43 protein-coding genes and 1 tRNA gene (2 of these 44 only partly in view) are annotated in these 57,671 nt (G+C 44.0%); 31 read left to right on the top strand and 13 right to left on the bottom strand.

Annotated features, from left to right (window positions below; genetic code table 11):
- The 5 genes from ACFQ3S_RS17445 to ACFQ3S_RS17425 all read left to right on the top strand — a co-directional run.
- Positions 1–371 carry the 3' end of a rhamnogalacturonan acetylesterase gene (locus ACFQ3S_RS17445; protein WP_377166836.1) on the top strand. It extends 394 nt beyond the left edge of the window, so the window shows 371 of its 765 coding nt (coding positions 395–765); the start codon falls outside the window, past its left edge; it ends in the stop codon at positions 369–371.
- Positions 372–378: 7 nt separating this feature from the next.
- Positions 379–1,176, top strand: a complete 798-nt coding sequence (locus ACFQ3S_RS17440; RefSeq protein ID WP_377166834.1) for a rhamnogalacturonan acetylesterase — start codon at positions 379–381, stop codon at positions 1,174–1,176.
- Between the two features lie 175 nt (positions 1,177–1,351).
- The gene (locus tag ACFQ3S_RS17435) at positions 1,352–4,330 is read left to right on the top strand and encodes a glycoside hydrolase family 2 protein (protein ID WP_377166832.1); all 2,979 of its coding nucleotides are present in this window, start codon (positions 1,352–1,354) and stop codon (positions 4,328–4,330) included.
- 9 nt (positions 4,331–4,339) lie between these two features.
- Complete coding sequence (locus ACFQ3S_RS17430; RefSeq protein WP_377166830.1) at positions 4,340–5,479, top strand: glycoside hydrolase family 88/105 protein; 1,140 nt, start codon at positions 4,340–4,342, stop codon at positions 5,477–5,479.
- Positions 5,479–7,917: a glycoside hydrolase family 31 protein gene (locus ACFQ3S_RS17425; RefSeq protein ID WP_377166828.1), complete on the top strand. Its 2,439-nt coding sequence runs from the start codon at positions 5,479–5,481 to the stop codon at positions 7,915–7,917. The genes ACFQ3S_RS17430 and ACFQ3S_RS17425 overlap by 1 nt, the downstream gene beginning before the upstream one ends.
- A gap of 413 nt (positions 7,918–8,330) precedes the next feature.
- Here the strand turns inward: ACFQ3S_RS17425 and ACFQ3S_RS17420 are convergent, their stop codons facing one another.
- Both ACFQ3S_RS17420 and ACFQ3S_RS17415 read right to left on the bottom strand, forming a co-directional pair.
- A complete protein-coding gene (locus ACFQ3S_RS17420; RefSeq protein ID WP_377166826.1) occupies positions 8,331–9,857 on the bottom strand; it encodes a rhamnogalacturonidase in 1,527 nt (508 codons plus the stop codon).
- 368 nt (positions 9,858–10,225) lie between these two features.
- On the bottom strand, positions 10,226–11,224 hold the full coding sequence (locus tag ACFQ3S_RS17415; protein WP_377166824.1) for a glycoside hydrolase family 43 protein: 999 nt from the start codon (positions 11,222–11,224) through the stop codon (positions 10,226–10,228).
- 457 nt (positions 11,225–11,681) lie between these two features.
- Here ACFQ3S_RS17415 and ACFQ3S_RS17410 point away from each other — a divergent pair, with 457 nt between their 5' ends.
- The 7 genes from ACFQ3S_RS17410 (at position 11,682) to ACFQ3S_RS17380 (ending at position 26,864) form a co-directional block, all read left to right on the top strand.
- Positions 11,682–14,582: a glycoside hydrolase family 2 protein gene (locus ACFQ3S_RS17410; RefSeq protein WP_377166822.1), complete on the top strand. Its 2,901-nt coding sequence runs from the start codon at positions 11,682–11,684 to the stop codon at positions 14,580–14,582.
- Positions 14,583–14,933: 351 nt separating this feature from the next.
- Positions 14,934–15,245 carry an L-rhamnose mutarotase gene (gene rhaM, locus ACFQ3S_RS17405; protein ID WP_377166820.1) on the top strand — a complete coding sequence of 104 codons (312 nt, stop codon included), beginning with the start codon at positions 14,934–14,936 and terminating at the stop codon, positions 15,243–15,245.
- Between the two features lie 17 nt (positions 15,246–15,262).
- Entirely contained in the window at positions 15,263–18,046 is a 2,784-nt protein-coding gene (locus ACFQ3S_RS17400) for a glycosyl hydrolase (protein WP_377166818.1), read from the top strand.
- An 86-nt stretch (positions 18,047–18,132) separates the two neighbouring features.
- Entirely contained in the window at positions 18,133–19,161 is a 1,029-nt protein-coding gene (locus tag ACFQ3S_RS17395) for a GntR family transcriptional regulator (protein WP_377166816.1), read from the top strand.
- Between the two features lie 48 nt (positions 19,162–19,209).
- Positions 19,210–21,630 (top strand): glycoside hydrolase family 95 protein, encoded by a 2,421-nt coding sequence (locus tag ACFQ3S_RS17390; RefSeq protein ID WP_377166814.1) that lies wholly within the window; start codon positions 19,210–19,212, stop codon positions 21,628–21,630.
- 259 nt (positions 21,631–21,889) lie between these two features.
- A complete protein-coding gene (locus ACFQ3S_RS17385) occupies positions 21,890–24,838 on the top strand; it encodes a glycosyl hydrolase 115 family protein (RefSeq protein ID WP_377166812.1) in 2,949 nt (982 codons plus the stop codon).
- A gap of 43 nt (positions 24,839–24,881) precedes the next feature.
- A complete protein-coding gene (locus ACFQ3S_RS17380) occupies positions 24,882–26,864 on the top strand; it encodes an alpha-L-arabinofuranosidase C-terminal domain-containing protein (RefSeq protein ID WP_377166810.1) in 1,983 nt (660 codons plus the stop codon).
- A 219-nt stretch (positions 26,865–27,083) separates the two neighbouring features.
- Here the strand turns inward: ACFQ3S_RS17380 and ACFQ3S_RS17375 are convergent.
- Positions 27,084–27,157: transfer RNA gene (locus tag ACFQ3S_RS17375), tRNA-Met, on the bottom strand.
- Positions 27,158–27,397: 240 nt separating this feature from the next.
- Between ACFQ3S_RS17375 and ACFQ3S_RS17370 the strand changes: the two genes are divergently transcribed.
- Both ACFQ3S_RS17370 and ACFQ3S_RS17365 read left to right on the top strand, forming a co-directional pair.
- A complete protein-coding gene (locus ACFQ3S_RS17370; RefSeq protein ID WP_377166808.1) occupies positions 27,398–27,685 on the top strand; it encodes a DNA-binding protein in 288 nt (95 codons plus the stop codon).
- Positions 27,670–27,939: a hypothetical protein gene (locus ACFQ3S_RS17365; protein ID WP_377166806.1), complete on the top strand. Its 270-nt coding sequence runs from the start codon at positions 27,670–27,672 to the stop codon at positions 27,937–27,939. Before ACFQ3S_RS17370 ends, ACFQ3S_RS17365 begins: the two co-directional genes overlap by 16 nt.
- Before the next feature lie 8 nt (positions 27,940–27,947).
- On the opposite strand, the gene ACFQ3S_RS17360 is transcribed toward ACFQ3S_RS17365, so the two are convergent.
- Complete coding sequence (locus ACFQ3S_RS17360; RefSeq protein WP_377166804.1) at positions 27,948–28,517, bottom strand: hypothetical protein; 570 nt, start codon at positions 28,515–28,517, stop codon at positions 27,948–27,950.
- Between the two features lie 68 nt (positions 28,518–28,585).
- Between ACFQ3S_RS17360 and ACFQ3S_RS17355 the strand changes: the two genes are divergently transcribed.
- From ACFQ3S_RS17355 to ACFQ3S_RS17325, 7 genes are all read left to right on the top strand, one after another.
- On the top strand, positions 28,586–28,969 hold the full coding sequence (locus ACFQ3S_RS17355; RefSeq protein WP_377166802.1) for a hypothetical protein: 384 nt from the start codon (positions 28,586–28,588) through the stop codon (positions 28,967–28,969).
- A complete protein-coding gene (locus ACFQ3S_RS17350) occupies positions 28,938–29,216 on the top strand; it encodes a hypothetical protein (RefSeq protein ID WP_377166800.1) in 279 nt (92 codons plus the stop codon). The genes ACFQ3S_RS17355 and ACFQ3S_RS17350 overlap by 32 nt, the downstream gene beginning before the upstream one ends.
- A gap of 117 nt (positions 29,217–29,333) precedes the next feature.
- Positions 29,334–30,866, top strand: a complete 1,533-nt coding sequence (locus tag ACFQ3S_RS17345) for a type IV secretory system conjugative DNA transfer family protein (protein WP_377166798.1) — start codon at positions 29,334–29,336, stop codon at positions 30,864–30,866.
- A 22-nt stretch (positions 30,867–30,888) separates the two neighbouring features.
- Positions 30,889–31,674 carry a hypothetical protein gene (locus ACFQ3S_RS17340; RefSeq protein ID WP_377166796.1) on the top strand — a complete coding sequence of 262 codons (786 nt, stop codon included), beginning with the start codon at positions 30,889–30,891 and terminating at the stop codon, positions 31,672–31,674.
- 159 nt (positions 31,675–31,833) lie between these two features.
- A complete protein-coding gene (mobF, locus tag ACFQ3S_RS17335) occupies positions 31,834–34,566 on the top strand; it encodes a MobF family relaxase (protein ID WP_377166794.1) in 2,733 nt (910 codons plus the stop codon).
- Positions 34,550–34,918 carry a hypothetical protein gene (locus tag ACFQ3S_RS17330; RefSeq protein WP_377166792.1) on the top strand — a complete coding sequence of 123 codons (369 nt, stop codon included), beginning with the start codon at positions 34,550–34,552 and terminating at the stop codon, positions 34,916–34,918. Before mobF ends, ACFQ3S_RS17330 begins: the two co-directional genes overlap by 17 nt.
- A gap of 290 nt (positions 34,919–35,208) precedes the next feature.
- Positions 35,209–36,117, top strand: coding sequence for a hypothetical protein (locus ACFQ3S_RS17325; protein ID WP_377166790.1), 909 nt, complete (start codon positions 35,209–35,211; stop codon positions 36,115–36,117).
- Between the two features lie 373 nt (positions 36,118–36,490).
- On the opposite strand, the gene ACFQ3S_RS17320 is transcribed toward ACFQ3S_RS17325, so the two are convergent.
- From ACFQ3S_RS17320 to ACFQ3S_RS17305, 4 genes are all read right to left on the bottom strand, one after another.
- Entirely contained in the window at positions 36,491–37,411 is a 921-nt protein-coding gene (locus ACFQ3S_RS17320) for an ArdC family protein (protein ID WP_377166788.1), read from the bottom strand.
- Between the two features lie 27 nt (positions 37,412–37,438).
- Positions 37,439–37,831 (bottom strand): DUF2958 domain-containing protein, encoded by a 393-nt coding sequence (locus tag ACFQ3S_RS17315; RefSeq protein WP_377166786.1) that lies wholly within the window; start codon positions 37,829–37,831, stop codon positions 37,439–37,441.
- A 248-nt stretch (positions 37,832–38,079) separates the two neighbouring features.
- Positions 38,080–38,991: a toprim domain-containing protein gene (locus tag ACFQ3S_RS17310; protein WP_377166784.1), complete on the bottom strand. Its 912-nt coding sequence runs from the start codon at positions 38,989–38,991 to the stop codon at positions 38,080–38,082.
- Positions 38,992–39,384: 393 nt separating this feature from the next.
- On the bottom strand, positions 39,385–39,906 hold the full coding sequence (locus ACFQ3S_RS17305; RefSeq protein WP_377166782.1) for a hypothetical protein: 522 nt from the start codon (positions 39,904–39,906) through the stop codon (positions 39,385–39,387).
- Positions 39,907–40,354: 448 nt separating this feature from the next.
- Here ACFQ3S_RS17305 and ACFQ3S_RS17300 point away from each other — a divergent pair, with 448 nt between their 5' ends.
- A complete protein-coding gene (locus ACFQ3S_RS17300; RefSeq protein WP_377166780.1) occupies positions 40,355–40,552 on the top strand; it encodes a hypothetical protein in 198 nt (65 codons plus the stop codon).
- A gap of 464 nt (positions 40,553–41,016) precedes the next feature.
- On the opposite strand, the gene ACFQ3S_RS17295 is transcribed toward ACFQ3S_RS17300, so the two are convergent.
- The 3 genes from ACFQ3S_RS17295 to ACFQ3S_RS17285 all read right to left on the bottom strand — a co-directional run bounded on the left by ACFQ3S_RS17295 (position 41,017) and on the right by ACFQ3S_RS17285 (position 45,362).
- Positions 41,017–41,706 (bottom strand): JAB domain-containing protein, encoded by a 690-nt coding sequence (locus ACFQ3S_RS17295; RefSeq protein WP_377166778.1) that lies wholly within the window; start codon positions 41,704–41,706, stop codon positions 41,017–41,019.
- A 10-nt stretch (positions 41,707–41,716) separates the two neighbouring features.
- On the bottom strand, positions 41,717–43,843 hold the full coding sequence (locus ACFQ3S_RS17290) for a hypothetical protein (protein WP_377166776.1): 2,127 nt from the start codon (positions 43,841–43,843) through the stop codon (positions 41,717–41,719).
- Between the two features lie 223 nt (positions 43,844–44,066).
- Positions 44,067–45,362 (bottom strand): tyrosine-type recombinase/integrase, encoded by a 1,296-nt coding sequence (locus tag ACFQ3S_RS17285; RefSeq protein ID WP_377166774.1) that lies wholly within the window; start codon positions 45,360–45,362, stop codon positions 44,067–44,069.
- An 849-nt stretch (positions 45,363–46,211) separates the two neighbouring features.
- Here ACFQ3S_RS17285 and ACFQ3S_RS17280 point away from each other — a divergent pair.
- The 3 genes from ACFQ3S_RS17280 to ACFQ3S_RS17270 are packed head-to-tail and all read left to right on the top strand — an operon-like array spanning position 46,212 to position 51,662.
- Positions 46,212–46,946, top strand: coding sequence for an ImuA family protein (locus ACFQ3S_RS17280; protein WP_377166772.1), 735 nt, complete (start codon positions 46,212–46,214; stop codon positions 46,944–46,946).
- 4 nt (positions 46,947–46,950) lie between these two features.
- Positions 46,951–48,450, top strand: coding sequence for a Y-family DNA polymerase (locus ACFQ3S_RS17275; protein WP_377166770.1), 1,500 nt, complete (start codon positions 46,951–46,953; stop codon positions 48,448–48,450).
- Between the two features lie 2 nt (positions 48,451–48,452).
- Positions 48,453–51,662, top strand: a complete 3,210-nt coding sequence (locus ACFQ3S_RS17270; protein WP_377166768.1) for an error-prone DNA polymerase — start codon at positions 48,453–48,455, stop codon at positions 51,660–51,662.
- A 2-nt stretch (positions 51,663–51,664) separates the two neighbouring features.
- Here the strand turns inward: ACFQ3S_RS17270 and ACFQ3S_RS17265 are convergent, their stop codons facing one another.
- Positions 51,665–52,303: an SOS response-associated peptidase gene (locus ACFQ3S_RS17265; protein WP_377166766.1), complete on the bottom strand. Its 639-nt coding sequence runs from the start codon at positions 52,301–52,303 to the stop codon at positions 51,665–51,667.
- Between the two features lie 204 nt (positions 52,304–52,507).
- On the opposite strand from ACFQ3S_RS17265, the gene ACFQ3S_RS17260 reads away from it, so the two are divergent.
- Positions 52,508–52,648, top strand: coding sequence for a hypothetical protein (locus ACFQ3S_RS17260; RefSeq protein ID WP_377166764.1), 141 nt, complete (start codon positions 52,508–52,510; stop codon positions 52,646–52,648).
- Between the two features lie 11 nt (positions 52,649–52,659).
- On the top strand, positions 52,660–52,983 hold the full coding sequence (locus ACFQ3S_RS17255) for a S1/P1 nuclease (RefSeq protein ID WP_377166762.1): 324 nt from the start codon (positions 52,660–52,662) through the stop codon (positions 52,981–52,983).
- A gap of 220 nt (positions 52,984–53,203) precedes the next feature.
- Here ACFQ3S_RS17255 and ACFQ3S_RS17250 read toward each other — a convergent pair whose 3' ends face one another.
- Positions 53,204–53,671, bottom strand: coding sequence for a hypothetical protein (locus tag ACFQ3S_RS17250; RefSeq protein ID WP_377166760.1), 468 nt, complete (start codon positions 53,669–53,671; stop codon positions 53,204–53,206).
- Between the two features lie 181 nt (positions 53,672–53,852).
- Between ACFQ3S_RS17250 and ACFQ3S_RS17245 the strand changes: the two genes are divergently transcribed.
- The 4 genes from ACFQ3S_RS17245 to ACFQ3S_RS17230 all read left to right on the top strand — a co-directional run.
- A complete protein-coding gene (locus ACFQ3S_RS17245) occupies positions 53,853–54,551 on the top strand; it encodes a recombinase family protein (RefSeq protein WP_377166758.1) in 699 nt (232 codons plus the stop codon).
- 23 nt (positions 54,552–54,574) lie between these two features.
- The gene (locus tag ACFQ3S_RS17240; protein WP_377166756.1) at positions 54,575–54,829 is read left to right on the top strand and encodes a hypothetical protein; all 255 of its coding nucleotides are present in this window, start codon (positions 54,575–54,577) and stop codon (positions 54,827–54,829) included.
- A gap of 28 nt (positions 54,830–54,857) precedes the next feature.
- A complete protein-coding gene (locus ACFQ3S_RS17235; protein WP_377166754.1) occupies positions 54,858–56,177 on the top strand; it encodes a radical SAM protein in 1,320 nt (439 codons plus the stop codon).
- A gap of 392 nt (positions 56,178–56,569) precedes the next feature.
- A protein-coding gene (locus ACFQ3S_RS17230) for an O-antigen ligase family protein (protein ID WP_377166752.1) crosses the window boundary here: on the top strand, positions 56,570–57,671 show its 5' portion. 815 nt of this gene lie beyond the right edge of the window; the window shows 1,102 of its 1,917 coding nt (coding positions 1–1,102); the start codon lies at positions 56,570–56,572; its stop codon lies beyond the right edge, outside the window.

Here is a 57,671-nt window from a genome sequence, read left to right as displayed (position 1 = left end):
CTAAAGAAACCGTTCATACCTACGGCTTTTACCTGCGTAAATTCATCCGTGAAGCCAAAGCTAAAGGTGCTACGCCAATTGTGCTGTCGATGATACCGCGTAACCAGTTCAAAGATGGTAAAGTACTCCGTGCCGATAAAGATTATGGCAAATGGGCTAGAGAAATTGCCGAGCAGGAAAAAGTGGCGTTCATAAACCTCAATGGCATTACGGCCGATAAATATGATGTTTGGGGAGCCGATTCGGTAAAGAAATTTTTCCCTTCCGATCATACCCATCCCAACAAAATGGGTGCTACCGTAAACGCGCAATCGGTGGTAGAAGGCATAAGGGCTAATAAATCTATCCAGTTGAATAAATACCTAAAATAATAAGCAAATGTTGAGTAATAAAGTAAAAACCGGTTTAGCCGGCATAGCGCTGGCGGTAATCACCAGTGTACTGTTTTCCTTCATCCAAAAACCTAAACCTACGCTGTACCTCGTGGGTGATTCTACCGTGAAGAACGGCAAAGGCAAAGGCGATGGCGGCTTATGGGGATGGGGCAATTATATTGGAAGCTATTTCGATACTACAAAAATTAATGTGGAAAACAATGCCTTAGGCGGAACCAGCAGCCGTACCTTTCAAACCCAGGGCTGGTGGGATAAGGTACTGGTGAAAATTAAACCGGGAGACTATGTAATGATGCAGTTTGGTCATAACGATTCGAGCCCGCTGGTTGACAGTTCACGCGCCCGCGGCACCATTAAAAACAATAGCGATGAGTCACAGGAGCTTTATAATCCACTAACTAAAAAAACCGAAGTTATCCATAGTTATGGCTGGTACCTGCGTAAAATGATTGGGGAAGCTAAAGCAAAAGGCGCAACGGTAGTGGTATGTTCCCTTATTCCGCGCGATAGCTGGAAAAACGGTAAGGTTAACCGCAGTACCGATAGTTACGGTTTGTGGGCTTCGCAAGCTGCCAAACAAGCCGATGCAACGTTCATAGATTTGAATACGCTGGTAGCCGATGTGTATGACCAGGAAGGGCAAGACAAGGTAGGCACCGTATATTTTACCAGTAAAGACCATACCCACACCATTGAGGAAGGTGCTAAACTAAACGCAAAACTGGTTGCCGGGGGTATTAAATCGGCTTCTAAACTGTCGTTAAGCAAGTATTTGAAATAATACAGACGACTATATCTTAATTAAAATGTTAGTATGAGCTTGTGGAAGACTTAACAAATTGTATAAGAATTCCACAAGCTCATACTAACAACTATTTTATTACGGGGTTCAAATAAATTTCAGGCCCAGGCAAGGGTAAAACCTTGTATGGGTATCATTATCATAACCAACCTTTATGCAGAAGAGACATTTACTTATTACCCTATTGGTCATGATGGGCATGGCAGGCGTAAAGCAGGTAACTGCACAAGAATTGCCAACGGCAAGGGCTAAGTACAACTTTAATATTGGTTGGAAACTGTTAAGCGGCGATACCACAGGCGCCGAAAAGCCGGAATTTAACGACGCCGCCTGGAAAAGTGTAACTCTGCCGCACGCCTTTAATGAGGATGATGCGTTTAGTAAAGACATTCATGATTTGGGCGTGGGTATTAGCTGGTATCGCAAAAAGTTCCGTGTACCTGCGGGCAGTGCTGGTAAAAAGCTGTTTTTAGAGTTTGAAGGTATCCGTCAGGGAGGCGAGTTTTACCTCAATGGCAAATCTATTGGCCTGAGCGAAAATGGGATTATGGCCTTTGGTTTTGATATTACCGATAAGGTGAACCTCGATGGTGATAACGAAATTGCAGCCCGTATAGATAACCGCTGGGACTACCGCGAAAAGGCCACCAACAGCCAGTTTCAATGGAATAACGCTAACTTTTATGCCAATTACGGAGGTATCAACAAAAACGTAAATTTATACGTAACCGATAAACTGTACCAAACATTTCCCTTATATTCTTCCTTTAAAACTACCGGAACTTACATTTATCCGCATGATTTTGATGTAAAAGCGCGCAAAGCCACCATTACGGTAGAAGCGGAGGTAAAAAATGATAACACTTCGCCTCAAACAGTTCAACTGGAAGTTTCGGTTGCCGACAGGGATGGTAAAATTATCAAAACAGTAACAGCTGGTAAGGCTACCATAGCTGCCGGGCAAATGCAGGTTTTAAAAGCCGACCTGCCGCTAACCAACCTCAACTTTTGGAGCTGGGGCTACGGCTATTTATATGATGTGTACACCACCCTTAAAGTAAACGGTAAGGCCGTTGATGTGGTAAAAACCCGTACAGGTTTCCGCAAAACCGAATTTGCTAATGGCATGGTTACTTTGAACGACCGCGTGCTGCAAATGCACGGTTATGCGCAGCGCAGTACCAACGAGTGGCCGGCTTTAGGCAGCGATGTGCCGGCCTGGATCAGCGATTACAGTAACGGATTAATGGTAGAAAGCAATGGCAACCTGGTACGCTGGATGCATGTAACCCCTTCTAAACAGGATGTAGAATCGTGCGATAGGGTAGGACTCATTCAGGCTATGCCTGCGGGGGATGCCGAGGGCGACCCTAAAGACCGCCGCTGGCAGCAACGTTTGGAGGTAATGCGCGACGCCATCGTTTATAACCGAAATAACCCGAGCATCCTGTTTTATGAGTCTGGTAATAAGGGCGTTATCGAAGAGCACATGAAAGACATGAAGGCTATCCGCGATGAGTTTGACCCGCATGGTGGCCGAGCTTCGGGCTCGCGCGAAATGCTGGATAATAAAACCAACGCCGAATACGGAGGTGAAATGCTGTATATTAACAAAAGCGCCCGCATCCCTTTTTGGGCTATGGAGTACTCACGCGATGAAGCCTTGCGCAAATACTGGGACGAATTTAGTCCTCCGTACCACAAAAATGGCGACGGCCCCAAATACAAACAGGAAAGCGGCTTTAATTACAACCGTAACCAGGATTCGCACGCGGTAGAAAATGCCGTTCGCTGGTACGATTACTGGCGCGAGCGTCCGGGTACGGGCAAAAGGGTAAGTTCGGGCGGAGTAAATATTGTGTTCTCCGATTCTAATACTCATTTCCGTGGTACCGAAAACTATCGCCGCAGTGGCGAGGTTGATGCCCTGCGTATTCCTAAAGATGGTTATTATACGCACAAGGTAATTTGGGATGGCTGGGTTGATCCTAATAAAAAGGGCATTCATTTAGTAGGCCACTGGAATTATAAGGCAGGAACCCAAAAAGATGTGTATGTGATTTCAACCGGCGATAGAGTTCAATTACAGCTTAACGGTAAATCATTAGGCTACGGTGAGCAAAGCAACCAGTTCGTGTTCACCTTTAAAAATGTGAGTTACCAGCCAGGCGAGTTAAAAGCCATCAGTTTTGATAAAGCCGGTGTGAAATTAAACGAAGAAACTTTAAGAACAGCCGGCGAGCCTGCTGCTTTAAAACTGACCCCGCATGTTGGCCCTACTGGCTTAATGGCCGATGGCAGTGATATTGCCCTGGTAGATGTTGAAGTGGTGGATGCCAAAGGCCAGCGATGCCCAACGGCATTAAATATGGTCAACTTTACCGTAAGTGGTCCTGCCGAATGGCGCGGCGGTTTAGCTCAGGGACCGGGCAACTATATCCTGGATAAAAGTTTGCCGGTGGAGTGCGGTGTGAACAGGGTGATCATACGCTCGCTTCCTCAAGCCGGTACCATTAAAATAGAAGCTAATGCCAATGGTTTAAAAGGAACGGCTCTTACGCTTACCTCAAAACCGGTGCAGGTAAACAACGGCATCACCAGTTACTTCAGTTCGGCAGCATTAAAAGGAAGTCTGCAACGCGGACCAACGCCTGCTGGCCCATCATATACGGTAAGTCGTGAAGCTATCGGTATTGCAAGTGTAACCGCAGGTTCGCATTTGGATAGTGCCAAAGCCAGCTTTGATGATAACGAACTAAGCAACTGGAAAAGCGATGGCAAGGTAGAGAACGGCTGGATCAAATATACTTTTGCCAAACCCGAACTCATTAACGAGGTAACTATGAAGCTGGAAAACTGGCGCAACCGTAAATACCCCATCCGCATAAAAGTGGATAACCAGGTGGTATTTACCGGCGAAACTACGCAAAGTTTAGGTTATGTAACTTTACCACTAAAACCTGTTACTGGTAAAACATTAACGGTAGAACTGATAGGCGCCAATACCGATAAAGACGGCTTTGGCTTGGTTGAGGTTACCGGTAAAAAAGATGCCGGTGGTATGGCTATCCCTGCAAAAAAGAGCACAGCTATTTTAGCTATAAACGAAATTGAGATCTATCATAAATTATAATACGTATTGATGAGTAAATTAACACTTCCGGTATTGGTGGCAGGTTTGCTGCTGGTTGCCCCCTTTAAAGGTTTACAGGCGCAAAAACTTCCTTCTAAAGCTAAAATTGTAAGCGATATGGCACTGGCCAATAATTATTTCGTAAAGAAATGGCCCGATCCGGGTACGCCAACCAATGTAAATAAAGTGCGTACCAGCAACCTGTGGACCCGTGCCGTGTACTACGAAGGATTAATGGCCCTGCACAAGATAGATCCTAAAAGGGAATACTATAAATATGCATTTGATTGGGGAATGTTTCATAAATGGGAACCACGCGATGGCCTGAAAACCCGTAATGCCGATAATCAATGCTGCGCTCAAACTTACATTGAGCTTTACGAGATCGACAAAAAGCCCGAATACATTGAGCCCATCAAAAAGAATATTGATATGATGCTGGCCGGCGAAAAAATTGACGACTGGAACTGGATAGACGCGCTGCAAATGGCTATGCCGGTGTTTGCCAAATTGGGTGCTATTTATAAAGATGACCGGTACTATGAAAAAATGTACGAGATTTATAAATACTCCAAAGATGTGCATGGTGGTAAAGGTTTGTACAATGCGCAGGAGCGTTTATGGTGGAGGGATAAAGATTTTGTTCCGCCGTATAAAGAGCCAAATGGCGCTAATTGCTACTGGTCTCGTGGCAATGGCTGGGTGATAGCCGCAATGGTACGCGTGTTAGAAGTGATGCCTAAAAACGCCCCTCACCGCGCCGAGTACCTGAAGATGTATAAGGATATGATAACAGCCCTGGTGCCCCTGCAACGTACCGATGGTTACTGGAACGTGAGTTTAATGGACCCTACCAATTACGGCGGTAAAGAACTGACAGGTACCGCTTTATTTGCTTACGGCATGGCCTGGGGTATTAACAACGGCGTGTTAAAAAAGAAAACTTATCAGCCCATTATAACCAAAGCATGGAACGCTATGATTAAAGATTGCCTGCACCCCGATGGTATGCTGGGCTTTGTACAAGGCACAGGTAAAGAACCCAAAGATGGTCAGCCGGTAACGTACGATCATATTCCCGATTTTGAAGATTACGGTTTAGGTTGCTTTTTACTGGCCGGTAGCGAGGTTTACAGATTAAGCAAGTAATGAAGAGATTTTATAGGTTACTGGTTTTAAGCATAGCTGCACTTTCGGGCGCACACGCACAAACCGTTAAAGGTTTAGTGAAGGATGGTAGCAACTATGTATTTAAAGTTAAAGGCGAAAGTGTAAAGCTGCAGTTTTGCTCGCCCACTATGTTCCGGTTGCGGATGAGCCAGGGCGGTAAGTTTGAGGCCGATGAGTTTTTAATGCAGGAAAGTTATAGCTGGCCTAATGTGGCGGTTAAGGCAGCATCAACTAAAACCGGTGTAACATTAAGCACGGCCAGTATTAAAGTACAGATCAGTAATGTACCATTTAAAGTAAGTGTATATAATTTAGCAGGTAAGCTTTTATCGGCCGATGCGGATGGTGCCTGGAAAAAAGGCGAAGCTTCGGGCAGTACCAAGCTGTTGCAGGCCGACGAGCACTTTTTTGGCTTTGGCGAGCGTATGAACTTTATAGACCAACGCAATAAAAAACTGAACCTGAATGTTGGACGTGGCAAGAGCATAAACGAGAACCATTTAGTTGGTGCTTACAATATTAACGAAGCCAACTATGCGCCTGTGCCGTTTTTTATGAGCACGCGTGGTTATGGTGTGTTCCTGCATTCGGCTAATGCCACTACCTGGGATATGGGCAGCCATAATAATGAGCAATACAGTTTTAGTACCAAAGGCGGCGAACTGGACTATTACTTTATGTACGGCCCCGATTTTCCGGCCATTCTTAAAAGCTATTTGTCCATAACCGGTAAAGCGCCTATGCTGCCCAAATTTGCTTTCGGTTTACACATGGGTACCTATAGCGGCGGCACCTGGAGCCATGAAGAGCAAACGTCGGATGCTTATGTGGTAGCACTGGCCCGCAAAATGCGCGAAATGGGTATTCCGGTAGATATTTTGATACTGGATTCTACCTGGCGTTTGTTTGGTAAAATCGGCGGCAAAGGGGCTACTTCTTTTGAGTGGCGCGAAACCTTTAAAAACCCCAAGGCCATGTTCGATAGCATTTATGCTATGGACTATAAAATTATTGGCCTGCACCTGCGCCCGCGTTTTGATAATGGTAAAACATACGATCTGCTTGACCAGGCCCGCGCCAAAGGATATACCTTTCCTGAGAACGGTAAGCCCGGCGAGTTCGTTAATTTTTTTGATCAAAAAGCTACAGACTGGTGGTGGAACAACGGCGTAATGCGTGTAGCATCCATCGGTGCCAAAATGTTAAAGACTGATGAAGGCAGCGCTTTTGGTGCATTAGCCAACGAAAGCGATAAGGTAGGCCCAACCGGTAAAGATGCCGAAAAGCTACACAATGTTTTCCCTATCGCTTATGCTAAAGCACCATACTTAAAGTTCCAGGAACTGAACGGTTTCAGAGGCGTGAACCAAACCCGCGAGGGTTATGCCGGGATTCAACGTTACCCATATATTTTTGCGGGCGACTGGCCGAGCGAGTGGCAATACTTTGCCCCGGTTATTAAGGCAGGTTTAAATATCGGTCTTTCGGGCGTGGGTTACTGGTCGCACTGTATGGGGGGGTTTGAGCACGTGGCCGATCCTGAGCTGTACATCCGTTGGGTTCAGTTCGGTATGTTTAGTCCGGTGGCTATGGTATTCGGCATGGATCATCCCGGCTATAAAGAACCCTGGAACTATGGTGCCGATGCATTGGGTAATTTTAAGAAATACGATCACCTGCGTTACCGTTTAACGCCCTACATCTACAGCAATGCCTATACCCAATATGAGAGTGGACTGCCATTGATGCGCGCACTGGTACTGCAATACCAAAACGACCCCAATGTATATGATATTGCCGATCAGTACCTATTTGGCAACAACATCATGGTGTGCCCGGTAACTACCAAAGGTGCCCAAACCCGCACCGTTTACCTGCCCGAAGGCAACTGGGTAAACTACTGGAGCGGCGAAAAATATACAGGCAAACAGTATGTTCACATATTAAGTCCGCTTGACCAATTGCCCATGTTTGTGAAAGCAGGCAGCATTATCCCTATGCAGCCCGAAATGAACTACATGGATGCCAAACCGGTTGATGAGATTACGCTGGATATTTATCCATCGGCCAGTTCGAGCTTTGACCTATATGAAGATGACGGCCTGAGCCTGAAATATAAACAAGGAGATTTTAGTCAAACACATATCAGCAGTGTTTTAACCGCAATAAATTACAGCTTAACCATTAGCAAGCCGCAAGGTAAATTCATACCAACAAGTCATGCCTATACGGCCAAAATACATTGGGATAAAGGAGCCCCCGGCAGCGTAACCGAAAACGGTGAGGCTGTAAAAAAAGCCGGTAATGCCGATGACCTGGTTAAAGCATCGGGCTGGTATTATGACAAAGAAGCCAAATTGCTTTGGATAAAAACCATCCATAGTAACCGGGAGCATATTGCGGTTAGCGTAAAGTAACTATTTGACTTTGTAGAAGCCACATATCAAAAGGTATGTGGCTTTTTTGTGATTTTTTTTTATATAAACCATGGGTGCGGTCAGTGCCATTAAGTTAAGGGATTAATAATGCTCCGTAGAGCTACCTGTTTATATCAAAGAGGTAAGCGTGTTTTTATACCTCGTAGAGGTTACCCTTAATAGCTATTTAGGGGTAGCACCTACGGCGCAAAATATTCATTAATACAAATTACTACAAACAGGTAGCCCCTAACGGGGCATAAAACACTAACTTAAATACATTGGGGGTGCGGTGGAACGGTGCGTTTGGCGGGGCGGGGTTTTGCCGCTAAGCTTTGCAACTGGGTTACCTGTTATTGGATTAAACCCCTCCCTGCCTTCCCCAGGGAGGGATGTAGCTTCGGTTATGTTGGCTATTTTATCTCTTTAATCAATTTCTTATCCACCGACCCCTTCGGCAGTATTTCAAACCCGGTAACTTTATTCAACTGATACAGAGGCTGCCCGTTGGGTACCTGCGCCTTAACCTGGTTTAAAGTAATCCCTTTTACATCATCCAAAATAATGGGTACACGGGTTTCGGTTGATAAAAAGCTGACTTCTACATTGTTGAGCTTGATGTTTTTGGCATGGCGAATAAAGAAACCGTAAGCGGGCAGTACACCAAACTTTTCGGGTTCGGGGTAAAGCTTTTCATGCTCGGGCACTATCTGCTGAATTTTACTGACAGCCGAATCGATAGGCCGGTAATAAATGCGGATATTGTTCAGCTGCACATCCTCAATATCGTGCCCGGGGATGCCGGTAATTAAGGAAGAAAAGTGCGAATCGGCGTTGTAAACCACTAAATTGCTGATTATTACCCGCTTTAAACTACCTACCGGTGTACCGGCAGGCGCGCGCATACGGGCACCCAGGCGCAAAAATATAGGCGAATTCACTACATCGCGCATGGTAATGTTGGTAATGGTAATATCCTCTAAACTGGCGCCATCAACGGTTTCTAATGCCAGGCCACGGCAAAACTGAAAAGTACAGTTGCTAATAGCAATGTTCTTAAAGCCGCCATTACTTTCGGTACCAAATTTAATGCGACCGGTTGGCCCCTCATGGTCGGGTACCAGTTTGGCTTCTTTGCGCTGGTAAGTGCCATCGGCAAAGGTACCCCGGTCAAAACCGCTTACATTACAGTTGGTTATGGTAATATTTTCGCAGGCACGGTTATAGCCCAAAGCATAAGAGCTTTTCAAACAAATACCATCATCCCAGGGCGAATTAATGGCGCAGTTGGCTATGCGCACGTTTTGGCAGCAGTCAATATCCATGCCGTCGCGGTTGGTATCCATCATCACATTGTCGATGGTAAGATGGTCTACCCCGGTTGCTAACAACCCGAAATGGCCGCCGTACAATACTGTAAAATCCTTAAGCATTACATTGCGGCAAAGTTTTAGTGCTATGGCCTTGTTACCCTGGGTACTGCCCGGCCTGGAATTACGGGTTAGCCCTTTACCCCAGATTTTACCCGGCCCTACAATGGCAATGTCCTGCAGGTTTTCGCCCCAAATGAGGCTATTATGCCAGTGGCTGTGGCCAAAATCCTGGTATGCGCCACCGGCTGGGTTAGGTTCGGCCTCGTCTAAACCGCTATCGGCAGCTATTAAAGTGCAGCCTTGTTCGAGCCGCAGGGTAATCTTACTTTTAAGGTGGATAGAAGCACTTAGGTAATTACCCGCCGGAAAATATACGGTACCACCACCCGCTTCGGCTGCGGCATTAATAGCCTGATTAATGGCTTTGGTATCTAAGGTCTCTCCGTCGCCTTTAGCACCATAGATACGGATGTTGTACCAGTTAGCTTGTGCAAAACCGTTGGCCGCCAAAAGTACTATAGAAAATAAGAGGATAAATCGCTTCATTAATTGTTCAGACTTCTTCATTAAATTACATATTTTTTCAAAACACAATTATTATTGGATGGAAGAGGCGATGCGATCGCCGACCCATGTTTTAGTACTTATGGCAGATGAGTGCAAGGTAGAAATCGCAAGGTGCTAAACTGCTACTGCCACTCACCCATGCCACTCCTTCGCCTCTAACCTCAAACTTTCCTCCTTGGGGAGGGGTGCGGTAGGAACAGTGCGGTAGCAGGGAGGGGTTTAACTGTTAAGCTTTGTGAAATGGCTGCTTGTCTTCGGGTTAAACCCCTCCCTGCCCTCCCCTGGGAGGGATGTATTGGCTACCACTCACCCCTGCCACTTTTCGCCTCGGACTTCAGACTTCGGACTTCCCGACTTCATACTTTCTCCTACTTAACCTTTTGAACTCCTTCGCCCGTCATCACCACACGCTTCATGGTGCCATCGGGGTTATAATACAAATAATCTATACAAACCGAGCGGTGGAAACTGCCATGATCAGGCGTTATGGCGCCGTTGTGGTAAATGAAATAATCTTTACCCTTAAAGGTAATAATAGCTTGGTGGTTGGTGTTAGAATTGCCTGCTATTTCGTTAAGGATGCCTTTGTACTGCCAGGGGCCTTTAATGCTGCGGCTCATGGCATAGGCAATTTTTTCGGGGAATAAGGTAGCGTACGATAGGTAAAACCAGCCATTACGTTTGTGCAGCCAGGGCGCTTCGGTAAATTTGTGCAGTCCTTCTACTTTCATAATTGGGCCGTCCAGTTCAGTCATGTTGCTGTTGAGTTTGGCGTAGTGGCAAGTAGTATTGCCCCACATGAGGTAGGCCTGACCGTCATCGTCAATAAAAACGGTGGGGTCAATATCGTCCCAGCTAATTTTGGCCTCGGTGGTCATATCGTTGGTAATTATAGCCGATCCGCGGGCATCTTTAAACGGACCGATCGGGCTGTTGGACACGGCTACACCAATAGCCTTGCCATGTATAGTGCCGTGGTTAATAGCCACGTACCAGTAAAACTTGCCGTTGCGCTCAATTACCTGCCCGGCCCAGGCATCGTCTTTTGCCCAGGCGAAGTCCGTAGTTTTGAGGGGGATGGAGTGCTCGGTCCAGGTTACCATATCGGGCGATGAAAATACCAGCCAGTTGTGCATTACATAGCGGGCCTGGTTTTTGGGTGCCACATCGTTACCGGTGTACAGGTAAACTTTATCTTTGTAAACCATCGCAGCCGGATCGGCAGTGTATTTATGCGTAATAATAGGGTTGCCTGTGGAATGGATCACGGTATCGGCAATGGTTTGTGCATAGCCGAAATTCCCCAGCAAGCCCGATAGTGCCAGCAAAGCGGCGGCTTTTAAAACAGAAAAATCAACAATTTTCATAAGTTATAATCGGTATATCTATTAGCATTATGGCCCGGTTAGTAAACCATAGCAATATTACTTTAAAACTTATAAGGGTAAGCTAACATACCTAAATTGGGATCAATAACCATCCTGTGGTATCATGCAAGCATTTATAACGGCTGGGTGCTAATAATCTATAAAAAAGTTACCCTTAAAACATGACGGTTCAGGATAGATGAATTAGCCTGAGTAAGTACATTGTGCCCAATAAACCAATTATTAAACTTATTAAAACCACCATTTGTCAGTATTATTCAAACAGGTAGTAGGCTACGGTTACGTGGTAAATATATTAAATGTTAAACTGACAGTTACGGGTTTTGCTAAAAAAGCATAATTCATTAAACATGCCCAAAGCAGTTTGCCGATGTATTTTGCTGGGCCAATATTTAAGTTATCCTATTCTATGAAAGTAAATTTTTACGCAGGGTGCATGCGTTTTTTGAAGCCGTTGGCTTTATTCCTGTCGCTATTAGTCACAACACTTTTACAGGCTGCAACCCCGCCGGGTGCCACACAAATCAAATACCTGTCGGGTAAAGATAACCGCACCAATATACAGTGGGATTTTTACTGTACCGGTGGTCGTAAAAGCGGTTACTGGACCAAAATTGCCGTACCTTCCTGCTGGGAACAACAAGGTTTCGGTAGCTATAATTACGGGCGCGATTATAAAACCTACGGAAAAAACTTCCGCTTTGCCGATGAGCAGGGCATGTATAAAATGAATTTCCAGGTGCCGCAAGCCTGGGCCAACATGGATGTGTACCTGGTTTTCGAGGGATCCATGACCGATACCGAAGTAAAGATCAACGGCAAGGCTGCCGGTGAAAAACACCAGGGCGCTTTTTACGAATTTAAATACAACATCAGCAATAAACTGAAATTTGGCGGCAGCAATACGCTCGAGGCTACCGTAAGCAAAATGAGTGCCGATGCCTCGGTAAATAACGCCGAGCGTTTGGCCGATTACTGGGTATTTGGCGGCATCTTTCGCCCGGTTTATTTGGCAGCTTATCCTAAGCAACACATTAGCCGCATAGCTGTTGATGCGCAGGCCAACGGCGATTTTAAAATGCAGGTTTACCCCGAACACCTGAAACAAAACCTGCAGGTGGTTACCCAAATAACCGACTTAAAAGGTAAAGTTTTGAAAAGTGTTACCGCCAATGTGAAGTCTACCGATTCGGTACTGAACATGGCCGCTAAAGTAAGCAACCCTTTAAAATGGACTTCAGAAACACCCAACTTGTACAAAGTTAATGTAGCGTTAAAATCGGGGGCAAGTATCATTTACCAAACCACCGAAAAATTTGGTTTCCGTACTATCGAGATCCGTAAGGGTGATGGAATTTACCTTAACGGGGTTAATATTAAAATGAAAGGCATTAACCGTCATAGCTGGTGGCCCGAAACCGGTAGAACCCTTAACGACGATATTCAGCTTATGGACGTAAAGCTGATGAAGCAAATGAACATGAACGCCGTGCGGATGTCTCATTACCCGCCCGATAAGAAATTCCTGGAGATCTGCGATTCCTTAGGATTATATGTGCTGGATGAACTGGCCGGCTGGCAAAAGGCTTACAGTACCAACGCCGGTAAAAAGCTGGTAAAAGAACTGGTGATCCGCGATGCCAATCACCCATCCATCATTTTTTGGGATAACGGTAACGAGGGGGGTACCAATAAGGAACTGGACCAGTATTTTACCCAATATGATTTTTCTAAACGCCCGGTGATCCACCCGCACCATCGACCCGGTAATGCGTTTAACGGTATAGACTGCAATCACTATGAAGATTATTACAGCACGCAAAAGATCCTGAATGATTCGTTGATTTACATGCCTACCGAGTTTCTGCATGCGCAGGACGATGGTGGCGGCGCAACCGCGTTAGCCGACTTTTGGGACCTGCACTGGAAATCGAAACGCTCGGGCGGTGGTTTCATTTGGGCCTTGGTTGATGAAGGCATTGTACGTACCGACCAAAATAACATCATTGACGTTAACGGCGTGAACGCCCCCGATGGGGTATTAGGCCCGCACCGTGAAAAGGAAGGTAGTTTTTATGCCATGCGCGAAATATTTTCGCCCGTACATATTACCCTGAAAGAACTGCCTGCCAATTTTAATGGCAGCATACCGGTAGAGAACCGTTTTCATTATACCAACTTAAACCAGTGTACTTTTAACTGGGAACTGGTAGACTACCGCAAGCCTAACGAGCAGGATGGCGGCTATATCACCAAAAAAAACGGCACCCTTACCAGCCCATCCATTGCGCCGGTAACTATGGGTAACCTGCAAATTAATTTACCGGCCGATTGGAAAAGCTATGATGCCTTAACACTATCGGCCTACGATCCGTTCAAGAACCAAGTGTACCGCTGGGTTTGGAAAAATAATAACGAGCGTTTGTTGAACAAAATAATGGACCTTAACGGCAAAAGCGCTGTACAGGTGGCCGAAACTGATAGTACCCTGCAACTCAAAGCCGGTACCATTAGCATCATGTTCAGCAAAAGGAACGGGCAGATCATTAGCATGACGGGTAACACCGGCGATAACCTGTCGTTTGGTGGCGGGCCAACCTTGGTAAGCGGTAATGCTACGTTTAAAGACATCCGTCACCGCCAGGAAGCCGACGGAGAACTGATAGAAGTGACCTACACCGGCGACCTGAAATATGCCCGCTGGAAAATGTTTGGCAGCGGCTGGGTAAGTCTCGATTATGAGTACAGCCTTCCGCAAGGGGATTATCCGTACGCCGGTATTACCTTTACCTACCCCGAAAATTATGTACTGGGTGCCAAGTGGCTGGGCAAAGGCCCGTACCGCGTTTGGAAAAACCGTTTGCAGGGCGTAACCGATAACGTTTGGATAAATGCCTACAACAACACCCAAACGGGTAGTGCTCCCTGGATTTTTCCTGAATTTAAAGGCTATTTTGCCAGCGTTACCTGGATGGAAATGAATACGGTACAGGGTAAATATATTATAGCGGCTAAAGAACCTAATTTATACGTACGGCTGTTTGATTTTTACGGGCTATCAGGTATTAAGCCTGCACCGGCCTTGCCGTCGGGTAATTTGTCTTTCCTGGATGCCATACCGCCCATGGGTACCAAACTGGCTTTAGGAGTGGATATGAATACGCCCAAATTAGGTCCGGCCGGGGAGTTAAACCACCTCAGCGGCACCACCAAGCGTACCCTGTATTTCTATTTCGGACTGGTAGAGCAAGCAGCTAAAGGCAAGCAAAACTTTACCCGCCCGGTTAAAGATGAGTTGTTTGATAGCACACCGTCACAACCTGCATCCAAGCCATAAACCAGTAAAACCGTTGCGGGGGGAGACATCAAGTATTGTGTCTCTACAGTAAACCCAGCCGCCCGTTCGAGCGTCCACGCTTGAACAGGCAATCGGGTTGTTATAAACTAACGTACCCGTTATTGCTGGGGGACACACCAAGTATTGTGTCTCTGCAATTAAACCCAGCGTAGAGGCACAATACTTTGTGTCTCTATATTAAAACGAATAGCGTAGAGACACAATACTTGGTGTCTCTGTATTAAAGCGAATAGCGTAGAGACACAATACTTGGTGTCTCTATAATAAAACGAATAGCGTAGAGGCACAATGCTTTGTGTCTCTCTTTTAACATACTAAAGAGAAGAACCAATGGAAAAAGTAGCCTTTAAAATGAAGCTTAAACCGGGCTTTAAAGATGAATACCAAAAACGGCACGATGAAATTTGGCCCGAACTTTCGGCCTTGCTGAAAGTCAACGGTATTAGCGATTACACCATTTTTTTAGATGAAGAAACGAATACCTTGTTTGGCGTGCAACTGCTTTCGGGCCAGTCATCACAGGATTTAGGCACTACCGCCATTGTGCAAAAATGGTGGGCTTACATGGCCGATATTATGGAAACCAACCCCGATAATTCGCCCGTAAGTACACCGCTTACCAAAGTGTTCCACCTCGATTAACCTTTACACCTGCTGCCATGTTCATCAACCGATATTTATTCATCACCGCCCTTGCCTTAGCCGCTACTTCAGGCATGGCCCAAAAAGCTAAGCAAACTACCTCGGTTTGGCCGGCCGTACGCACCGAAACCCGTCCCTGGACCCGCTGGTGGTGGATGGGTAACGCCGTTGACGAAAAAAACCTGGGTACTGTGCTGCGTACTTACCGGCAGGCCGGTTTGGGCGGCGTAGAAATTACGCCTATTTACGGTGCCATAGGTTACGAAAGCCGGTATATAGATTTCCTTTCGCCCAGGTGGCTGGCTATGCTGAACTACACTACCAAAACCGCTGCCCAACTGGGCATGGGGGTAGATATGAACACCGGTACGGGCTGGCCTTTTGGCGGACCGCAAGTTACGCCGCAGTATGCCGCAACCAAGCTTATTGTACAAACCTATAAGCTTAAACCCGGCGAAATTGTGAAAGAAGCCATCCGCGTAACCGACCCCAAACAGCGTGACGTGGCTGTGCTACAGGCTTTGGTTGCCTATGATGATAAGGGCAACGCAACCAACATTATGAATAAGGTAGATGCGGCAGGTAACCTCAATATGGCACCTGTTACCGTGGCTACCGAGGTTTATGCAGCCTTTGCCGGTAAATCATTACAAAAAGTAAAACGCGCCGCACCGGGTGGCGAAGGCTATACGCTCGATCACCTCTCTAAAACGGCGACCGATGTGTACCTGGCCCGTTTTAATACTGCTTATAAAGGTACCCAACCCAATGTAAGGGCCTATTTTAACGATAGCTACGAGGTGTATGGTGCCGATTGGTCGCTCTCGTTTTTTGATGAATTTTTAAAAGATCATGGCTATGATTTGAGGATGCACCTGCGCGAGCTTACCAGCAAAGACAAAAGCGAGACGATAGGCCGTATCAAGTCCGACTATCGCGAAACCATGAGCAATATGCTGCTCCATAACTTTACCCAAAACTGGACCAATTGGGCGCATAATTTAAAAAGCCTCACTAAAAACCAGTCGCACGGCTCGCCCGGTAATTTGCTGGATCTGTACGGCACGGTTGATATTCCCGAATGTGAAACCTTTGGGTCGAGCAAGTTCCCTATCCCCGGCCTGCGCCGCGATAGTGCCGATGTGCGTAACGTAGATCCTGATCCCATCATGCTCAAATTCGCCTCATCGGCAGGGCATGTGAACGGCAAGCCGCTAATTTCGAGCGAAACATTTACCTGGTTAACCGAGCATTTTAAAACATCCTTATCGCAATGCAAGCCCGAGGTAGAGCAGTTGTTCCTATCGGGGGTGAACCATGTTTTTTACCACGGTACCACCTATTCGCCAGAGGACGTGAAATTTCCGGGCTGGTTGTTTTATGCATCCATGAACATGGTGCCTAATAATAGTTTGTGGAGCCATACCAAAGGGCTTAACAATTATATTACCCGTTGCCAATCGGTTTTGCAGGCTGGTAAGCCCGATAATGAAATATTGATGTACTGGCCAATTTATGAGGCCTGGAACGAACCTGCCGGTATGGACATTGCCCTCAAAATTCATGATATTGATAAATGGCTGATGCCTACCCAATTCTACAAAAATGCCAACCAGTTGCAGGAGCAGGGTTATAGTTTGGATTTTGCATCGGATATGGCGCTATCAAAAAGCACTGGTGCCAAAGGCAAACTGGTAACATCAGCGAACGCTAACTATAAGGTGCTGATTGTACCTGCCTGTAAAATGATGCCGCTGCAAACACTGCAACAGATCATTAAACTGGCTGGTCAGGGTGCTACGGTCGTCTTTCAAAAACTACCCGAAGATGTACCCGGTTTTGCCGATGTAGAAAAACGTCGTGGTCAGTTAAAAAACCTGCTGGCCACCTTAAAATTCACCAATAACAGTAACGGCATTAAACAAGCCATAAAAGGTGCCGGCAAAATTTTGCTGGAAAATGATTTGGATAAAGCATTGGATAATGCCGGTGTGCAAAGCGAGCAACTGACTAAATCGGGTTTAAAATACATTCGCAGGGATGTGAACGGCAGTAAATATTATTATTTGGTGAACCATACGGCCAAAGCCATTGATGAGCGCATTGCGCTGAACGGCAAGTATGTATCGGTTACGGTTATGGACCCGCAAAGCGGAGGCTATGGCGTAGCACCGGTATTGGCGGTAAAAAATGCAACAGGTGTACGCGTTCAGCTGCAATCTGGCGAAGCCTTGATTTTACTGGCTGCTACCACGGCTAATACCATGTTGCCTAAATGGAAATACCTTGAAAAGTCAACAGGTGAAACCAAACTAAATAAAACCTGGAACCTGATCTTTACACAAGGCGGCCCTCAATTGCCGGTACCTCAACAACTCAGCAAGCTCACTTCTTGGACAGATTTGGGCGATACCTCGGCCGTTAACTTTTCGGGTTCGGGGGTTTATACCACCACCTTTACTTTGGCTGGCAAACCAACCGGCGAGTACGTGCTGGATTTAGGGCAGGTAGACGAAAGCGCCCGCGTATGGATCAATGGTAAAGAGGTGGGCATTTTGTGGAGCATCCCTTTTAACACCCGCGTAGGTAAATGGCTGAAAGCCGGAACCAATACCATTAAAGTAGAGGTAGATAATTTGATGGCTAACCGCATCCGTTATATGGACCGGCAAAAGATAGAATGGCGAAAATACCACGAAATTAATTTTGTAAATATTGACTATAAACCCTTCGACGCCACTAACTGGAAACCGATGCCTTCGGGGCTGTTGGGGCCGGTTAGGCTGGTAAAGTATAATTAAAAAAATGCCCCCGCCCGCCCCGGGAGGGAGGGGGTTGAATACAAAATGCTTCCGGGTGAAGATTTAGGAGGGGCAATATAAAACAAATGAAACATAACAAAATAGTAGACCAGATTCGTTTACAGGATAATGCGGTGCCTAAGTACCTGCAACTGGTTAATGCTGTTTTAGCTTTGGTTGATGCCGGCAAGATCAAGAAAGATGAGGTGCTGCCGTCTATTAACCAGTTGAGCGTGGGATTGGGTATTTCGCGCGATACTGCCGAAAAGGCTTACAGGCATCTTAAAGAAATAAAAGTGGTTAATGCCGTGAGCGGCAAGGGCTATTTTATTACCGATGCTACTTCGCGTCAAAAGTTACGGGTGTTGTTATTGTTCGATAGTTTGGGTGCACATAAAAAAACTATTTATGAGGCCTTTGTAAATGCGCTCGGTAATAGGGCAACCATCGATTTTCATTTGTTTAATAAAGATTACAGCCAATTTAAAAAGCTGCTTACCCAGCACGAAAAACATTACACCCATTATGTACTTATACCATGCTTTATAGGTGGTGCCGATGGTATTATTGAGCTGATGCAAAGCATCCCGGCGGGCAAACTGCTCCTGCTCGATAAACTCATTACCGGCTTAAAAGGCGAATATGATGCCGTTTATGAAAACTTTGAGGAAGATATATACACGGCCCTAAAACAGGCCTTGGATCGGCTGCAAAGATATAAAACCTTGAAACTGGTTTTTCCTAAAGGAAGCCGCTGGTCGGTAGATTTGGTTAAAGGGTTTAACCGTTTTTGCCACGAACACCAGTTTACGGCCAAAGTGGTCAATAATATTGAGAAAGAGGCGGTGCAAGAGGGTGATGTGTTTATTTGCCTTACCGAAAATGACCTGGTCATACTCATTCAAAAACTGGAGATACAGCACTTAAAAGCAGGTACACAGGTGGGGCTGATCTCCTATAATGAAACACCGCTCAAAAAGGTGCTATTAAATGGTATAACCACCATATCGGCTAATTTTGAGCAAATGGGTATAATGGCTGCCAAAATGATCCTGAATAATAAACATGAACGTTTGCAGGTACCGTTTAACTTAACGTTACGGCAATCATTGTAAATCAAGAATCAATTAAACAGGCAGCAAACTGCCGTAACCATAATGTTTATGATAAAATACATTTATTTAAGTGCACTGTTCCTGGTCGCTTTATCGGGCTTCGCCCAAACTAAAACCACCACCTTATGGTACAATAAACCGGCTAAAGACTGGAACGAAGCCTTGCCTTTAGGTAATGGACGCTTAGGCGCTATGGTGTTTGGGGGTGTGCAAAATGAACTGATCCAGCTTAATGAGCAAACCTTGTGGACGGGCGGCCCGGTTAATCCCAACCCTAACCCCGAAGCACCCACATACCTGCCGCAAGTACGCGAAGCCCTTTTTGCCGATAGTATTGGCAAAGCGGTAAAGCTTTTACGCAAAATGCAGGGCCCTAATACCAATATGTATCAGCAATTAGGCAATATTACCCTGCAACAAAAGTTGAGCGGCACACCCGCCAATTACCGCCGCGAACTGAATATTGCCAATGCCGTAGCCGCTACCAGCTTTACGGTTGATGGGGTAACTTATACCCGCCAAGTTTTTTCTTCGGCACCGGGCCAGGTTATTGTAATCCGTTTGCAGGCTTCCAAAGCCAAAGCGCTAAACTTTACCGTGGGTGTAAACCACGAGTTGCAGTACACCAAAATGGTAGCCGCCGGCCAGGAACTGGTACTAAAAGGTAAAGCCCGCATTTACAGTGATGAACGCCGCGCTCAAAAGCCCATTGTTTTTGAGGATGCCAACCAATGTAATGGTATGCGCTTCCAGTTCAGGGTTAAGGCCTTAGCACCGGGTGGTATGGTAACCAATACCGATAGCACTTTAACGGTAAGTAATGCTACCGAAGCCACCATATATGTATCGGGAGCTACCAGCTTTAACGGGTTTGATAAATGCCCCGATAGCAATGGTAAAGATGAGCAGGCCGAAGCTATTAAATACCTGCACCAGGCCATGCCTGTACCTTATGCTGTTTTGTTAGCGGCACATATTAAAGATTACCAGTCGTACTTTAACCGGGTTAACTTAACTTTAGGAACCCAACCGGGTGATCAACTGCCAACAAATGAGCGCCTTGATGCTTATAAAAAGGGTGCTGCCGATGCCGGTTTGGAAAACCTGTATTTCGATTTTGGCCGTTACCTGTTAATATCTTGCTCTCGCCCTGGCGGTATGCCGGCCAACTTGCAGGGTATCTGGAATAACCTGATACGCCCATCGTGGAGGAGTAATTATACCACCAATATTAACCTGCAAATGAATTACTGGATGGCCGAGGTGTGCAACCTGAGCGACCTTACCCAGCCCCTCACCGAGCACATTAAACGCCTGGCTGTAAATGGAAAGAATACCGCTAAAAACTATTACAACATGCAAGGCTGGGCCGTACACCATAACAGTGATATATGGGCGCAAACCAACCCGGTAGGCGAGGGCGGCGGCGACCCTAAATGGGCTAACTGGAGTTTGGGCAGCCCGTGGTTAAGTCAGCACCTGTTTGAGCATTACCGATTTACTACCGATAAAAAATATTTAAGAGAAACCGCTTACCCGCTCATGAAAGATGCAGCCCGTTTTTGTTTAAACTGGCTGGTGGAAAAAGATGGCGTATTGGTAACAGCCCCATCAACCTCTCCCGAAAACGTGTACATATTACCCAACGGCACCAAAGGCGCGGTAACCATAGGCTCGGCTATGGATATGGAAATTATTTGGGACCTGTTTACTAATATAATGGAAGCCAGTAAGATATTGGGCACCGATCAGGAGTTTGCCAAGCTTATCGAACAAAAACGCGCTAAGCTTAGCCCGCTTAAAATTGGTAAAAAAGGTAATTTGGTAGAATGGTGGAAGGATTACGAAGACGATGATCCGCAGCACCGCCATGTATCGCACCTGTTTGGCTTGCATCCAGGCCGGGAGATTTCACCTTTACTCAACCCCGAACTGGCCGCCGCCAGCCGTAAAACGCTGGAGATTCGCGGCGATGGTGGTACCGGGTGGAGCAAGGCCTGGAAAATAAACTTTTGGGCCCGCCTGCTCGATGGCGACCACGCTTATAAAATGTACCAGGAACTGTTAAAGCAATCAACGCTGAATAACCTGTTCGATACCCACCCGCCGTTTCAGATAGACGGTAACTTTGGAGCGGTATCGGGCGTGGCCGAAATGCTGCTGCAAAGCCATTTAACCGATGTGCAATTGCTGCCTGCACTGCCTGCAGCGTGGAGCAACGGATCGGTAAAAGGCCTTATGGCCCGCGGCAATTTTAAAGTAGATATGTTTTGGCAAAACGGTAAGTTGAGTAAAGCAACTATTGTTTCAAAAGTGGGCAATAATTGCAAATTGCGTACCAACCAAAAGGTTACGGTACATGGTGCGGTTGCCAAAACCACAACCGACAATACATTAGGCCGGGTACAATACATCACTACTTTTAATACGGTAGCCGGTAAAACGTATGAATTGGTTGCGGTTAATTAAGGTTTAAAATGGTGCGGTGATAATACCGCCATAAGCTGTTACTAATGAAAACAGATCTTATTAAGCTCAAACTAACACAGGTATTTAATCTGACATGGGTAAGTGTAAAGACACAGAGCGCTTGAACTGTTATGCGGAGCTGCCTGTCGAAGCATTCGCCGCTTTGCTGAATCTTCTACAAACTTAAACTGATATTAAATTAAATACCCATCATCCAAAAAAGATGTGACCGAACTATTAAGTGTAATTTGTAAGCCAAATGATAAACAAGAATAACGCTGCCTGTAAATACCTGTTATTATTATGCTTGTTAATAACCGGCTTGCAGGCTTATGCCCTTAACTTCGATATGGTTACTTCTAAAACTAAAGTAACCATTGTGTATGCCGCCTATGATCATAAGCTCGATTCTATAGCCGCCCATTTACTGGCTGCTGATATTGAACGGGTGACTGGCTATTTACCTAAGGTAATCACTGATGTTAACCAGGCTAAAGGCAACGTAATATTGATCGGTACCATAGGTTCAAAACTCATTAAGGGTATTAAAGTGAACGCCTCAAGCTTGCAAGGCAAATGGGAGAGTTATCTATTACAGGTGCTTAATCACCCCGTTAAAAATATAACCCAGGCGTTGGTTATAACAGGCAGCGATATTCGGGGAACCGCTTACGGCGTGTTCGATATATCCGAGCGCATAGGCGTATCGCCCTGGTACTGGTGGGCCGATGTTAAACCGGTAAAGCAAAAAACGCTGAGTTTGAACATTGATACTTACCATGCCGCGCCGCCATCGGTAAAGTTCAGGGGTATATTTATTAACGATGAAGACTGGGGCCTGCAACCCTGGGCGGCCAAAACCTTTGAACCCGAAACCGGCGACATTGGCCCTAAAACGTATGCTAAGATCTTTGAACTGCTGCTACGCCTCAAGGCTAATTTAATATGGCCGGCCATGCACCCCAGTACCAAGGCTTTTTACTCGTATCCGGGTAATAAGAACGTTGCGGCCAATTATGAAATTGTGATAGGTTCTTCGCATGCCGAACCTATGCTGCGTAATAACGTGGGCGAGTGGGACGAAAAAACTATGGGTCACTTTAATTACATTACCAATAAACAAAAGGTTTATAATTACTGGGAAAGCCGCGTTAAGGAAAGCAGTACCAACAATGCCATGTACACCATGGGTATGCGCGGCGTACACGATAGTGGTATGGAAGGGGTGAAAAGCCCGAAAGAGGCGGTGCCGCTGCTGGAACAGATCATTGCCGATCAGCGTGGTATGTTTCAAAAGTATATTAACCCCGATGCTACAAAAGTACCGCAGGTATTTACAGCTTACAAGGAGGTGTTGGATGTGTACGATAGCGGTTTGAAGATCCCCGATGATATTACCCTGGTTTGGCCCGATGATAATTACGGATACATACAGCGGTTAAGCAACCCGCAGGAACAGGGCCGCAAGGGTGGTTCGGGTATTTATTATCATGCTTCGTACTGGGGCCGTCCGCATGATTATTTGTGGTTAAGTACTACCTCTCCCGCACTCATCCGCGAGGAAATGATGAAGGCTTATGAGTTAAAGTCGACCGATGTATGGGTGCTGAACATTGGCGATATTAAACCCTGCGAATACGATATGCAGCTGTTTTTAGATATGGCCTACCGTGCAGGCAAGTTTCAAAAAGGCAGCTACTTAAAAACGCATTTACAGCAATGGTGCGCTGCCAAATGGGGAGCAAGTAAGGGTGCTTTAATTCAGCAGATATTAGATACTTACTACCGCCTGGCCTGGGAGCGCCGCCCCGAATTTATGGGCTGGAGCCAAACCGAACCTACCACTGCAACTACAAATACCGCCTACAATCATTTTGCCTACGGCGATGAAGCTCAGCGCCGGATTGATAGTTACCAGGCTTTGCAAAAACAGGCTGAAAAACTACACCAAGATCCTCAATTAATCAATAAAGATGCTTTTTACGAGTTGGTGTACTACCCGGTAAAAGGAGCATCGCTCATGAACCAAAAGTTTTTATACCAGGATAAGGCCGTGTTTTACGGCATTCAGCACCGTATGGTAGCTCAAGATTATGAGGCCATGAGTAAGCAGGCGTATGAAAGTATTGTTGCCGAAACCGGCTATTACAACAACCAACTGGCAGGCGGCAAATGGAAAAACATCATGAGTATGAATCCGCGTAGCTTGCCGGCTTACAAGGAGCCATCGGTTCAAACCACCAGCTTAAAACCGGGTGGAAACTGGAATATAGCTGTTGAGGGAAGCAATGACGAGCTTGCTGCATTAACGGCAAGCTTGCCCCGTTTCGACCGCTGGAACCGCCAAGCCTATTTTGTGGATATATACCTCACTAATGTGAACAAAGTAAACTGGACCAGTTCTGCATCTGCTCACTGGATCAAACTATCGCAAACAATAGGTGTATTAAAAAACCAAACCGGTCAAAAACAGCAACGTTTACAGGTAAGTATCGATTGGAAAATACTCACTCAACCTGGCATGCAAAAAGGGCAAATCATCTTTAAAGGTGCAGGGAAACAGTATGTAGTGAACATAGATGCAGACAATACCAACCAGCCTCAACTCGTTAATTACAAAGCTTTTATAGAGAATAATGGCTATGTATCTATGTTTGCGGCAAATTACAGCAGCAAGCAAGATAAGGGCAATTTGATATGGCAGGCCGATACCACGCTGGGGTATGCACACCGGGCATTAATAGCTACAGCCCCCCAACCCCCTAAAGGGGGAGCAAAAGTTAATGCACCCGCAGAAATGTCTTCTACTCCCCCTTTAGGGGGCGGGGGGGCTTTGCTTGGGGCTGTAGCTTCTTACAATTTTTACACCTTCACTAATTCCCCATCACCCGAGGTTATCGTATTTACCTTGCCTACCCACCCGCTTAACAAAAGTTACGGTATGCGTTACGCCGTGGCTATTGATGGTGGTACGCCGCAGGAGATAAATTTTAAAACCGAAGGCCGCAGCACCGAGTGGAAAAATAACGTACTGAGCAACAACGCTATTCGTAAGGTTAAAATGCCGGCTTTAAAACCCGGCAAACACCTGTTGAAGATTTTTACTGTAGATACGGGTGTAATAATTGACAGGATTTTAATTAATTTAGCCGCTAATTATAAACCGGCTTACAGTTTGGTGCCCGAAACCAAAATTGTAAAGCCCTGATAATTATCAGTAAAAGAACACTATGCAAATTTTGAGACTAAAAATGAACATTAAAAAACTCGTGCCTTTGGGGTTAATTGTTGTTTTGACACTTAACGCAAACGCTCAAAAAAGCTTGCCAATTACCATTAATGCCGATAAAGTGACCGCGCAGGTAAAGCCTACCATGTGGGGTGTGTTTTTTGAAGATATAAATTTAGGTGCCGATGGTGGTTTGTATGCCGAACTGATCAAAAACCGGTCGTTTGAGTTTACTGCGCCATTAATGGGCTGGACGGTTAAAGGTAAAAAAGTAACTGAAGGGGATGTGTTGGTATTAAACCGCCAGCAAATGCAAGCAACCAACCCGCGTTACCTGCGGGTAAATGTAAAAAGCGCCACCGATAAAGCCGATGTAACCTTAACCAATGAAGGCTTTAGGGGTATCGGCATAAAAAAAGGATTACGTTATGATTTTTCGATGATGTACCGCCAGCCCGAAACCGGGATTAAAATGCACGTGGTTTTGCAGGATGATAAAGGTAGCACGGTGGGCGAAACCGTTTTGGTGCCCACACAAACCGGTGCCGAATGGCAAAAGCAGTCTGTTAGCTTTACAGCCAATCGTACTATTCAAAAGGGTAAATTTCAAATATGGTTTGAGGGTAAGGGCGTGATAGATTTGGATATGATCTCGCTGTTTCCGGGCGATACCTGGAAAAAACGTCCGGCTGGTTTACGGGCCGATATGGTGCAAATGCTGGCCGATATGAAACCCGGTTTCGTACGTTTCCCTGGTGGATGTATTGTAGAAGGGCGCGATTTGGCTACCCGCTACCAATGGAAAAAAACCATTGGCCCAATTGAAGACCGTGAACTGACCATTAACCGCTGGAATACCGAGTTTAAGCACCGCCAAACGTCCGATTATTTTCAAACTTTTGGATTAGGATTTTTTGAGTACTTCCAGATGGCTGAAGACATTGGCGCCGAAGCTTTGCCCATTTTAAATTGCGGCATGGCCTGCCAGTTTAATACCGCCGAAGTAGTGCCTTTAGAGGAATTGGGGCCTTACGTACAGGATGCTTTAGATTTGGTTGAGTTTGCCAATGGCGATGTAACTACCACCTGGGGTAAAAAGCGTGCCGAAATGGGTCACCCGGCCCCGTTCAATTTAAAAATGATGGGCGTAGGTAACGAAAACTGGGGACCGCAATACTTGGAACGTTTGGCCATTTTCACCAAAGCTTTAAAAGACAAATACCCGCAAATTAAGCTCATAAATAGCTCTGGCACCGATCCTAACGGTGCCAGGTTCGATCTGTTGAATAGCGCTCACCGTAAAGCAAATGCCGATTTAATAGACGAGCATTACTACCGTGCCCCCGAATGGTTTTTTAATAACGCCACCCGTTATGATAGTTATGATAAGAACGGACCAAAGATCTTCGCTGGTGAGTACGCCGCCCAAAGCAAAGAAATAGCCAGCCCTATTAATCAGAATAACTGGAAAACCGCTATAGCCGAGGCCGCTTTTATGACCGGCTTGGAACGTAATGCCGATGTAGTGAACATGGCTTCGTATGCCCCGCTGTTTGCCCATACCGATGGCTGGCAGTGGACGCCCGATATGATATGGGTAGATAACCAGCAAGTGTACGGTACACCTAACTACTATGTACAAAAAATGTACTCGCTGTATAAGGGCACTAACGTAGTGGATATTAAATTAGGCAATAAAATTATTGCCGGTCAGGATAGTTTATACGCATCGGCTGTGGTAGATCACAAAACAAATGAATTGATCATTAAGATAGTGAACGCCTCTAATAAACCCCAAATGCACGATGTGCAGGTGAGAAGTAGTAAAAAGCTGCCGGTAACGGGTATTATGACCTCTATAAGCAGCGATCTGGCTGCGGTGAATTCGTTTGAAAAATCAACCAATGTGATCCCGAAGGATGAGCGCGTGAGTATAAAGGGAAAAAGCATACCGCTTACGTTAAAGCCGTATTCATTCAATATCGTACGTTTATCACTTAGGTAAAAAGTTTAAGAAGATCAGGTTTATTGTTACGTTGCATGAATAGGATTATTTAGCCCCCCTGAAGTTATTAGCTGGGAGTTTCCCTGAGTTGATAACTTTAGCGTGCAAACTCAATCGTCACTTCAGTGCTGGCGCATGCCTGTAGCGTGAGCTTACCAGTAAACCGTTAACAACAAAAAAGCCCCTTACGATTTTATTCGTAAAGGGCTGATTTCCAAGTAGCGGGGAGCAGGATCGAACTGCCGACCTTAGGGTTATGAATCCTACGCTCTAACCATCTGAGCTACCCCGCCGTATTGTATTCCTTGCTGATTTATAGGCTTTTACAATCTAAATCATAATTGCCATTTTTCAGCTTCCAAATCCGTTAATGGTTTTGTTAACGGTTACCCCTTCAGGTGCGTGGAGTGCAAAGGTAAGAATTATGGACTTTTATTTATAATGTTTTTCAATTTTGTTGTAATGATCGTTTTACTTACCTTGTAATATGGAAGTTATCTTTTTAAATGCTGTTATTAATTTAGATTAAACCGATGAATGTTATCTGCATTGATGATGCGGCCTTCTATGAACTTTTTGACAGATTGGTTGTCCGGCTGGAAGGTAACAAGGCGGTCAAAGAAGATAAATGGATTTCCGGCATTGAGGCCATGAATATGATGCGCATCAAAAGCAAAACCACTTTGCAGAAACTCCGCGACGAAGGACAGATCAGATATACCCAGCCTGAAAAGAAAATCATTTTGTACGACCGGGATTCAATCAATGACTTTTTAGAAGATTTCGTACAAGAACCTTTTGAACAATGGAAGAAGAAATAGACCCAAACGAAGAATATATCGCGGCTTATAATTTAGGCTACAAGCTTAACCGCATCTCTCCCGAAATTGCAGAACTGCTTGACCATATTCCTGTGCAAAGCCAGAAAATGAAAGCGTTGAAAGCTGGCATTGACCAGCACAAAGACGAAGTATTGGAAGATTATACCCCGGACTGGCTTCAGAACGAAGACAAGGAAATAAACGACATCGACCCAGATAAAGACGTGGATTGGAATATAGAACCTGACTTGTAATTTTCAGATCAGTCTTTATCCGGCTCCATATCTTCATGGCCGGTATCTTCGGTATTACCTAATAGGTCCATATATACTTCGCTCATTTCTTCCAAACTGCGCTCTTTGGAGAGCTGCTTTAGATCAACATGGCTGTCGTATTCCTGAAAGTATTGTTGCTCGATATAACTAAAACCTTCCGGTAGTTTTTTTTCATCACCCTTTAACGCTTTCATCTGTTCCCGATCAAGGCCTTTAAACTGATTGCCCTCCAGGTGATAGTTGACGACGGATTTCAGCTCTGCGGCCTTTTTAGCTTCCACACTATTGATCGCCCGTTGAAGTTTTGTATCGAACTGTTGGTACAATTCTGATTTCTCTTTGATCAAACGGCTGATCGTTGCCTGTTTGGTTAAGTTGCCATTCGTCCTGTCCATGCCCGGTGGGTCAAAGCGGGGCTGTGGTGCGATATCCCTGTTCAGTTCTATAATTTGCCTATCTGCCTCTTTGCTGAAGGCAAGGTACTCGTTTAATGACGGCTCCAAATCCTGGAACCCTTCCGGCAGCCTGGCATAGGACTGTTTGTCTTTATCCTCCATAATAATTGACTAAGTGGTTGATATAGTCTAAGATATAAATAATTTGTTTAGCATCCAATGGGGATCAGATGACTGACAGTGAAGGCGCAAAAGAGCTGCTCAACGGATATTTCCAGGGTGACCGGGAAGCCATGAAAAAATCCATTGCTTATGGCCGGAGAGACCGGATCAAATGGTCTGATATTGCGCTGAACGCAAAGCTGTATCCTGAATTCGAAGCAACGATCCATGATGTCATCAAAACTGTGCTTGGGTTTAACCCGCCGGACCATTACATCTTGCCGCAGGAGACTTTTCTGCGCGTGGCGATTAACGAGTTCATACACGACAAGCTGACTATGGAACAATTATTCGCGGAGGCAGAGTTGTATCTCAAGCTGGTCAGGAACGAATTGGTAAGAGATCATTTTGAGATTTACTATGATCGCAAAGTTTATAAGAGATACTCATGATCTTTTGGCAGTTGCTGACAAAGCTAAAGCGCGATTAATAAGCTTTTTAGGTTACGTCCCGGCTTTGGAAACATCCGTATTTGCCGAAGTTTTCTTGCGTGAGGCGATGCTTGAACCGAAGTATAATTTTAGTGACCGCTTGAATACAACAGATTTAGAGGCGCTCACCTTGATCAAGTTCAGAGAGGTCTTGTTGACCAAAGGATTGAAAGCAGCCCTGACTCCCCTCTTCCTGCGCAGGACCTGATTACGGCACATATCCTGCGAAGAACGACAAACGAAAAAAACTGCTAAAATTTGTTTTTTCAAAAGTAAAGATTAAATTTGATAAAGCACTTGATGCCAAACCTTTGCTGTTCTCACAATGCACCAATTCGACCTTGACCGGCCATTATTGCAGATACCTTTGGGCCAACAAAACTATGCCCAATTTACCATACGCCACGCCGTAGAGGGCATTCAGATTTTCGGCGGTATCGGTTCCGGTAAGACTTCCGGTTCCGGAAAAATGCTTGCTCAAAAGTTTTTAGAAAATCAATTTGGCGGTCTGGTGCTAACGGCCAAACAGGATGAAAAAGATTTATGGGTTGATTACTGCCGCAAAGCCGGACGGTTAGACGACCTGATCATTATTGAACCCGGAGGCAAATATCGCTTCAACTTTCTGCAATACATTTCCAAACAATCGGAAACGAACGAAGCCATCACGGAAAACATCGTTGAAGTTTTAAAGACGGTTATCCAGGCGGGTGAAGAAAAAGAGAAAGGCAGTGGTGATGATGCTTTCTGGACTTCTGCGCTGGACATGATGTTATTGAATATCGTCGATCTGTGCCAACTTGCTTACGGAGAGGTTACTTTGGAAACGATGTATAATATTCTGCAAACTCTGCCCAAACCTGCCGCAGCCCCGGCAAAAGAAAAAACCGACGAAGAAAAAGAGAAAGAAGCGAAAAAGCAACCTACCGCCTATGAAATTGCTGATGCGATCATTAAAGAGAAACACCAGGCAGATTACAAAGATTGGCTAAACGGCCTCTCCCCTGAATATAGAAGATCGCTTAATACCAAAGCTAAAATGGAACAGGCGGTGATGAATAATTTACCGAATGCCCGGCTTACCAAATACCTGCTCCAGTTCTTTCACAAAACCTATAAAACGCTTAGCTCAAAAACGCAATCGATCATCGAATTTATTTTTGCAGGGTTTGTGTACAGGCTTTTACGTGAACCCGTATTCACGCTCTTTTGCAATGAACCTTCTAATATATCCCCGGAGGACTGTTCAAACGGGAAAATTATCCTGATCAACCTGCCCGTCAAAAAGTATCACAAAGTCGGCAGGGATTGCCAGATCATGTTTAAATATATCTGGCAGCGCTCGATGGAAAAACGGATAGTCAATGATACGACCCGGCCAGTTTTCCTCTTTGCTGATGAGGCGCAAAACTTTATTCATGAGCATGATGCGGTGTACCAGGCTACCGCACGGAGCAGTAAAATCGCCACTTTATACATTACGCAAAACTTGCCAAATTACTACTCGATGATGGGTGGCAACAAAGCGGAATACAAGGTCAAAAGCTTTATGGGTACGCTTGCAACTAAAATATTCCATGCCAATGCGGATATAGAAACAAACATTTATGCTTCTAATCTATTCGGGGAAGCTGATCACACTGACCCTCAATTGTCCGTATCTGTCGGTAAAGACAGTTTATCACAAACGCATAGTATGGGTTTGAGTCTGCAAAAATTGGTCAGACCTGAGCAATTTACTGCTTTAAAGACAGGTGGCCCTTTGAACAATCACAAGGTCGAAGGCTATCTGCACCGTCAAGGCGATGCCTTATTTGGCGCAAGAAGCTTTAAGAAGATCATTTTTAATCAATTGTAATAAATTTTAACTCAAACCCATCATGAAAAGAAACCTGTACTATCATCAGGTCTACAGAAGACAAAACAAGCTCAAGTTATTTATCATTCACTTTTTTCTGGGCATCTCTTCATTGCCGAGATTATTAATCGAAGTCTTCACCCGTACCAGGTTTGGTGAGCGATATTACTCTTTCGCAGCGGTAGTAACGATTAGTGTTATTTTATTTTTTATGCCATTTTTATCGAGTCAATTAAGCTTGCTTAATCCGTATAGTTATCACAACTACGATGACGACGGATTCTTCACGACAATCGCAAAGAACATCACATGGTATATCTACCTTGCAGCATTTTTTTATTTCAGCTTAAAGCGCAAGAAAGAAGTTGATCGGCTGCTGTCCGTTTTTGATTTCGCAAGATTTAGTCTTTCAACAGGAGTTATCCACCCTAAATTATTGGAGTTCAATATAGGCAAAAAGACCGGCGATCACCGATTTGCCTCAACCGTTATCGAGCCAGGAATCTTTTTAATAGCCGGTATCCTACTGGTTTTGGCACACCAGATGCTGGGTAAACTATTTATTTTCGTCAGCATTGTTTACTCTTTGAGTTGGGTCGGCGCTTATCATCTTGGGGATGAGTTTGTAATGGACACCATCGATGAAATGATTTGCAACGAAGAAATGGTTGAATCCTTTGTAGAAGGCAAACCTATTGAAGACACGCGAGGGTTTGAAATGCACTGCAGAAAACCGAATGATCCTTCGTTTCGCCGCCAGGTGGTTGACCAAATGGTCGGTGACGATGAAGCTTCTGAAGCCTTTTGAAACGTCCTAAGCAGTGCTTAGGGGAGATGTCTGATGATAATTTATTAACAGGGGTTATCAGGTTTCGCGACACTGCCCCGAGCACTGCGCTAAGTTATCAATGATTATCGTAATGGTTCGTTCTGCAAGCTAATTAAAAAACCAGGTTATCATTCTCTTATGATACGGATGATACAAAGCAATTCTGCCGGGCAAGCGAAATCCTATTTTAAGGATGCGCTGTCAAAGGCCGATTATTATATCAATGACCAGGAACTGCAAGGGCGTTTTGAAGGGAAGCTTGCAACGCGTCTGGGCCTGGAAGAACGGGCCACACAGGAAGCGTTTTTTGCCCTGTGTGAGAACGTCAATCCCGGCAATGGTAAGCCCCTCACCCCGCGCACCAAAGAAGAACGCCGGATCGGGTATGACATCAATTTTCATTGCCCGAAATCGGTATCGCTGGTGCATGCGCTATCCAAAGACCAGCATATCTTAGAGGCGTTCGAGAGCAGCGTCCGGGAAACGATGCAGCACATTGAGGCCGATGCAAAAGCGCGTGTACGCAAAGGCAAAGTTTATCAGGACCGTACAACCGGCGAATTAGTGTGGGCTTCCTTTACACACCAGACCGCCCGGCCAGTCGAGGGGTTCGCCCCCGACCCGCATTTACATGCGCACTGTTTTGTCTTTAACGCTACTTGGGACGATACGGAACAGCAATACAAGGCAGGACAGTTTGGCGACATCAAACGCGACATGCCTTATTACCAAGCCAAGTTTCATAAAGTCTTGTCAGATAAGCTGCATGGTTTTGGCTACCAGGTACGCCGGACCGAAAAGAGTTTTGAGGTTGTCGGAGTACCGCAAGGCGCTATCGACCTGTTCTGTAAACGCACGAACGAGATCGGACAAATAGCCAAAGAAAAAGGCATCGTTGATGCCAAAGCCAAAAGCGAGTTAGGTGCCCGCACCCGTGCAGCAAAACAACACGGCATGAGCATGAGCGACCTTCGCAGCGAATGGACACGGCAGATACAGGAAAACGTGATTTATAACGGCAATGAAGAACGGGACACCGTTCGCTTTGCCCCAATCAAAGAAGCCGACAAAACACTGTCGGCTGATTGTATTGATTATGCCTTAAAACACTCCTTTGAACGTGCCTCGGTTATTCAGGACAGGCGGTTACTGGAAACGGCGAACCGCTACAGCATCGGCAGGCATGCGGTGAGTTCACAAGCGATCACTGACAGCTTTGTCAGTGATACGCGTTTCATCAAGATACAGGAACGGGGCAAAATCCTATGTACGACCAAGCCGGTACTACAGGAAGAAAGCCGGATGATCGCACTGGCCCGTGCGGGGCAGAACAGGTTTACACCACTTTACACCGACATGCCTGTCTTAAATGAAACCTTGAACGCACCCCAGCGTGCCGCGGTCGAACATGTGCTAACCACTTCCAGCCAGGTTTCCATTATCAGGGGTGCGGCAGGTTCGGGCAAAACCAGGCTTTTGCAGGAAGCCAAACGGCTGATGAACGAAGCTGGCAAAACCGTGTATGCGGTGGCACCTACCGCCGAAGCCTCCCGGGGTGTTTTGGAGAAAGAAGGCTTTGCCGGTGCGGAAACGGTTGCCAAGCTGCTTGCCGATAAAAAAATGCAGGAGGCATTAAAGGGACAAGCCCTGTTTGTGGACGAAGCCGGTTTACTTGGCACACAAGATATGACCGCCCTGCTCGCCCTTACCCAAAAGCAGAACGCGCGGCTAATCCTGATCGGCGACACCAGGCAGCATGCCAGTGTGGTGAGAGGGGATGCCCTGCGCATTTTAAACACCGTGGGCGGCATTCAGGCCGCAGAGGTTAGCAAGATCCTGCGACAAAAAAATGTTCATCACCGGGCGGCTGTAGAAGACTTGGCAAAGGGTGATGTTGGCGCAGCCTTTATCAAGTTAAGCAGCATTGGCGCGATCAAAAATATAGATCCGTTAAAGCCGAATGACGAACTGGTCAAAGATTACATGAAGCTGGTTAAAAAGGGCAAAAATGTATTAGTAGTTTCTCCAACGCATGAGCAAGGCAATGCCGTTACGGAAGAAATCAGAAGTAAACTGAAAGCATCCGGCCACTTAGGTAAAAGAGAACTTAAAGCTTTAAAGCTGACGAACACTAATTTGACCCAGGCGGAAAAGTCCGACTGGCGCAAACTGCAAAAAGGGCAGTTGGTACAGTTTAATCAAAACCTGCCGCAGATCAAACGCGGCAGCCAGTGGCTCATTGAAGAATCTAATGCGGACAACATTTTGTTGAAAAGCCCGGAAGGCAAGGTATTGCCACTGCCCAAACATAAAGCATCGGTTTTCGAGGTCTATGAGGTAACGCAGTTAAACCTTTCCAAAGGGGATAAGGTAAGAATTACGCATAACGGCTTTGATAAGGATGATAAGCGGCTGAATAACGGCCAGTCATTCGATGTGGTATCGGTCAATAAAACAGGTCAAATCAAACTGCAGAATAGCATCAGCAAGTCTACCTACACGTTAGACAAAGACTTCGGGCATATCAGCCATGCCTATTGCACCACTTCCCATTCTTCACAAGGTAAAACGGTGGATGAAGTGTTGATCTCGCAGCCCTCATCCACTTTTACGGCTACGGATGCCAAGCAGTTCTATGTGTCTGTTTCCCGTGGGAGTGAGGGCGTCACAATTTATACGGATGACCGGAAAGCATTGCTGGAATATGCTTCGGAAATGCGGCAAAGGCAGTCGGCAACAGAGCTGGTGAAGCGCAGGAAAACGCATGAGGATCACGTCTTTGAATTAAACAAGCATCCGCCAATGGAAATTAAGCCAAAAGAAATTGATCAAAACATAGATAGGAATAAAGATTATGAGCCAAGACTTTGAATTCGATTTGTATGATGATCCTGCTTCTAAGCCGGAAAAGCAGAACGATAAAACGAACTTCGCTGAGCCGGGCCACGTCAGGAATCTATGCCTGAAATGGCCGGATGGCAGATGTAAATTTTATAACTATGCGTATTTAATTAGCGGTGAGTTTGAGCCGGTCAATAATTCGATCTCTTTAGTTTTCACAACAGATACGGTAATGATTGAGGGGAGTAATTTGCAAGGTCTGTTTGACAAATTACAGCAGCATTTGCCCAAGTCCGTCAGTTGCAGTGAAAGTCGTTATGCTTCGCTGGCACAAGGGAGTGAAGTAGTGGTAACAAGCATCGCAATAACACCAACAACATAAAATTTCAGAAAGCAAAGTCTCAAACTATCTAACTATATTTCATGCTATTGCATCACAAATTGTCCAAAAAGGGGATCTTAACAAATGATATTTAAAATTTTAACACTACAAAATTTTAAATAAATAAAAGTCTACTAAAATAATATTCATTTAATTATTAAAATACTATTTTTTCTATCTCCCTATGAAATAAAATTAGTTGTGCCTAAATTTATATCACTAAATCTTATCATATAGTTTCAATCGATAGCAGGGTAGCTATTGAGGAGTCACCTAATAACTATTTTGATATGAAAAAAATCTTACAAACCGCCAGGATCATTTTTACAACTTTAATATTTAAAGTTGTAAAAGACTTAATTAGACATCTAATAATTTTGTTTGCTTGCTTAACAATGTTTTCCAATGAGAGCTTTGGGCAAGAGTGGTCAGTTGATACGTTGAGGGGCTATAACGACACAACACAACTAACTCACAAACCAACAGGTTATGTATATCGTTTCTACAGTAAAGGGATACATATTATACCAGATATTTTAAGATACGTTCCATTTGATATTCCAGAAGGAGATACTTATTACCCTGAACACTTTCCAATTCAATTGTTAAAATATGGTGCTGGTTGGATTATAACCAGAGATAATAGAATGCCCAAAGCGCAATTAGCGGCTGAAATTTATGCTATAACGCATCATAACGGAACTTGGGTAAGTGAAGAGTATTTGAATACGCATGCAAGTAAAAAAAACGCCCCTATTGAAATTGCTTATATGAACAAGATGTTAAATAAAACTATGGAGTATAATGTTAAGCGTTTTAAAAATTGGAATAATAGTACTTCTATCGTTAAAAATGAAGCTCCTGAAATAACTCATCCAACTCGATCACTTAGCGGTAAGTTGGGTAATTCAAGTGGTTCCTATCGTAGGATGACCTTAAAAGCAGCACTCAATCACATAATAATGCTTCAACAAGATAGCACTGAAAAGGATAAATATATAGGAAATTTAAAAGTAGACTCCGCAGTAACACATCAAATTTCAGAATTCTATAAGAGTGAACTAGAGAGAAAATCTAAAGAACTTGATACGGTAGGAACTGTGATTGCACTATCTGGGTTTATTTTAGCAGTGTTAACTTTCTTTGGTTATAATAAATGGGCAGAAAGATTTTCAGGTGTAAATGGGGTTCGTATATAACAAAACTCAATAAATACTACGGTTCAATCTTCTTATGCAAATCCGTTTTAACTTTATTATAAAATGATTTCGTCGTAATATCTAATTTGTTTTCTTGACATCGACAGAGCTTACTACCCATTGTTATTCCAAAACATAACACAGCTCCGGTATAACAAAATAAGGAGAAATAAAGCCAGGAGTTATTAGGATTTTTATTTAAATCTATCAAAAGAATTACTCCAAATAGCGTGATTTATATTTAACGTAAACAGTGTCATAATCCTTGTCAACAATAAACGTATAGTAATAGTTAAACAATTCTCTTTATTGACAGGCTTAAGTAGCGAATGTCACAAGCCTCCGATTTTAATAATTAGAAGCTTGTGATAAATTAAATGTTTAGCAGATATTCAACTACTTTATTCGCCTCGCTTGCAGCGCGAAAGATAGCACGGTTATCTTCTCGTAATACACTCAACCAGTTGTCAATATAGCTGGAATGATTGCCTTTCTCTAATGTGGCGATGCCGAATCCTGCACAAAGGAACGCTGAGGAAAACTCAGCAACCAATTCTTCATTCGCGTATTTCTTATCGCCAAACCTTGCTTTTTCCAGGCGGTTAAGGCGGTCTTTATGACCTGTCCAGTGAGAAAGCTCATGTAGTAAGGTGGAATAATAACCCTCCGTAGCCGTGCAAGAGGCCGTATCTTCAAAGTATTCAGGGAAAGGCATGTTAATTCTGTCGGCCATTGGACTGTAGAATGCCTGGTCTCCCTGCTGTTGGATGATCGCTTTAGTGTTTGAGACGAACTGCTCAATCGCATCTATCTTTTCAATAATGCTGACCTTACTAGTTGGCTCGTGGGTTGGTGTCGGTGGCTCATAGCTTTGTAGCTGGCAACGGTTAAACACATAGGACGATTTCAGGAACGGTATCTTTTGGATTTCACCGTCCTTTTCTTTTTCAATCGTATCATAGTAAACAACCAGATTACCCTTTTCGCCTTTACGGACTTTCTCGTTTTTGGATTGCCATTGCTTGAAGCTGCCCCATTCGCTGGTGGTGTAATTATTCTTGATGGCGGAACACCACAGCAATACGATGTTGATGCCGTTGTATTTGTTGCCGGTAACATAATTTTGCGGTAAGCCTAACACTTGATGATTTGGCCCTGACCAGGGCTTTTGCCAAGGGATAACTCCTTTCTCCAGTTGTTCGATGATGGTAGTGGTTACTAAATCGTGTACGTCCAGGCGTGGTACAGTGAATTTTTCGCCGCGTTCAGATGGTGATAAGGTAGAATTGGTCATTATGATTTACTTTCGGTGATAGGGTAATTAAAGTTTCAGTGCTTTGGCTGCGTTTTTCAGGGCCGTTTCGTTTTCGGTGATGGCTTCATCCCTGCGGGCGGCGTAGGCATAAACGCTAAGGGGATAGTTGCCCTCGAAGAAGTTATCGCGTTTGATACATCGCCAGAAATCTTCTGCATCCAATAATTTCTGGATGCTGACGGAACCCATTTCAGGGAACCCCATACCAAGATCGCAAAGGCCAAAGGCAATTTCAGGGTATCCGGGGTCGAGTTCGCTGATTAACCAGGTGCAAAGCGTATTCGTCATGAAAAGTTTGACGACTGGCGGGTAGTCTTTTTCAAAGCTATTATCGCTGCCGTTTTCAATCAGCTTGCTAAATTGCTCATCGGTAAAGAGTTTGGGATATTTGTTTTCCATTGGAAGTTCTTTCCTGTTTTGGAGTTGATGGTTGCAAGAGATGGCCAACCGAAGTTCAAGTGAGCGAACCGGATGTTTTTTTGGATGGGCGAGTGAATTGTCCGGCACGGACAAGAGGAAAAAAATGTTTGGTGAAGTCGAACGGCTTCGGTTAATCTCATTGCAAAACCATCGGCTCAATCCTGAACAGGAAAGGAACCAATGGATTGCATCTCAAGGTTTTTAATGAAGTAAGGTGGAAGCAGTTTTTATACGGTAAAGCCAATCGCATAAGTTGACTGGTGCCAGTCGTTCACATCTTTATAGGTACGATAAAAGCCATTCAGCGGCTTATGCGTTAGCCCCTCCTGTGATTTGACAAAGTCTGTGATTTTTTTCGTGGTGTTACGGCCCTGCAAATCATTGTCCATCCAGCTATAGAGCGTCTGGTAGCCATAGCCGGTGATATAGGGATAAGCTAATTCAAGACAGGCAATCGAATTGAGGATGATGCAGTCATGCTGACCTACGTATTGCGGAAAGCGTATCAGTGCCGACAAATAATCAAAGCTGCCTTCAAATAAATGAATGGCCTTTGGCTTTGCCACCTCACCCCGTTTAAAGGTAATGGTTTTGGGTGCCACACAGCTTTTGATATAGATGTTGCGCAGTTCGCACCCGCCGTCTTCATTCTTAAAGCCTAACGCATATATGCGCTCACCGTTATTGCGGTTCTGGACATAGGCTTCGACAAAATGCCGATATGCCACCTCGAACGGAATACCGCGCTTTTCGGCATAACGTATTAGTGCCAAATCTTCTAACGGGTCTGTCCGCTTAAGTTGCCATCCGGGCAATTGCACGATGGCTGCTTTATGCGGTGCTTTACTTATAATCGGCTGCATCACCATGTTGGTTAGCCAACGTAACGCGTCGCTAATAGTGTGGTCTTCGTTGGAAGATTTGAGATGAAGAATGACGAAATCCAGGCAATTGCCGCCTTTAGCAATTGCATCATCCTGCCAGGTATTTTCGGCTGGCTTTACAACCAAACTTAAAGGCTGTTTATCATGGAAAGGCGAGTTGTACATAAAGGCACTGGTGCAAACGTCAGCAGGTTCGCAGCCAATGGTTCGCAGGATGTCTGTTAAGGGAATGAGGTTAGCTTGTACTTCGTTCATGCGGTCTCCTATCGTACCAGGCGGCGGTTTAGAAAATTGTCGAGACTGGACTGCCGGTAACGCACCGCGCGGCCAACCTTGATCGGCTGAAGGTCGTAGCGTTTAGTGCAATCCCATACGGCAAGCGTATGGTGATTGGTAAGGCCCAAGTATTTGGCTGCCGCTTTGCGGTCGAGCAACGGATCGTGATTTGGCTCACGCATAATTACCTCGCTGGTGATTTAATTTTAAGAAGGCCGCCTGTGGCTGGCCTCGAAGAATGTAGGTTTATTATCCTACGTTACAGAAAATACAATAGGATTTTCGTCCTGTTAACAATGAATAATCTAAAATTGCCTATAGCAACCTATAATTGAAATAAAATTGCCCCTGCGTTGCAGGGGCAACCCAATGTTAAGCATTGGGGAATGTAATCGTTGATTCGATTTCATGCAGTTTGGTATTGCACTCATTGAAGATGTACTGTGATACCATGCGGATCAGTCCTGGAGAGGATGTGATAAATTCACGAAGTTTGTCGTCGCAGATAATCAATTTGCAGCCTTGGTAAGGGTTTTCATTCAGTTCGTCGCCTTCCTGTGCCAAAGCAACTTCAAAGGCTTCCAACTGGCGCATCCGGGAGATAAGGTTGATCCGTTGCACGCTTCTGCGGTGCAGATCGCTTACCACTTTCAACCTGTCATCGAGGGTCAATTCTGGCTTGGCAGGTTTGGCTTCCTGTTGCGGCATGGCTTGGGGCTGCACTTGTGGCGCAGCCTCTGGTTTAGGTTTGTCGGCTTCGGCTTTCGCAGTTCCGTTTTGCGCTTTGGCAGGTGTTACGTCTGCTTTTTTGGCTGCGCCATTTTGAATTTGGTTGTTTGCTGCTTTGGCAGTTTCATTCTTTACGGCTGTGCCGTTTTCGTTGTTCAAGTCCATTTTGAATGGTTTTTATAAGTTAAAAAATCTGTGATCACCAAAGTCATTTGAGCTAAGCCTCATCTGCCCTTTGATAGAGGCTAGATATTTGCGCGTGGGGTGGGCGAGACAAGGCTGCCGCAAAAAATACTACCCGGAGCGTAGCATAGGTGTGGAGATTTTTTAGCGGCACTCCGCATGGCCTTGTCCGCCGAAGAGGTATAATTTCGCCTCGTTCAAAGGGTTGATGAAGGCTTTCGGCAAAATGGTTGATGACAGGTTTTGCTTATAAACCAACAATGGAAAGGCAGATAGAAAACAAACGGCGTTTATAACACAGACTGGCAACGCATAAATAAAGATAAACTGTGCATACTAAAAATGCTTACGCATAAACCATAGCAACAAAACGACATGGGAAATGAGGCATCGTATAAACTGGCTGACGTTAACAAAAAAGGAAAAGCCAATGTCAGAATACCAACCTGTTAATCAGATAACTCTTGAACGGATTAAAGCAGCATATCAGGCATCCGCTAAAATTGTTGCTTTATACGGTGACATTTATCTACCCTTGTTTGAACGGATGCACCAGGAATTGAAGAAAGCAGAGGCGGCAGTTGATTTAAAAACACTGGCACTGCAAATTGGTGGCAACCAAAACTAACTTGTGAATAATTGATGATATGATATGCTGTAATGCTGTTGAACAAAGCTGACATGCTTCAACTGATAAATCCGTATTCACATTATTGTAGGAAATTGAAAATGACAGTATCACCAATTCAATCTCAATTAGATATGCCTGATGATGTAATAGCGCTATTAGCTAATATAGAAAATCTGTTATTGGTGATGACACCTATCGAACCTGATGAATGGAAACATGGTAAAACGGTTTCACGAACATTCACGAAAGCAGAATATGAAACCGTCCGAAATTTGTTGCTCGCCTATAAGCATCTGACCAGATAAATATTTTAATTGACTGTTATTTCTATTGCTTTTACGATTCAGTATAGGAATGGAAATGTCACACAGCATGTCACACATTTTGGCATACTAAATGAAAAGCAACTTGATTTTTGATTGCATTCAAAAAACCCTCTTACCATTGCGTTGGTTAATATTTTATATTTGGTAGCCATTTTCTGCAAATGAGTAATAGGCATCATCTGATAAAATCAATTGGTCTTTAATATTCACATGCATATTATTTGCCATTTCTCGTAATTTAACCGCTTCAAGCTTTTCTTCATTAGATGGCTTTATTCTCGCCTTTGGAAAGTTTTGGCCTATGATAATAGCGTTAGCTCGCTTTTTAGAAGAAATTTCGCGAATACATAGAAGTTGCTGAATTCCTATGTGAACAGTATCCAAATCGACGTTGCCAATGATTTGATTTTTACTGTCAAGAAACAGAACTTTTGAAGTTGCTTTTTTGTCTAATTGTTCTTGGTTCCAGTTTTCTGAAAGATTTACAAATGCATCCCAGCTTTCATTAAATATCGGTTTATCTTTAATTCTTTTAAAATTTGATATCATTTGATAGCCTCTTCCGCTGTTGCAATTGAAAGTATTTGTATTTATGTTAACACGAGATTTAATGGTCGTAAATCCCTTAACGTCTTTGATATTATTATTATCTTCAATGACTTCAACCAGCGTCCATTTTTTACTACCTGGATTTTTTTCTTTTATCCTTATAGTTTGACCGACAGCAAGATTAGGAGGGCAGAATAAAATATTCCTCAAATTTTTATGCGTGCTTGCCTTAACGCTACCTGCTCTTAATATTGATGATGCTTTTTTAGTTGCCATAGAGAAATTATTAATCAAATCTTTCGAAGCTGTTTTTATAAATGAGATCGAAACTGTAAAAATCTTTAAAAGGTTTATTGTTGAAGCTTCGCAAACTTAAATCTTCAAAACATCCAGTATCTTCATATTGCGATAGCTCTGCATCAACTGTGCTGCCTATTTCATAGTTTAGTCGTTTCATATAGACTTGATCCCATGCAATTAGATTATCAATAGATGCGACAAAACCATTAATTGATGACACAATCAATTCAATAGTTTCTTGGTCAAAAAAATCAGGGTTTTTTGCTTCTACATACAAAACCAAGCAAGTGGAATTAAAGCCAGGTTTAGATGGTGTAGGGGCGAGAACAGGGATTGTAAGAAAGGATTTTGCTTTTGCTGAGAAATGATTACCATCGGTAGTTTTTATCAGTTCAAGGAATTTACCCCACTTATTGTCTTCAACATTTTTTACAAGAAATGGTTTGCCTGTCTTGAAACTTAAACCGACGCTTCCTTCCTTTATCGGTAAGGTTACACCTGCAATATCTTTGTGTAATCTGTTTACATTGTATGTTGTAATTTGCTGATAGTACATATTGTTTTGCACCATTAAAGGACGATGTATATTTAAAGAATATATCTCATCTTTTTTTACATTTTGTAGAACGTTGCTTAGAACAGATAAAAAGCTTGAACATATTGCGCGCGTTTCTATAGGGAGGAATTCCAATCGCGTTTCTAATTTCTTAATCGCAGGATTTTCTAATCTTTGAAAATCATTAAATATCTGATACATTTCCCCAACTGACCAAAGTGGATCAGTAGAAGAAATTTTATTAGATTCAAGTTGCAATTCCTTAAGTTCTTGAATCTTTTTCCGCTCTAAAGATGAAAGACAGTCAATTAGAAAAATGGCCTTCTTATTTGTACCATTCCTGATAATGACATTTGACTCTTGAAGATCAAGAGTTTCAGCTTTAACCTGATATTCTTTTAACTTTTCATCGTATTTTAAAGGCCCCTTTTTAAAAGAGAATAAATCCCCTTTATATAAAACAAAAGCGATAAAAGAATTGATCATTGAATTCCGTTTAAGGCTAAAGATACTTTCTAAGTTTTCCTTTTTTGAATTTAAGCAAACCTCTATGTTTCTAAGTCTTCTATCTTGCTTAATGACATCGATGATTGGCATATAATATTGTTCTGGAATTTCAGTAAATTCTTGAAAAAGCGTCATACGAGGATCTGTACCCATCATTCGTTTCTTAATCGCTCTAAGATCATCAATTAATTCTTTAGAGTAAGAAATAGACTTCATTATATTTAAAATATAATCGTAACTGAAATTAAGGATCTTCAATCTAAAAAGATCAATCATTCCTCCGTCACCAGTTCCACTTACAAGAAAATTGTTACTTTCATCAAGGAATGTTTGGTTGTAGGCATCGTTTCGCCAGTAAGAGGTTGCACCTCGAATAGCACTTTGCTTCGTTACACCTACTTCAATTCCATAGCCAATTGCATAAATGATTAAATCGCATGTCAAATTAAACCTATCAGTCTTGACAGTTTTGTCATCTTCGGACGCATAGTTTTTAATTTGAAATTTACGCACTCCACCAATTATTCTTTCAGTAACGAAAGTTCTTTTGGAATTGTATTGCTGCCTAAGTCTTTTTACAGTTGGCTTGCTTTCTTCGCCGATTGATTTGATGACTTTTTCGAACCCGTCCAGCAATTGCTGAGCAACACTTGAAGCTGTATCATGTCGCCAATTTAAAACTGGTAATTTTGTTGAGGGATAAGTAGCTTCTTCATCAGGCCAGTCATATATATTAGGATGAATGTTTCTAATATCACACCCTCTTTGCATATGGAGATAATGTGCTTCCTGTTCAACAAGAACAACATTTAACCTTGCTTCAAGTGCTGCTGCTGCTATTGTCAAGCCTGCAACACCACCACCTATAATTCCAATTCTAAAATCGGGCGAATACTTAATCCTTTCCGTAGTCACTAATGAATAGAAAATATTAAGTGCCCTAATCTGTTGTTTGTAGACCGTAATGCCCTGCTGAAAAATTCCGACCAAGTATTTCTGGTCATCTATGCGGAACAAGTTTAAATACTCTTCTGCCTCCTCTTTGGACATTTGCACATTAATATTGTTAAGTTTTAATTGGTTGAAAATACAAAAAGATTAAATACAATGAAATATTTTTGTGAATGCGGAATGTTATTTAACTATTATCTTGCTTAACTAACTTCGGACAGATACAGCTTTTCCACGTCAAATTTATCACGTCAATATTAAATCATATGCATTATTACCATCACCTGAAAAAGGCATCCAAGTGATGATAATATTCTAATTGTTATGAAATTGCGAACATAGCCTCGGTTGCCTTATCGATTGAGCTTTTTACCGCATCTAAATTTAAACGAGCATATACCAATGTAGCATGTGTTGATTTATGACCCAAGCTTTTGCCGATGATTTGCAGGCTGGCACCGGTAAGTGCCTGGTAGCTGCCAAAAGTTCGGCGCAGATCATGCAGGCGGATGTCCATCAATCCTGTTGGCAAATCGATCTCCTCTTCCAAACTTATCTTCCTGAGCCAATTATATTGGCTGATAGAATTGTAATGAGAAACATAAGATAGCAATTTATCATTCACCCATTTTGATACCTGCGGGTGCTGCTGCCACATCGCAACGGTTGCCCTTTCTAGAATGCGCTTCCAGCCTCGGTCGTGCTTGACCAGGTGCTTGGAAGGGTCGTCATCCTGTGGGTAAACCCATTCACTTTTTGCTGTAACCAAACGTGTTTTCAATATTTCTACAGCACGGTCGGTTAGCGTAATGGTTTGCGGTTCGCCGTTCTTGGTCTCTGGAATACGCCAAAGATTAAGTTCCCATTCAAGTTGCTCATAGCGCATCATCAGCGTATTGGTCTTACGGGCACCAGTTAACAACAACAACCAGATAAAATCCCTGATGGTTTCGTTGGGTTCTTCAATTATGGATTGCAATAAAAAAGGCATTTCCGATGGCTGCACAAACCGGTCACGACTTTTCTCTTTAAATTTTTTGATGCCGTTGGTAGGGTTCGTGCCTTCCCATCCCCATTCGATGGCTTTGTTGTACATGGCACGTAACCGTTCTAAGCAACGGTTTGCCTGATAACGGCCAACCGTTTCAAACAGGTAGTCGTGTAAGTTTTGCACCTCCGGGCGTTTGATGTCTTTAAGCTTTCGTTTGAACCAGTGATTAAAAAATTTCGGTATCTCCCGTTCATCATAAATCCAGGACTTTTTATGAACTTTACTGTAGCGGTTCATGTATTGGTGATAAAGCTGGCCCAAAGTGGTTTCGTGCTTTGCTTTTCTCTTTTCATCGGCAGGGTTGATGCCTTGTGCAATTAGCCCCAGTTTTATGCTACCCAGCTTTCGTGCATTCTCAACAGATAGGTCAGGATATTTGCCGACAAACAGGCGCTCTGGCTTCCCGTTTATTTTCTTGTAAAGATAAAATGATTTCGCTCCTCCGCGCTGAACGGCAAGAGTTAAACCTTTGAGTTGGGTATCTCTGTAATAGATACATTTGGTATCAATGGTCGGTGGTAACGTGTCAATTTTTGTTTTGGTAAAGTTGAATGTCAGATTGGACATTTCGTCTCCTTTTTTGATGCTACCCAGATGCTACTTTGAAGGTAAATACACAGCTAAAAAGAATAATATCCAATAACTATAGGATGCCATCTAAACCTTTGATTTGATAAGTTTAAATAACCTCTGATAAACAATGCTAATTTATATTAAAACCAGATTGGGCGGCCTCATAACCTGAAGGCCGCAGGTTCAAATCCTGCCCCCGCAACCAATATTTTCAAGCACTTAATTAGCTTCTGTATTTTCCGATTTTAGCGATACTACCGTGATGCTACCTTTCAGGGTAATGTTGGTTATATCGGTTGGTATGGAAATGATTATAACACAAACGCAAGGGATGAGAATCGCCTTTTGTAAATAAAAATCGCCTCCAATAAATAAAAAAACCAAGACAAACTGTTATGTCGTCTTGGGTGCTCGTAGTTGGTTTGCGAAGTAATAAATGATGAAGCAGGTTAACTTCCGATAGTGTCATCTGCCTGTGCGGCCAGTTGGGTTACATACTTCAAATACTTAGGAAAAGATTAACTAGTCTATTAGTTTGTGTGTAATTTATCTGATTTTCTGTACGCAACTTCCTCTGCTTTTTATATTTATAGCTGCATTCGCACATTTGATTCGCTATCTAAATTGACTTTTTTCACACCTTATCCGTCAAAGTAGCGGCAAACTCAAAAACTTTTCCACATCCATTGTGAACAATTTGTATTTTAAATTGCTAATTTTATTAGCATAATTTGTGCTTGTAAAATTGTGCTGGGATTATATCCCTAAATAATGCAGAATATAGGAAGATGTTCCGCAACCGGACATCAACTAATTTTGTATGCCTTATTTAAAGCAACCCACATGGAAACGAAAAAAGACATCATCAACCGCCTCAAAGAGGAAATCTTGCTCAAGCAGGGTTATAAGCCTTTGCAGGGTGATGCCGCCAAAATTGGCGGGCTTCAAGAGATTGAGGCTGCGTTTCCAAACGGTGTTTTTCCTACAGGCATGATGCATGAGTTTGTGAACCCACAAGTGGAACATAGCACAGCTTGCGGTGCATTCATTACTGGGTTAATTGCCTCACTTATGCCGGAAGGCGGCATTTGCCTTTGGATAAGTGCCAACCGCATCATGTTTCCACCCGCTTTGAAAAAATTTGGCATTGAGCCGGATAGTGTCATATTCATTGATCTGGCCCGTGAAAAAGATGTGCTTTGGGCAACAGAAGAAGCTTTGAAGTGCGACGGCCTAACGGCAGTTATTTCTGAGATCAGAGAGATAACATTTACACAATCGCGAAGGCTGCAACTGGCGGTCGAACAAAGCAAGGTGACGGGCTTTGTGCTGCGAAATGACCCGAACAAGGTTGGCAATACAGCCTGTGTTGCACGGTGGCAAATTACGCCTACACCAAGCCAACAAATAGGCCGATTGCCGGGGGTGGGATTTCCGCGATGGAAAGTTGAACTACAAAAGGTTCGCAATGGTAGTCCTGGAATCTGGACCGTGGAATGGCGCGGCAAAGCCTTTTCATTGGTTGCCGATAATTTGGCTGTTGATACTACGGTTAAACAAATCAGAAAGGCAGGATGAGTGTATGGACAAACGTTTTATGGCCTTGTGGTTTTACCGTCTGAAAACGGACTGGATGATCTTACGCAAACCGGAATTAGCGAAAATTCCATTTGTCTTCGCCATGCCTGACCATAACCGTGTTGTGATTACGGCGTTGAATGCGTTAGCTGAAGCGCAAGGTCTGCAAGTAGGGATGCGCGTGGCCGATGCCAAAGCGATGACCCCTGCCCTGAAGGTTTTGAATGATAGTCTTGGCCGTGAAGAAAAATTGCTTAGGGCAATTGCCGAATGGTGCATACGGTACACTCCCAATGTTGCAATTGATTTGCCTGACGGGTTGATATTCAATATAAGCGGCTGCGCTCATTTATGGGGCGGTGAAGCCGCTTACCGGAATGAGATTGTTAAAAAGTTCAAAGCTAAAGGATACGTAGTTAAAGCCGCCATAGCCGATACGGTCGGCGCAGCCTGGGCGGTCGCTCGCTTTGGTCGATCAGGGAGCATTATCCCCACCAAAGAGCATAAAGCAGCCCTAATGCCGTTGCCTCCTGCGGCATTAAGATTGGATGCAAATATTTTAGAACGGCTGCAAAAGCTTGGCTTCTACCGTATTGAGGCACTCCAAAAAATCCCTCGCGGCGAATTGCGGCGGCGTTTTGGCGATGGCTTAATCTTGCGCCTTATGCAAGCAATGGGCGAACTGGAAGAATATATTGCTGTCATTAAGGAACCTGAACCATATCATGAACGCTTGCCCAGCCTAGAACCTATCAGAACACGCCCAGGCATTGAAATCGCCATCCGTGAACTCTTGGAAATGCTGACTAAGCGGCTGTCGTCGGAAGGGAAAGGCATTCGCACTGCAACACTGACAACTTACCGCATTGATGGAAAAGTGCAGCAAGTAACCATCGGCACGAATAAGGCAACTCATGTGGTCGAGCATTTATTCAAGTTGTTTGAATTACACATCGGGGAAATTGAGCCGGATTTAGGCATTGAGTTATTCGTGATGGATGCGCCTAAAGTTGAAGATGTGGATGTCACCCAGCAAGCCATTTGGGCGGGTAAGCCAGGTTTACAGGATAGCGGTATTGCAGAATTGCTTGACCGCTTGTCCGGTAAGGTTGGCGCACAATCTATTCATCGCTATTTGCCGCAGGAACGCTACTGGCCGGAACGTTCCATTAAAGCTGCGAAAAATATTCAAGATAAACCGCAAAGCTTTTGGCGCAGCGATATGGAGAGGCCAACCCAGCTTTTGCCTAAGCCTCAAATTATCCAAGTATCAGCGCCGATACCCGATGATCCACCAATGTTATTTAGGTACAAGAACGAAGTTCATCATATTAAACGCGCGGATGGACCTGAACGGATCGAGCGTGAATGGTGGTTGGATGTAGGCGAACACCGCGACTATTACATCGTCGAAGACCAACAAGGTTTTCGCTATTGGGTGTTTCGTTCCGGCCATTACGGCCAGCAACAAACCCAGTGGTTTTTACATGGCTATTTCGCGTAAACATGGCTTACATTGAATTACAAGTCACAAGCAATTTCAGCTTCTTGCGTGGGGCTTCTCATCCCGACGAACTGGCCACCCACGCGGCTGCGTTAGGCTATGCCCGTATTGGTATTACCGACCGCAATTCTTTTGCAGGAATTGTGCGGGCTCATGTGGCAGCAAAAGAAAATGGCATTTCAATTATTCCTGGGTGCCGTTTGGATTTACTGGATGGGCCGAGTCTGCTGGCATATCCCACCGATAAAGAAGCCTATGCCCGTCTTTCAGCATTGTTGACTTTAGGCAACCAAAGGGCTGAAAAGGGTAAATGCTTCTTGTATAAGAAAGATGTATTTGACCATAGCGCGGGCATGATTTTTATTATTGTGCCGCCTGAAGGATTGGATGATCTGTTTGAATTTGACCAGCAGTTCAAGGATGACGTGGCCGAATACCGGCAACATATCCGCAAAAAACTATATATCGCAGCATCCCGTACTTATCAATCAAGTGATAGTAAAAGGATGTTTCGCATTCATGAGCTTGCCGAACGGCATCGCATCCCAATGGTTGCCACCAATGATGTGCATTACCATGATTTGAGCCGCCGTGAATTGCAGGATGTGCTTACTTGTGTCCGTGAAAAATGTACGGTGCCTGAAGCAGGATATAAATTGCATGGTAATGCTGAACGCTATTTAAAACCTATTCCTGAAATGGAAAGGCTTTTTAAACATTATCCCGAAGCAATTTTGACAACAGAAGATATTTCTAAAGCTTGCACCTTTTCACTGGACGAACTTAAATACGTCTACCCCGAAGAAATTAATCCAAGTGGCCACTCACCTTTGGAAGAATTAAAGCATTTGACCTGGGAAGGCGTTAAAGAGTGTTTTGGTGACAAGCCCCCCGAAAAGCTTGTTGCTACGATAAACCATGAATTGAAGTTCGTTGAAGAAATGGACTACGCCAATTATTTCCTATTTGTACATGACATTGTTAGGGAAGCCCGAAGCCGTGGGATTTTATGCCAGGGGCGCGGCTCTGCGGCAAATTCTGCTGTTTGCTACGTTTTGGGCATTACTTCAGTTGACCCAACAAAGTTTGATTTGCTGTTTGAGCGTTTTATCTCATCGGCCCGTAATGAGCCGCCCGATATTGATGTCGATTTTGAACATGAACGCCGCGAGGAAATCATTCAGTATATCTATAACAAATATGGCCGTGACCGTGCGGCAATTGTCGCAACGGTTACACAGCAACGCCAAAAGGGCGCGATACGCGATGTAGGCAAGGTCATGGGGCTATCGCAAGATACTATTGACCGCCTCTCTGCTGCTATTTGGGAATTTACGGATGAATGGTTTGAACCGGAAAGATTGGTAGAGCAAGGTTTAAACCCCGACGATCCGCAATTGCGAAAAGTGTTGGCCCTTACAGCACAAATGATGGGCTTCCCGCGCCAATTAGGACAACATACGGGCGGCTTTGTGGTGACACAAGGCAAGCTGACAGATTTGTGCCCTATCATCAATGCCCGGATGGAAGACCGCACAAACATCGAATGGAACAAAGACGATATTGATGCATTGGGTTTTCTAAAAGTGGATGTATTGGCCTTGGGGATGCTGACCTGTATCCGTAAAGCATTTGACCTTGTAAAGCAGCATTACGGTATACAACTTACCCTTGCCAATATCCCCCAGGATGATGAAGGAGTATATCAAATGGTAAGCCTTGCCGATACCATCGGCGTGTTTCAAATTGAAAGCCGCGCCCAACAGGCGATGCTTCCTCGCCTCCGTCCAAAATGCTTTTATGATTTGGTGATTGAAGTAGCAATCGTAAGGCCTGGTCCGATTCAAGGAGATATGGTGCATCCTTACATTAGGCGGCGCAACGGCGAGGAAAAAGTCACTTACCCGTCTAAGGAGCTCGAAGAAATTTTAGGCCGGACGTTGGGCGTTCCATTGTTTCAGGAACAGGCCATGAAAATCGCCATCGTTGCTGCGGGCTTTACGCCATCCGAAGCGGATGGCTTGCGCCGTAGCATGGCAACTTTCAAGTTTAAAGGCTTGGTCAATGTTTTTGAACGCAAATTGATCGATGGCATGATGGCACGGGGTTATACCGAAGAATTTGCCACACGAATTTTCCGGCAGCTAGAAGGTTTCGGTAGTTACGGCTTTCCCGAAAGCCATGCCGCCAGTTTCGCACTACTGGTTTATGTGTCGTGCTGGCTTAAATGCTATTATCCTGACGTGTTTGCGGCTGCGCTGCTCAATAGCCAGCCGATGGGGTTTTATCAGCCCGCTCAAATTATTACCGACGCCAAGAACCACGGTGTCGAAGTTTTGGCAATTGACGTTAATTACTCGGAATGGGACAACATGCTCGAAGAACGCATAAAATGGTTCAACCCTTTGCGCTTGGGCTTCCGGCATATTAAGGGATTAAGGCAGGATGATATGTTGCTGTTGCTGGCCGGACGTAAAGCGCTCTATAAAAAAATAACAGAAATTTACGATGCGGGTGTCCCACAGGCCGCATTGGAACGGCTGGCTGATGCCGATGCGTTTCGTTCGCTCGGACTGGACCGTCGAAAGGCATTGTGGGAAGTGGCGGCTTTGGCCGATACTCTAAATGGTTTATTCAAAGGTCAAACGCCTAAAAAGGCGAATACGTCACAATTTGAATTGCCTTTAATGAGTATAGCGGAACACGTCATACAGGATTACGCCTCTACTTCTTTTTCATTAAAAGCCCATCCTGTAAGCTTAGCCAGGGAAAAATTAAAACGCTTAAACGTGCTATCGGCAGAAGAAACCGCAAATGTTGAAGCCAAAGAACGGGTCAAGGTTGCAGGGCTGGTTATTTCCCGTCAACGTCCCGGCACGGCTGGTGGTGTGTGTTTTATCACCATAGAAGATGAAACAGGCACAATTAACCTGGTGGTTTTTGAAAAGCTATTTGATGCTTACCGGAAAGAAATTTTAGGAGCCAAATTACTCATGGTAAGTGGTTGGGTACAACGCGAAGGTGTCGTGCAGAATATCATCGTAAAAAGCTGCCATGATCTCACGCCTTTGATTAGCGAAGCGGCATTGCCCCAAAATGGCGGCGACAATTTAACCGCTGAACAAATGCCCTTTACCGCTGAAAATAAAAGGACACAAATTAGAGAAAATGCGGCAGGTGATGCGATCCCCAACGCAAGGAATTTCAGGTAAGCTTAAAACAGAAAATCCTTGTCGTCTTTTTTGATTCTTTTTGCCTTTAACGGTGTACGCTTATTTTCGGTGACAATGTACACATCTGCCTCACAAGGTGTAAGCAAAGCCATTAATTGTTCCAACGATGCGTTCGGGTTCATCCATAAACGACGTTGCGCTTTGTTCATGATGATCGGCATACGGTCGTGAATGTCTCTAAAGCTGTGTCCGGTAGGGTCACAGGTAATCATGGTAAAACATTCTATAATTTCGCCGTTTACTGGATTACGCCAGGTCGTCCATAATCCAGCTTTATAAAAATAATCTTCAGTGGCCGGGGTGATTTTCCATTCTATTTGCTCGGTTGCAGATTTTTCAGTTTCATAAAAACCTTCGTTTAAAATCAGGCAACGGGTTGCCATAATTAAATCTTTAAACGACCGTGTAGTCGTAAGCGTTTCAGCCCTGGCATTAAGCATCGGCTTAATCTCCTTTGGGTCATTAACAAAACCCGGAATAAGACCCCAGCGCATATATTGAATTTCGCGCGGGCGATGATGGGTGATGACAGGTGACAGGTCTGTTGGACGAATATCATCTTTCTCCTCTGGAGTGGTGGCTCCACCTTTAAAACCGGAAACAGGCGTAACAATCGGCACTTGCAATTTCTCCGACATCACCCGCACATTCACTGACACTGCTTTCGTACACATCTTGCAAATTTACCGTTTTATTTTTTCATACTAAAATTATTAGTATTCCTCTGGGTGGTAGCTTTTAAGATTGTAACAAAGTCATCGATTTACGATTTGATAACATTAGCAACTTCCAAAAACAGTGTAGCAGCCTTAGCTTTGTATATCATGAAAAAAATCGCTTGTATTGCTCTTATTGGTTTGGCCGCCATCATTATCTCATGGGGTGCCGTTGGATACCGCACGGTTGCTTTAATTGCCGATAACCATTTAACCCGAAATCAAAAGCCGTTGTTGCTGCCTTGTTAGGCGACCAAAGCATGGCCGATGTAAGTAGCTGGGCCGATCAGGTTCGTAACCAGCCAGATTATAAATATACCGCGCCCTGGCACTACGTTAATCTGCCACTTGGCTTAAGCTATGAAGAATTCACAAAGACCGTTTTCAATCAGGCAAATGATAATGTTTACAAAGCTATATTAAAGAACACGGCCATCCTGACGGATAAAGCCAGCACCCGTAAACAACAAGCCGAAGCCTTAAAATTTATCATTCACTTTGTTGGCGATTTACACCAACCCATGCACGTAAGCCGTGCCGAAGATATCTGTTGCATCTCACTTGCCAATTTGGGCCGCTTATAGCTTAATTGGATTTCATTGACAGAAAAGAAATTTGACATGCGCGCCCCGTTACAAAGAAGCCTGTCATATCATGGGTTTTGTTATTAGGCCCTCGCCCGATGGCATCGATAACAATGATTAATCAAGTAAATCTTCAAGGCTAATTTCCAATGCCTTGCAATAGCAAATATTGTAAAGAGTTTGGGATTTGTTTTACCAATCCAAATTTAAAACCGTTACTTTAATGATGCCGGGCAAACCACTGTAAATCTCTTTTAACAGAGATTTTGTGATCGTAAATGTCCCTTCCTACCACTTCCAGTTTAAGCATGGCAAGCTGGCGACGGATATCATCCATTTCGGATGCCGCAGCATTGCTTTCAAACTGTTTCGAGAATACTTCCATAAAAGTTCCATGCGGCACCACTTTCTTGACCGACCCGTTGATCGTTACATGCTGGTATTGTCTGCTGTCAAGCGTTAGCCACTCCTTGATATCGTAATGTTCTTGCCCGTCTTTTGTAAAGACAAGCTTTTCAATAATTACCGGTCCCAAACCATTATTTTGAACATGGACGTAGATCAGACCGTTCTGGTCTGTCAAATTAATTTGTATCAGGGGCTTTACTGATTTTTCATTATGAATGCGTTGCAGGTACAATTGATAAAATGTTGCCAGTAAGGCCAGAATGGAGAGCGTAATAGCCACAAGACACCTATTTCAGGTAAGAATGAAAAAACAATCGAACTAATTTTTGCGCAAAACTTGTTCGTTAATAAACCATCGTCAATCCATAGACAAAAAGCCCGATTTTTCTATACTGTTCAAATTTCAAATTGTTGAATTTCAATAGTTTGAAATTCGGCATTAAGCGATTTTAAACTAAATCTTGTTCAAATATAACCGATGGTTTAATGATGAACAAAAGGCAAAAGCCATGAAACAGGCAATCGCATATTATCGCGTGTCAACCAGCAGACAAGGTAAAAGCGGGTTGGGGCTGGAAGCGCAGCAAAATGCGGTAGAGCAATATTGCAGTGTCAATGACTATAGCTTGCTTACACAGGTGATCGAGATTCAATCAACCCGCAAGCACCGAGCAGGATTATTTGATGCCCTTGCATTGTGCAGACAGCGCAAAGCCATATTGATCGTTGCAAAGCTTGACAGGCTGGGGCGTGATGTTGAGCAGATTGCAGGAATTGTAAAATCAAAGGTAGAGGTTATGGTTGTAGATAATCCCCATGCCAATAGGTTCACTATCCACATACTGGCAGCGGTAGCCGAAGAACAACGCCAGCGCATTAGTGACACGACCAAAGCGGCTTTATCCGCCGCCAAGAAACGCGGTGTTGAATTAGGCAAGAATAGTAAAATACTGTCCGTTGTCAACAAACAAGCAGCGGATGATTTTGCCGTTAAATTGTCGCCGATGATAAGGCGGTTAAACAAACGGGGCATCATAACAACCCGCGCAGTTTGCGAGGAATTAAATAAAAAAAAGGTGCCAACTTTTCGTACTGGCGGCAGATGGCACCCAAGTACGGTTCATACACTGATGAACAGGCTTAATAAACAAGAAAATTAATAAACAATATAAAAACCATTGCCATGCACACCACAAGTTATAATGACATTCTATTTGACGATCTTGCGGCAATCAGACTGCTAAATCACAACAACCAATCGGCCGATGCGACTGTTCAGTACAATGACTGTACGAACAATTATAACGATTGCACCAATAATTATAATGACTGCACCAACAATGTGTATGCAGCCAAAACCGCCGAACAGTTAAGTCCTGATTGCAACTGTTCCGGCTATCATGAGGTTTCAAACCCCAATGGTGATTGCGGTAATTAAGTCCTGATTGATTAATCCCAACTGCTTTATGAATTTGGTACCGAAGAAATCCCCTGAATTATTGCTTAACCCGGTGGGTGATGGTTACGCTTATGCGGTTAATTGCTCATTCCCGCATTCATTCCGGTTATTAAACCGCCGCCAGTACGAAATCTTACGGGCGGTCAATGGCCGCGACGACATGGAGACATTGGCGAGCGGGTTGCAAATACCAGCCGATGCACTGGAACAATTCATGTTATTGCTAAGCAAAACGGAGATTGTTGGTTTTGATGGCAACAGCTTTACCGTACCGGAAAAACCCGCTGCGCCTAACGCATTAAATTTTTGGATTCACACCACCAATGCCTGTAACCTGGGATGCAGTTACTGCTATATCCCAACCCTGAATACTGGCGGTGGGATGAGAGGTGAGGTACGGCGGCAATTGCTGCACAAAATGGTGGAAACTGTAACGGTGAAAGGCATCCGGCATATCCGGCTTAGATTGGCTGGCGGTGAACCGATGGGGCAGTTTGGCGTTTGGAAACAGTTCATCCCCGAAGCAAGAAAAGCGTTAGCTGATGTAGATTGCCAGTTTGATGCCGGGTTTGTAACCAACCTAACGATGCTGAATGACGAGATCATCGCATTTTCCAAAGAGCATGGCATTGGTTACGGTGTATCGTTGGACGGTGTAGAAGCCACCCACGATGCCACACGCAGTTTTCGTTCAGGTTGCGGCTCGTTTCATATCGTGGATGCCAATCTACGCAAGCTACTGGCAGCAGGGATTAATGTATCGGTCAATACCGTTGTGACCAACCTAAACCTGATAGGCTTGCCGGAACTCACCAGCTACTTAATTGATTTAAATATTCCCTTCCGGTATTCCATTGTGAAAGGCGAAAAGATCCATGCGGAACTATTGGATGAATATTTATCTGTATCCTATGCCATTATGCTGGAGGCCATCAATGACGGCTGGCAGTTTTCTAAACGCTTCCAGTTTTGTGACTTAAAGCCGAACGATTTAGGTTTTCAAACCTGTGCCTCGGGTTTTTCAGGCGGTGCGATCTATACGGACGGCTCTTTCAAATATTGCCATGTGCAGTTTGAAAACAACGATGAGGCAGCACACACCATATTTAATGAAGATTTAGACCTGGTAGACATGATCGCCAGCGGTGAACATCACGAGGGCCACAAATCTGACGATTGCAAAAAATGCCGTTATCGTTCCATCTGTACCAGCGGATGTCCTGTTTATCGTACCGATGGTAAAGATCCACAATGCAGCTTGTATCATCGGTTTATTCCTAAATATTATGAATTGCAGGCAAAAGAGCGATTAAAATTGCTGTACTAATTGAATAGTCTTAAAGATATAATGAAGAAAAGTGGGACTGTTTTATTCAAACCATTCAATGATGCAGGTTTGCTATCATAGGTAATAGAAGTAGTAGATAGCTTCTCTATATTCGATAGTAACAATGTAAAATATTATATCATAAAAAACTTAACGGACAATTATCTAATTATGATAAGGTTTAGGTTGAAAGCCCTGCTCTGCGAGAGAGTGGGGCTTACTTTCATTAAATTGTCTTCACCATGATTATAATAATAGCTACAAATTTTTTTTAATGGTGGTGATAGATATTAGAAAGTATTTCCTTATCTATGTATCGGGTTTGTGTCTGCATAAATCCTGTCGAAGACGAATATTTATACCAATAAAACTTAAATTACCTTTTCATTAAAATGCTGCCTAATGCCGGTTCGCTAAATTTTTCCAAGCCTGTTTCAGGTTTGTTTTTTTCTATTATAACGGGTTTGCTCATTTGTGCAGGTTTAGTAACCAGTGGTGCACTTATATACAGGTCACTCACCACACATTTTCTATTTATCTTTTTATGCGCTATATTGTTTGTATGTACCGGACTTTATCAAATCCGTTCAAAGCAGCCAATTTTGTACAGCCTCCCCATCACCATCACAGGCATTTTGCTATTTTATACGATATACAATTCTTACGCGGTTTCTGAACTTTTAACATACAGGCATATTTATATATTGTGCGGCTATGGTTTGTTTATTGTCGTTTATTATTTATTCGATCAGCAACTTATCAGGAGTTCGTTTCTTTTTACTTCAATGTGGGCGTTTGCTTCTTTAGAGGCATTTGTATGTTTGTTACAATATGCAGGAATAGTCGAAAGTTTAAATTCTTATTTTGCCGTAACAGGGACGTGGAATAATCCTAATATTACGGCAATTTTCCTAGCAATTTCAATTCCCTCCCTTATTTTTGTTATCCTGAACCCTGGCCGTATTCCCCGGTATATTATCACTATAAGTGTTCTTCTGATTGTACTGGCATTGTTCAGTTTGAAATGCCGTACTGCCCTGTTAGGAGCCGGGCTTGTTATGATGCTATGCGGACATTACCAATATAACATCATTGGTCGGTTAAAAGCTGCTGTGAAAAAGAACAACCTGATTTTAGTAGGTGTGGTTTTATTATTTATAACAGGGTGCCTGTTTATATATAAAGCGAAACAGTCGTCGTCGGATGGCAGGTTGTTTATCTGGAAACTATCCTTGTTGATGGCGGCTGACCAGCCATTAACTGGTTACGGATATGGAACCTTCGAAAGAAATTATAACCTCTACCAACAGCATTATATAGCCGACGGCAGAGCAACGCCAAAGGAACTCCGAAATGCGGGCAATGTTAATATGGCTTATAATGAATTATTTGAAAACCTCGTTGAAGGCGGTTTAATAGGGACCATTCTAATTGTTGCTTTGCTGGTGACTCTGTTAAAGTTACCTGCCAATATTCTAATTTCGGCAAAGTCGA

This window comes from Mucilaginibacter terrae (assembly GCF_042679325.1).
GTDB classification, from domain to species: Bacteria; Bacteroidota; Bacteroidia; order Sphingobacteriales; family Sphingobacteriaceae; genus Mucilaginibacter; species Mucilaginibacter terrae.
Note: the sequence above shows the minus strand (reverse complement) of the source record. Positions and strands in the feature narration are given on the sequence as shown.

Excerpts from the sequence above, each read along its gene's own strand:
- ACFQ3S_RS17430 (WP_377166830.1), top strand. The coding sequence starts at position 4,340 with ATGAGTAAATTAACACTTCCGGTATTGGTGGCAGGTTTGCTGCTGGTT.
- ACFQ3S_RS17365 (WP_377166806.1), top strand. The coding sequence starts at position 27,670 with ATGGAAGAAGAAATAGACCCAAACGAAGAATATATCGCGGCTTATAAT.
- ACFQ3S_RS17290 (WP_377166776.1), bottom strand. The coding sequence starts at position 43,843 with ATGTCCAAAGAGGAGGCAGAAGAGTATTTAAACTTGTTCCGCATAGAT.
- ACFQ3S_RS17425 (WP_377166828.1), top strand. The coding sequence starts at position 5,479 with ATGAAGAGATTTTATAGGTTACTGGTTTTAAGCATAGCTGCACTTTCG.
- ACFQ3S_RS17440 (WP_377166834.1), top strand. The coding sequence starts at position 379 with ATGTTGAGTAATAAAGTAAAAACCGGTTTAGCCGGCATAGCGCTGGCG.
- ACFQ3S_RS17340 (WP_377166796.1), top strand. The coding sequence starts at position 30,889 with ATGAAAAGAAACCTGTACTATCATCAGGTCTACAGAAGACAAAACAAG.
- ACFQ3S_RS17370 (WP_377166808.1), top strand. The coding sequence starts at position 27,398 with ATGAATGTTATCTGCATTGATGATGCGGCCTTCTATGAACTTTTTGAC.
- ACFQ3S_RS17235 (WP_377166754.1), top strand. The coding sequence starts at position 54,858 with ATGAATTTGGTACCGAAGAAATCCCCTGAATTATTGCTTAACCCGGTG.
- mobF (WP_377166794.1), top strand. The coding sequence starts at position 31,834 with ATGATACGGATGATACAAAGCAATTCTGCCGGGCAAGCGAAATCCTAT.
- ACFQ3S_RS17310 (WP_377166784.1), bottom strand. The coding sequence starts at position 38,991 with ATGAACGAAGTACAAGCTAACCTCATTCCCTTAACAGACATCCTGCGA.
- ACFQ3S_RS17305 (WP_377166782.1), bottom strand. The coding sequence starts at position 39,906 with ATGGACTTGAACAACGAAAACGGCACAGCCGTAAAGAATGAAACTGCC.
- ACFQ3S_RS17325 (WP_377166790.1), top strand. The coding sequence starts at position 35,209 with ATGAAAAAAATCTTACAAACCGCCAGGATCATTTTTACAACTTTAATA.
- ACFQ3S_RS17360 (WP_377166804.1), bottom strand. The coding sequence starts at position 28,517 with ATGGAGGATAAAGACAAACAGTCCTATGCCAGGCTGCCGGAAGGGTTC.
- ACFQ3S_RS17240 (WP_377166756.1), top strand. The coding sequence starts at position 54,575 with ATGCACACCACAAGTTATAATGACATTCTATTTGACGATCTTGCGGCA.
- ACFQ3S_RS17435 (WP_377166832.1), top strand. The coding sequence starts at position 1,352 with ATGCAGAAGAGACATTTACTTATTACCCTATTGGTCATGATGGGCATG.
- ACFQ3S_RS17295 (WP_377166778.1), bottom strand. The coding sequence starts at position 41,706 with ATGGCAACTAAAAAAGCATCATCAATATTAAGAGCAGGTAGCGTTAAG.
- ACFQ3S_RS17350 (WP_377166800.1), top strand. The coding sequence starts at position 28,938 with ATGATCGCAAAGTTTATAAGAGATACTCATGATCTTTTGGCAGTTGCT.
- ACFQ3S_RS17315 (WP_377166786.1), bottom strand. The coding sequence starts at position 37,831 with ATGGAAAACAAATATCCCAAACTCTTTACCGATGAGCAATTTAGCAAG.
- ACFQ3S_RS17285 (WP_377166774.1), bottom strand. The coding sequence starts at position 45,362 with ATGTCCAATCTGACATTCAACTTTACCAAAACAAAAATTGACACGTTA.
- ACFQ3S_RS17385 (WP_377166812.1), top strand. The coding sequence starts at position 21,890 with ATGATAAACAAGAATAACGCTGCCTGTAAATACCTGTTATTATTATGC.
- rhaM (WP_377166820.1), top strand. The coding sequence starts at position 14,934 with ATGGAAAAAGTAGCCTTTAAAATGAAGCTTAAACCGGGCTTTAAAGAT.
- ACFQ3S_RS17255 (WP_377166762.1), top strand. The coding sequence starts at position 52,660 with ATGGCCGATGTAAGTAGCTGGGCCGATCAGGTTCGTAACCAGCCAGAT.
- ACFQ3S_RS17380 (WP_377166810.1), top strand. The coding sequence starts at position 24,882 with ATGAACATTAAAAAACTCGTGCCTTTGGGGTTAATTGTTGTTTTGACA.
- ACFQ3S_RS17420 (WP_377166826.1), bottom strand. The coding sequence starts at position 9,857 with ATGAAGAAGTCTGAACAATTAATGAAGCGATTTATCCTCTTATTTTCT.
- ACFQ3S_RS17345 (WP_377166798.1), top strand. The coding sequence starts at position 29,334 with ATGCACCAATTCGACCTTGACCGGCCATTATTGCAGATACCTTTGGGC.
- ACFQ3S_RS17400 (WP_377166818.1), top strand. The coding sequence starts at position 15,263 with ATGTTCATCAACCGATATTTATTCATCACCGCCCTTGCCTTAGCCGCT.
- ACFQ3S_RS17415 (WP_377166824.1), bottom strand. The coding sequence starts at position 11,224 with ATGAAAATTGTTGATTTTTCTGTTTTAAAAGCCGCCGCTTTGCTGGCA.
- ACFQ3S_RS17275 (WP_377166770.1), top strand. The coding sequence starts at position 46,951 with ATGGACAAACGTTTTATGGCCTTGTGGTTTTACCGTCTGAAAACGGAC.
- ACFQ3S_RS17330 (WP_377166792.1), top strand. The coding sequence starts at position 34,550 with ATGAGCCAAGACTTTGAATTCGATTTGTATGATGATCCTGCTTCTAAG.
- ACFQ3S_RS17260 (WP_377166764.1), top strand. The coding sequence starts at position 52,508 with ATGAAAAAAATCGCTTGTATTGCTCTTATTGGTTTGGCCGCCATCATT.
- ACFQ3S_RS17280 (WP_377166772.1), top strand. The coding sequence starts at position 46,212 with ATGGAAACGAAAAAAGACATCATCAACCGCCTCAAAGAGGAAATCTTG.
- ACFQ3S_RS17355 (WP_377166802.1), top strand. The coding sequence starts at position 28,586 with ATGACTGACAGTGAAGGCGCAAAAGAGCTGCTCAACGGATATTTCCAG.
- ACFQ3S_RS17270 (WP_377166768.1), top strand. The coding sequence starts at position 48,453 with ATGGCTTACATTGAATTACAAGTCACAAGCAATTTCAGCTTCTTGCGT.
- ACFQ3S_RS17410 (WP_377166822.1), top strand. The coding sequence starts at position 11,682 with ATGCGTTTTTTGAAGCCGTTGGCTTTATTCCTGTCGCTATTAGTCACA.
- ACFQ3S_RS17395 (WP_377166816.1), top strand. The coding sequence starts at position 18,133 with ATGAAACATAACAAAATAGTAGACCAGATTCGTTTACAGGATAATGCG.
- ACFQ3S_RS17390 (WP_377166814.1), top strand. The coding sequence starts at position 19,210 with ATGATAAAATACATTTATTTAAGTGCACTGTTCCTGGTCGCTTTATCG.
- ACFQ3S_RS17320 (WP_377166788.1), bottom strand. The coding sequence starts at position 37,411 with ATGACCAATTCTACCTTATCACCATCTGAACGCGGCGAAAAATTCACT.
- ACFQ3S_RS17300 (WP_377166780.1), top strand. The coding sequence starts at position 40,355 with ATGTCAGAATACCAACCTGTTAATCAGATAACTCTTGAACGGATTAAA.